This is a genomic window from Jannaschia marina, from assembly GCF_013404595.1.
Classification (GTDB): domain Bacteria; phylum Pseudomonadota; class Alphaproteobacteria; order Rhodobacterales; family Rhodobacteraceae; genus Jannaschia; species Jannaschia marina.
Map to the genome: position 1 here is coordinate 222,319 of NZ_JABVAX010000001.1, position 55,188 is coordinate 277,506.

The following is a 55,188-nucleotide window of genomic DNA, read 5'->3' on the forward strand; positions in this document are numbered from 1 at the left end:
GGTCTTCGGTCGCGCCGCCGCGATCCGCGCGGGCGAGGTGGTCGATCCGAACACTGCGGTGCCCACCCCCAACATGCGCTCCGTCGAAATGGCGCTCGCGCGCTTCGACGGGCTGCGCCACGCGCGCGGTCAGGTCGCCACGGCCGAGCTGCGCCTCGAGATGCAGAAGACCATGCAGGAGGACGCCGCGGTCTTCCGGACCGAGAAGACGCTCGCGCAGGGCAAGGAGAAGATGGAGGGCATCGCCGAGAAGATGGGCGACGTCGCCGTCACCGACAACACGCTGATCTGGAACTCGGACCTCATGGAGACGCTGGAACTGGCGAACCTGATGCCCAACGCCGTGGCCACCGTGGTCGCCGCCGAGGCCCGCAAGGAGAGCCGCGGGGCCCACGCCCACGAGGATTTCCCGGACCGCGACGACGAGAACTGGCGCAAGCACTCCCTGACCTGGTTCAAGGGCGAGGAGCAGAAGGCCGATCTGAGCTATCGCGGCGTGCATCTGAACCCGCTGACGAGCCATAACGACGGCGGCATCGACCTCAAGAAAATCGCGCCCAAGGCGCGCGTCTACTGAGATGGAGCGGCGCGCGTCGCATGCGGCCGGCCGCCTGGGGCGGTTGGGCACGGGGGTCGCGTTGGCTGCTCTGGCGTCCTGTATGCCCACGGGACCGGAGGCGCGGCGCGCGGCCTATCTCGATTGCGCCCGCGACCAGGGGCTCACGGTCACCGACGGCACCATCCGCACCACAAGCGCCGCGGAACTGCGCCGCCTCGACGCCTGCGAGGCGCTACCGCGATGACCGCACACCCCGAGCAGACGGTCGAGACGGCCGAAATGAACGACGACGCGGCGGATCAGACCGAGGCGTATCGCGCCAAGATCGACGCCCACGTCGCCAAGCAGACCCGGCGTTTCAAGCGGTCGGTCGGGGGGATCACCCCGCGCCATTGTCCGATCTGCGACTACCGGGGCCTCTTCCCGGCCTATGGCGACCCCCCGCGCTTCGACGCCCGGTGCCCCTCCTGCAGCAGCCTCGAACGGCACCGCCTCGTCGCGCTCCACGTCCAGCGCGAAGCCCCCTTCGGACCGGACGACCGATTGCTCCATTTCTCTCCCGAAGCGTCGGTCACCCGCGTCGTCCAGCCCGTAGTCGGCCGCTACGAGACCGCCGACATCAGCCCGCGTCGCAGCACCGACCACAAGCTCGACATCACGGCGATCGACCTGCCCGACGGCACGGCGGAGACGGGTTTCGACATCATCCTCTGCAGCCAGATTCTCGAACATGTGGACGATGCCAAGGCGCTGTCCGAGATGTTCCGCATCCTGCGTCCGGGCGGCCGTGCCTACCTGATGACGCCGGTCTGCGAAGGCTGGGCCGAAAGCTACGAGAACCCCGAGGTGACCTCCGGCCCGGACCGGCGGCTGCACTTCGGTCAGGCCGACCACGTCCGCTTCTACGGCCGCGACATCCGCGATCGGATCCGCGCCGCGGGTTTCGCCCTGCGCGAGGTCGTGGCGGCGGAACCCGACGTGCGCCTGCATGGCCTGATCCGGGGGGAGACACTCTTCATCGCGACGAAGCCCGCAGAGGGCGACGGAGGGCAGGGCGAATGAGCCGGCTCGTCCTCTGTCTCCTTCCGCTTCTGGCGGCCTGTGACCCGGTCCCCGTGTCACCCGAGCGGGCCGAGCGCCTCTGTCGGGCGGAGGTGGGGCAGGCCGACGGCGTGTCCGGGTCGATCGGGGCCGGCGTCTCCAACGACGGGCCGCGGGCGCGCGGGGGGATCACGATCACCAACCGGGTCTTTAATCCGCAGACCGAGGAGGAGTTCCTGGCCGAGTGCATCGCGCGCCGGGTGGAGGGGCGGCCGGAGCCGACGACCTTCGGCGTCTCGGTGGAGCGCGACCTGTGAGGGCGGCGCTGCTCCTCCTTGCCGGTGCGCTCGCGGGATGCAACGCGCTCGGCGGCCCGCGCTCGGCGGCGGTGCCCGGCGCGGAGGTGCAGCCGGGCCTCGCCTCCTGCCTCGCCTCCATCGGGCGCGCGGACGTGGCGGTCGACCCCGACGCGCCGATGTCCGCGGCCGAGATCGACGCGCTCGTCGGCTGCACCGCGGAACGGGCGGGCAGCTGATGGATCTGATCGCCCCCCGCCTCCTCTGCGTCGGCACGCACCACAAGACCGGCACGCTCTGGATGCGCGCCGTTTTCCGCGCGCTGGCCGAGCGGCTGGATGTGGCGCATCACACGGTCTTCCCGGTCTCCGGTCTCAAGCATGTGCCGGCCGCCGACCGTGTTTTTCTGTTCCAATGGTCCTCCGCCTTCCCGCAGGCAATTCTCGACCGTCCCGACGCTCGGATCCTGCATGTGATCCGCGACCCGCGCGACGTGCTCGTCTCGGGGATGCGGTATCACCGCAAGGCTCCCGAGGGCGGGGAGGCGTTCCTGCACGAGGCGCGCGCCGATCTGGACGGGCAGACCTATCAGCAGCACCTGAACGCGCTGTCCGACGACACGGCCCGCCTGATGTTCGAGATGGGCGAAAAGCACGCGGAAACCCTCGCCGCGATGACAGACTGGGCACCGGCACCGAACACCATCGAGGCGCGCTACGAGGATCTGATGGCCGACACCGACGGCCGCGCCTTCCGGGAGCATCTGCGCAACCTGGGCCTGCCGGAACCGGAAGTCGCCCTCGGCGGGCAGCTCTTCTGGGAAAACGCGCTCTTCGGCGGGCTGGCCCATGCGTCGGACCGCCCGGAACGGGTGAAGACGCACGTCACGGGCACACGCGGCTGGCGCAGCGACTTGCCCCGTGCGGTTGCCGAGGTCTACGCCGAGCGCCACGGCCCGGCGCTCGTCGCGCTGGGCTACGAGACCCATCCGACCGACTGGCTGGAGGATCTGCGCGATGCGGCGTGAGGTGCTCCTCCTTCCGGCCCTGCTCGTGGCCTGCAATACGCCGCTGGCCGATGCCGTCGCCCGCGATGCCGCCCGCCGTGCCGTCGATCCGGTCGTGGCCGAGCGCTTTCCCGGCGTGCCGCTCAAGCCCGCGACCGATTGCATCATCGACAATGCCAGCGCGCAGGAGATCCTGACGCTGGCCTCCGCCGCCGGCTCCGGCGCGAACGACACCGCAGCGCGCATCGTCCTCGACGTCGCCGCGCGTCCCGATACCATCCAGTGCATCGCGGCCGAGGGCCTGCCGGTGCTGATAGATACCCTCTAGGAGGAGACGACCATGGTTCAATTCACGCTTCCGAAGAACTCCAAGATCACCGTCGGAAAGACCTGGCCCAAACCGGAGGGCGCGAACAACCTGCGCAAGTTCCAGATCTATCGCTGGAACCCGGAAGACGGGAAGACGCCGCGGCTCGACACCTACTGGGTCGATCTCGACACCTGCGGGCCGATGATCCTTGACGCTCTCATCAAGATCAAGAACGAGATCGACCCGACGCTCACCTTTCGCCGCTCCTGCCGCGAAGGCATCTGCGGCTCCTGCGCGATGAACATCGACGGGGTGAACACGCTCGCCTGCACCTGGGGCATCGACGAGGTGGACGGCGACGTGAAGATCTATCCGCTGCCCCATATGCCCGTCATCAAGGATCTGATCCCGGACCTGACGCATTTCTATGCCCAGCACGCGAGCGTCATGCCCTGGCTCGAAACGAAGTCGAACACGCCCGCCAAGGAATGGAAGCAGTCCATCGCCGATCGCGAGAAGCTCGACGGTCTCTACGAGTGCATCATGTGCGCCTCATGTTCCACCGCCTGCCCGTCCTACTGGTGGAACGGGGATCGCTATCTCGGGCCGGCCGCGCTTCTGCACGCCTACCGCTGGATCATCGACAGCCGCGACGAGGCGACCGGCGAGCGGCTCGACGACCTCGAGGATCCGTTCAAGCTCTACCGCTGCCACACGATCATGAACTGCGCCAAGACCTGTCCCAAGGGGCTCAACCCGGCGAAGGCCATCGCCTCGATCAAGAAGATGATGGTCGAGCGGCACGTCTGACGATTCCGTGAACTCGGTGCGGCCCCGCCGGGCGGGGCGTTCCGTTCCGGGCAGCGAAAGGGGCGTGCGGCTGCGCTGGGTCGGGGGGCGCGATCACTCCCCGAGGTTTCCATGCTCGAGACCGACGTTCCGGCGTCGGCGCTGGCATCTCCCCTGCTCTCCGGCACGGTTTTCGCCCGTTGGCAGCAATCCGTGCCCTTCGCGCGTCCGAAGATCGAGGATCTGCTTCCGGGTCTCGCCCGCGTGATCGAGAACGACTACCCGGCGCGAGGCACCGCGACCTGAGCGCAAAAGAAAACCCCCGCGCCAGAGGCGCGGGGGGAGTACTCGTTAACGAACTCGGACCCCTCCCCCGAGCGGTCTCAGACCCGCGCCTCTTGCGGACGCGAAAATTCGGGGGCGGTGTTCTGCCAAAAAACACGGCGAAACACCTTTCGTTCGATGCGAAACAAGCACCAAACCGTTTTGTCTGAATACCACAGGCGGCTCGCCGAACAATCTGTCCTTTTGGTCAAATCACGTAGCGTCGGATTGGAAGAATCGCCTCCAATCCGCCGGAACAAGAGGATTTGTTAACCTTTCGCCGGAGTTTTCGCGCATCGATTCCGCCCGCGGTGGCCCCGAAACCACACTCCGGGCGATGTCGGTTTTTCCGGATTTTCCATCTTGACCCATCGTCGGTTTGGCCCCAAATGCGCCGCCATAGACGCCAACGCACGCGCCTCTGGCACGGCTCCGGCGGCCCATCATGGGCCCTGCGCACGGTTACGTAGCGACGGTAACGTCTCCCTTGGAACTGAGCGGTCTGTGCCGGATATCCTCCGGAATGGCCGGGTCGAATGGAGATGACCCATGAACGCAGTCACCGGCTTCGGCCGTCCCGAAGTCTTCACCCCCGTTTCCCGCGTCGAATCGTACATCGCGGCCCATGATTTCGCGCATCCGACGCTCGTGATCGAAGTCGACGCGGTCGAGCGTCAGTATCGCGCGCTTTCCGCCGGTCTGGGTCGCGCGCATATCCACTACGCGGTGAAGGCCAACCCGCACACCGCCATCATCGAGCGTCTGGTCGCGCTCGGCTCGGGCTTCGACGCCGCGTCGCGCGGCGAGATCGAGCTGGTGCTGGGGCAGGGGGCCTCGGTCGAGCACGTCTCCTTCGGCAACACGATCAAGAAGGCCTCCGACATCCGCTGGGCGCACAACGTCGGCATCACCCTCTTTGCCGCCGACGCCGAGGAGGAGCTCGACAAGCTGGCCGAGAACGCGCCGGGTGCGCGCGTCTATATCCGCGTCATCGTCGACAACCCCGAGGCCGACTGGCCGCTCAGCCGCAAGTTCGGATGTGCCTCCGACAAGGTAATGCAGCTTCTGGGCTTTGCCGCCGCCAAGGGCCTCGTGCCCCACGGCCTGTCGTTCCACGTCGGATCGCAGACGCGCGAGGCGCGCATGTGGACGAACACGCTCGATCAGGTCGCGGCGATCTGGCACCGGGCGCAGGCGGCGGGCTTCGACCTGCAGCTTCTGAACATCGGCGGCGGCTTCCCCGCCTTCTACGGCGAAGCCATCGAGGCCCCGACTGCCTATGCCCGGAGCGTCATGGCGCTGATCGAGGCCCGCTTCCCGAACGTGCCGCAGATCATGGCCGAGCCGGGCCGCGGCATGGTGGCCGAAGCCGGCGCGATCGCCGCCGAGGTCGTGCTCGTCTCTCGCAAATCCGACGATGACCTGCACCGCTGGGTCTACCTCGACATCGGCCGTTTCTCGGGCCTTGCCGAGACCGAGGGCGAGGCGATCCGCTACCAGTTCGTCACGCCGCGCGACGGCGACGACACCGGGCCCTGCGTGCTGGCCGGCCCCTCCTGCGACTCGGCCGACGTGATGTACGAGAAGCGCCCGATCCAGCTGCCGCTCTCGCTCAAGGCCGGCGACAAGATCGTTATCCGCAACTGCGGGGCCTACACGACGACCTATTCCTCGGTCGGCTTCAACGGCTTCCCCCCGCTCGACGCCGTCGTCATCTGAGCACCGGCACCCCGGCCCGACCGGGGCGCTGCACCTTTTCTGCACGGGGTCTCCGCTCCGGCTGCACGGGTCCGCCGCTATCGCGGTCGGGCAACACACAGCCGGAGCTTTCCCATGCTATCCCCAGGTTTTCGCTTTCTCGTGGTGGGCCTTCTCGCCCTCCTGATGTTTATCCCGCAGTTCTTCGCGGGCTCCATCGTGCAGGACCGCGCGCGCTACGCCGATCAGGTTGCCCGCGAGATCGGACAGGAATGGGGGGGCCCGCAGCAACTCTCCGGCCCCTTCCTTATCGTGCCGGTCGAGGCGACGGAGTACCGGACGGTCTATCGCGACGTGCCCGTTCCCGCCGCCGAAGCCGATGATCCGAACGCTGAAAGCGCCGGCGACGCGCCCACGCGCCGCGAACGCTATCGGGAGGCGCATGTCGTCCGCCGCGAGCCGGTCGTCCTCCTGCCCGAGAGTTTCGACGCGCTGATCGAGACGGAGTCCGACATCCGCAAGCGCAGCATCTTCGAGGTGCCAGTCTACTCCGCCGAGGTGGGCCTGACGACCGGGTTCGACCCGGCCCGTGCCGCTACGGCGCTGGCGGAGGGCGAGCGGCTCGTGTGGGACGAGGCGGTGATCCGGCTGCGCCTGTCGGCCAACGCGGCCCTGCGCGGTGACACCACGCTCGCCGGCCCCGACGGCCCACTCGACCTCAGGCCCTACGCGAGCGACCACTGGGGCGGCATCGAGGCCGACGTCGGTGCGCTGTCCGACCCGACCACCTTCACCGCCCGTTTCATGCTGAACGGGTCTCAGCGCATCGACGTCGTGCCCGTCGGCCGGACGAGCGATGTTCGCATGGCGGGCGACTGGCCCGACCCGGCCTTTCGCGGAGCTTTCCTGCCCGACAGCCATGACGTCACCGAGACCGGCTATGCTGCCACCTGGTCCGTCCCCCACCTCGCCCGTGCCCTGCCGCAGGTCAGCCGCGGCAGCGACCTGCCGAACGGGACGCAGGCCTTCGGCACGGGCTTCGTCCAGGTCAACGACTTCTACCAGAAGGCGTGGCGCGCGGGGCGCTATGGCATCCTCTTCATCGCCCTGACCTTCCTGACGGTTCTCCTGCTCGACCGGAAGGACCGGCCCACCCATCCGGTGCAATACCTGCTCATCGGCCTCGCGCAGTCGACCTTCGTGCTTCTCATGGTGGCCTACGCGGAGCAGTTCGGCTTCACCGCCGCCTACGTCGGCTCGGCCGCCGCGACGATCGCGCTCCTGACGCTCTTCGGTGCCACGGGCCTGCGGATGGGGCGGCGCACGCCGGTTCTCGCCGCGTTGCTGACCGTGCTCTACGCGGTGCTCTACATGATCCTTCGGTCGACCGATCTCGCGCTTCTCGCCGGGGCCACACTCGCCTTCGGGGCGCTCGCACTGACCATCGTGCTCACCCGCAACGAGGAGTGGTACGGCGCGTCGGGCCCGGGGCAGGGGCCGTTCCGCCGGACGCGCCCGGATCAGGCGAAGGCAGCCTCGAGCGCGATCTCGACCATGTCCCCGAAGGAGGTCTGACGCTCCGCGGCGGGCAGCTCCTCGCCCGTCTGCAGGTAGTCGCTCACCGTCAGCACCGCCAGGGCCCGGCACCCGTGCCGGGCCGCCAGGTTGTAGAGTTCCGCCGCCTCCATCTCGACGGCGAGGATGCCGTGCCGCGTCATCATCTCGTTCAGGTCGGGCCGCTCGTCGTAAAAGACATCCGACGAATAGATCCCGCCCACGTGCACATCACTGCCCTTCGATTGCGCGGCATCGTACGCCGCGCGCAACAGGCCGAAATCGGCGCAGGGCGCGAAATTCACCTCCCGGAAGACACCGGCGGACGGTGTCGAGATGCTGCTCGCCGTCTGCGCCAGGATAACGTCGCGCATCTTCACATGGGCCTGCATCGCGCCGGTGGAGCCGATGCGGATCAGCGTCTTGGCCCCGTATTGCGTGATGAGTTCGTTGGCATAGATCGACAGGCTCGGCATCCCCATGCCCGACCCGTGGATCGTTACGCGATGGCCCCGCCAGGTGCCGGTGAAACCGAGCATTCCACGAACGTCATTCACCAGTTTCGGATTTTCCAGATACGTCTCCGCCGCCCATTTGGCGCGCAGCGGATCGCCCGGCATCAGGATGGTTTCGGCAATCTCGCCGGGTTCGGCGCAGATATGGGCGGTCATTTTTGATCTCCGGGCAAAGAAAAAGGGGCGCAAGGCCCCTTCTGAGATCAATATCGCGCCAAGTCTAGATCGCCAGATCTTCGGCCGATTTTCCCGAGGCGATCGCATCCTTGAACCACTGCGGCTGCCGCCCGCGGCCCGACCAGGTCAGGCCCGGGTTTTCGGGATGCACGTATTTCGGCGCGTTCGTCGAAGCCTTGCCGCGCTTTCCGCCGGCGAAGTCGGCAAGGGAGTAACCCAGCTCCTTGGCCATGGCTTCCAGTTTCGACTGGGCCTCGGCCTTCTGACGCTCGTCGTAGTTCTTCAGGGCCGCGGCAACCTTCTTCTGAAGATCCTGCAACTCTTCCTTGCTCATCTTGTCGAGATTCATAGCGCGCTCCAATGATACATTGAAGCGCCCCTAATCCGCCAATTCGAAAATTGCAAGGAATTCCTATTCCGCGGCAATTTCCGTCGGATCGGCCAGGGTGACGATATCACCCATGATCCGGTTCAATTCGAAGTCCTTCGGCGTATAGACCGCCGCCACGCCGAAACTGCGCAGACGCTCCGCATCCTCGTCGGGAATGATTCCGCCGACGATCACCGGAACGTCGCCGAGGCCCGCGGCGCGCATCCGCTCCATCAGATCCTCGACGAGCGGCAGATGGCTGCCCGACAGAATAGATAGGCCGACGACATGCGCGCCCTCGTCCAGCGCGGCGGCGACGATCGCCTCGGGGGTCAGGCGAATGCCCTCGTAGCGGATCGCCATGCCGCAATCGCGGGCGCGCACCGCGATCTGCTCGGCCCCGTTCGAATGCCCGTCGAGCCCGGGCTTGCCCATCAGGAAGGTCAGTCGCCGCCCGAGCCGGGTGGAGACCGCATCGACCGCCGCGCGCAGGTCATCGAGACCCTCCGTCTGGTTCGAAGGCGATGCGGAAACCCCTGTGGGACCGCGATATTCTCCGTGAACCGTGCGCATCACTCCGGACCATTCCCCCGTCGTCACGCCGGCTTTCGCCGCCGCGATCGAGGGAGGCATGATGTTCGCTCCCTCGCGCGCGGCGGTCGCCAGCGCGTCGAGCGCCGCCTGCACGGCATCGGCGTCGCGGGCGTCGCGCCACGCGTCGAGGCGCGCGATCTGATCGGCCTCGACCGCCGGGTCGACGACCATGATCCCGCCGTCCTCGCCCACGAGCGGCGAAGGTTCGCCCTCGGTCCAGGCGTTCACGCCGACGACCGTGGTCTCGCCCCGCTCGATCCCGCCGAGGCGCGCCGCGTTCGATTCCACGAGGCGCGATTTCATGTATTCGATCGACGCCACCGCGCCGCCCATTCCGTCGAGAATGGCCAATTCCTCCCGCGCGCCCTCTTTCAGCGCTGCGACCTTCCGTTCGACCACGGGCGACCCGTCGAAGAGGTCACCGTACTCCAGAAGGTCGGTCTCGTAGGCGAGAACCTGCTGCATCCGGAGTGACCATTGCTGATCCCACGGGCGGGGCAGGCCGAGGGCCTCGTTCCAGGCGGGCAATTGCACGGCGCGGGCGCGGGCATTCTTCGAAAGCGTCACGGCCAGCATTTCCAGAAGGATGCGATAGACGTTGTTCTCGGGTTGCTGTTCGGTCAGCCCCAGCGAATTGACCTGCACGCCATAGCGGAAGCGACGGAACTTCGCGTCTTCCACACCATAACGCTCGCGGCAGATCTCGTCCCACAATTCCACGAAGGCCCGCATCTTGCACATCTCGGTGACGAAGCGGATCCCGGCATTCACGAAGAACGAGATCCGGCCGACGAGCCGCGGGAAGTCTTCGGCCGGAACCTTGCCGCGCAATTCATCGAGCACCGCCGTCGCCGTGGCAAGCGCGAAGGCCAGTTCCTGCTCCGGCGTCGCGCCGGCCTCCTGCAGGTGGTAGGAACAGACGTTCATCGGATTCCATTTGGGAATGGCCGAATAGCAGTATTCGGCGACGTCCGAGATCAGTTTCATCGAGGGTTTCGGCGGCAGAACGTAAGTGCCCCGCGACAGGTATTCCTTAACGATGTCGTTCTGCACCGTGCCCTGCAATGCGCTCACGTCCGCGCCCTGCTCTTCGGCCACGGCGACGTAGAGCGCAAGCAGCCAGGGGGCCGTCGCGTTGATCGTCATCGAGGTGTTCATCTGCTCGAGGGGGATGTCGGCAAAGAGCGTGCGCATATCGCCCAGGTGGCTCACCGGCACGCCGACCTTGCCGACCTCGCCCCGCGCCAGCACATGGTCGCTATCGTAGCCCGTCTGCGTCGGCAGGTCGAAGGCGACCGACAGGCCGGTCTGCCCCTTGGCGAGATTCGCGCGATAGAGCGCATTCGACTTTTCGGCGGTCGAGTGCCCCGCGTAGGTGCGGAAGAGCCAGGGGCGGTCTTTCTGCGTCATGGCAAAGTCCTCGGTAATATTGTTTCTGTGAATACGCTGTTTGGGTCAGATTGCACAAGTCATTTTTGCCGCACCGCGGCGCGACGCTGTGCCTGTCTCCGCCATGCGGCGTGTTTTGTACAAAATGCGCAATCGGCGGTTCGGGAATGTCACAAAACGCGCAACTCTGATCTAGATGGGGCTGTTATGGACAAACAGCGCGCTCTGGGTTTCGCGGCGTGACCGCAACCGTCGAACTCCCCCTCTGGGCGCTCGTCCTGCTCGTCGCCTTCGCGGCCGTGACCTTCGCGTCGCACTTCCTCTTTCCCTCCGTCCGCTGGTTCTTCCGCAAACGGGCCGAGCGGCTGGTTGCGCGGCTCAACACGCGTCTGAAGCGGCCGATCCAGCCATTCAAGCTGGCCCGGCGGACCGACACTATCAACCGCCTGACCCATGACCCCGAGGTGGCGCAGGCCGTTCTCGACCATGCCCGCGATCAGGACATTCCCGAGGCCGTCGCCTACGAGACCGCGCGCCGCTACGCTCGCGAGATCGTACCGGGCTTTTCCGCATTGCTCTACTTCGGGATCGCCACGCGGCTGGCGCGCTGGCTCTCCCGCTCGCTCTACCGGGTGCGCGTGACCGGCGAGGCCGAGGCGCTCGACGGGATCGACCCGAAGGCCACCGTCGTCTACGTCCTCAACCACCGCTCGAACATGGACTACGTCCTCGTCACATGGCTCGCCGCGCGACAGACGGCGCTGGCCTATGCCGTGGGGGAGTGGGCGCGAAGGTGGCCCCTCGGCGCGCTGATCCGGGCGATGGGTGGCTACTTCGTGCGCCGTAAGGATTTGAATCCGCTGTATAGAACCGTCCTCGCCCGCTATGTGCGGCTGGCGACCGCGAATGGCGTAACGCAAGCGGTCTTCCCCGAGGGTCGACTGTCGCGGGACGGGGCATTGCAGCCGCCGAAGCTCGGCATCCTGAGCTACATCCTGACCGATCTCGACCCGGCGCAGGACGTGGTCTTCGTGCCCGTCGCGCTCAACTACGAGCGGGTGCTCGAGGACCGGGTGCTCATCGCCGCGACCCTCGATCCCTCGCGCGGCGTCGGGCTGCGGTGGTGGACGGTGCTGCGGTATATCTGGCGGCATGTGCAACTTCGGCTGACGGGGCGCTTCGCCCGCTTCGGCTACGCGGCCGTCAGCTTCGGGCGACCGATTTCGCTGCAGCGGTTCCTTTGGCAGGGGCGCAGCGATGCGGCGGCCGAACTGGGCACGGCCCTGATGGAGCGAATCGAGGCGGCGCTTCCGGTGTTGCCGACGGCGCTCGTCTGCGAGGCGTTGCTGGAGGGTGCGCGGGATGTCGCCACCGTCGCGGCCCATCTCGAAGCGCGTGCCGCCGAGTGGCGCGCGTCCGGCCACCCCGTCCACAAGGCGCGCCGCAGTGCCGAGGACATCGCCCTCGCAGCCCTGCGCACGCTCGAAATCCGCAAGGCGCTGACACTTCGCGGCAACGAGATCACACAGGCGGAGGACTGGGTTCCGGTTATCGAATACTACGCGCGAAGCCTTCCCGCCCCAGTTGCAAAGACATAAAATTTCAAGAACTATCTTTTGGGGGTTGGAAAGTTACTTTTGCCCTGTTACCTCCGTTGCAGCGCAGCACGGACGTTCCGCGCCGCAGCATCAACGCCGGAGGACAACATATGGCACTCGACACCCGCCCCGCGCCGCTGACCTACGACGCAGCCGTGAAAGACCTTTACGAAATGGGCGAGATGCCCCCGATGGGGCATGTGCCGAAGCAGATGTACGCCTGGGCCATCCGCCGCGAGCGCCACGGCGAGCCGGACACGGCGATGCAGCAGGAAATCGTCGACGTGCCGACGCTCGACAGCCACGAGGTGCTGGTGCTCGTGATGGCAGCGGGTGTGAACTACAACGGTGTCTGGGCCTCGCTCGGCACGCCGATCTCCCCCTTCGACGGCCACCAGGCCCCCTACCACATCGCGGGCTCCGACGCCTCGGGCATCGTCTGGGCGGTGGGTGACAAGGTGAAGCGCTGGAAGGTGGGCGACGAGGTCGTCATCCACTGCAACCAGGACGACGGCGATGACGAGCATTGCAACGGCGGCGACCCGATGTATTCGCCCAGCCAGCGGATCTGGGGCTACGAAACGCCCGACGGCTCCTTCGCGCAGTTCACCAACGTGCAGGCCCAGCAGCTGATGCCGCGCCCGAAGCACCTGACCTGGGAAGAGAGCGCCTGCTACACGCTGACGCTCGCCACGGCCTACCGGATGCTCTTCGGGCATGAGCCGCACGACCTGAAGCCCGGTCAGAACGTGCTCGTCTGGGGTGCGTCCGGCGGCCTCGGCTCCTACGCGATCCAGCTCATCAACACGGCGGGTGCCAACGCGATCGGCGTCATCTCGGACGAAAGCAAGCGCGACTTCGTCATGGGCCTCGGTGCGAAGGGCGTCATCAACCGCAACGACTTCAACTGCTGGGGTCAGCTGCCCACGGTGAACACGCCCGAATATGCCGAGTGGTTCAAGGAAGCCCGCAAGTTCGGCAAGGCCATCTGGGACATCACCGGCAAGGGCGTGAACGTCGACATGGTGTTCGAGCACCCGGGCGAGGCGACGTTCCCCGTCTCCACCTTCGTCTGCAAGAAGGGCGGCATGGTCGTCATCTGCGCGGGCACGACGGGCTACAACCTGACGTTCGACGTTCGCTACATGTGGATGCACCAGAAGCGCCTGCAGGGGTCGCACTTCGCGCACCTCAAGCAAGCGGCTGCCGCAAACCACCTGATGGTGGAGCGCCGGCTCGATCCCTGCATGTCGGAGTGCTTCGACTGGGCCGACCTGCCCGATGCGCACATGAAGATGCGTCGCAACGAGCACAAGCCCGGCAACATGTCGGTCCTCGTGCAGGCCCCGAAGACCGGGCTGCGCACGCTCGAGGATGTGCTCGAGGCCGGACGCACCGCCTGACGCGACCCTGATTCGGTTCCCTCGCGGCCCCGCCTCACGGCGGGGCCGTCTTGCGTTGGCGGGCCGGATGCCCGGAATCAACGGCTTGCAAACCCGCCCCTCCCCGGATCCGGGGAGGGTAAAACGGGGAATATCGGGCACGGCGCGCAGCTTTCTAAGGTGGCGTTAAGGGGGCGTTAACCAATCAAAAAGGACAAATCCAATGTCGAAGGACTGGATCATCGATGTGTTGGGGGACCTTCGCGGGTTCGCGCAGGCCAACGCGATGCCGACCCTGGCGGAGACGCTGGACGAGGCGATTGCCGTGGCCGCCGCGGAGATCGGGCAGGCCCCCGTGGGGCAGACGGGGCAGGATGGCACGGAAGCTGGACGACATACTGGAGCGGCTGGGGCAGGCCGCGGATCCGAGCCAGCTGGAAGCGGGGATCTTCGCGCTGCGCGAGGCCTATGACGTCGAGCACCTCGTCTACCATTCGGTCAAGTCGAGCGGGGATCAATGGGCCGCGCTGACCTATCCGGCCGACTGGGTCGAGGTCTACACGGCCGAGCGGTTCCAGACCGTCGACCCCGTCGTCCTCTCCTGTTTTCGCGGCTTCCGGCCGCTCGACTGGAAAAGCCTTGACTGGTCGGGCCGGGCCGCGCGCACCGTCCTCGGCGAGGGCATCGCGCACGGCCTCGGCAATCAGGGCGTCAGCCTTCCGATCCGTGGTCCATCGGGGCAGTTCGCGCTCTTCACCGTCAACCACGCCGCGCGCGATGACAGCTGGGCGCGGTTCACTGCGTCCTGTCTGAACGACCTTGTCCTCGCCGCGCATTACGTTAACGAACGCGCGCTGGCGCTCGACGCGGGCGAGACCCCGCGCCACGGTGCGCTCTCGCCACGCGAGGCGGATGCGCTCACGCTTCTTGCCGCCGGGCGATCGCGCGCGCAGGCTGCGGATGCGCTCAAGATCAGCGAGCATACCCTGCGCGTCTACATCGAGGGCGCGCGCCACAAGCTCGGCGCGCTCAATACGACCCATGCCGTCGCCAATGCCCTCGCCAACGGCCTGATCGGCCTGTAGCGCCGCGCGCGCCGCCGTTGCGCCGAAAAGCTTCGGCCGTGCGGTGATCTTCCGTTAACCGTTCCCGCTCAGCCCCGGTCCCGTACACCACGGGAAGGGCAGACATGATCCGGTATCTCTACGGCACGGACCTTGCAGACCACGGCGATCTGGCAGCGCAGATGTTTCGCGACCGCGCGGCGCAATTCCGCGACCGGATGGGATGGGACGTCCATGTCGACGCGCTCGGGTGGGAGACGGATCAATACGACGGCTGCGACCCGCTCTACGTCATCGCCGAGGATGCGGCGGGGCGGCACGCGGGCTCGATGCGCTTCCTGCCGACCACGGGGCCGCACATGCTGGCCGAAGTCTTCCCGCATCTGATGCCACAGCCCGTCATGGCTGCCGACACCTGGGAGTGTACGCGCTTCTGCCTCTCTCCCGGGGCCGACGCCGCGGTCGCGCGCCGGCTTCTGCTCGCCGCATCGGAACTGGGGCTCGGGCTCGGGCTGCGGGCCTGCCTCGGGGTGTTCGACCGGCCGATGGTGCGCGTCTACCGCCGCCTCGGCTGGAGCCCGGAGGTGCTGGGCAGCGCCGACGGGATCAGCGCCGGGCGCTGGACCTTCGACGTCGCGCGGCACGACGCGCTCTGTGCCGCCGCCTGCGTCAGCGCCCGTCAGTCGCGGCACTGGTGGGACGTGACCTTCGGCGATCTGCTGCCCGCGCCCCTTCCTGTCCGCGCCTGAAGGTCTAGAAGGGGGTATGGACACCCCCGCGCCCGCCCCGCAACTCTCCCCCGATCAGGCCGAGGCCTGGGACCGGATCTCCGATGTCCTCTCCGACAGCGGCATCGCGCTCGACGATGGCTGGGCCGCGGAGCGGGAGGATGACGACAGCCGCGTGCTCGCCGTCACGGGCAAGGCGGGGTCGGGCAAGACGCTTCTGCTGGCGGAGCTGGTGAAGGCGCTGCGCGAGGCGGGGCTCGACATCGTCTCGGGCGACTACGAGCGCAAGAAGAAGGACCGCCGGTCGCTCGCGGTCCTTGCGCCGACGAACAAGGCGGCGAGCGTGCTGCGCACACGCGGCGTGCCGGCGACGACAATCCACCGCATTCTCTATACCCCCGTCTACGACCCCGAATATGAGCGGATCGCCGAATGGCTCGCCGGCGATGCCGACCGCCCGGAGACGGACGCGCTCCCCGACGAGATGCTCGACCGGGCGAAGCGGGTCTACGACGAGACGGGTTCGGTTCCGGGCGCACTGGCTGCCGCGGGGCTGCGGGGTTCAGATTTCATCACCGGCTGGAAGCGGCGGGAGAGCCCGCTCGACGTGGGGTTCGTCGACGAATCCTCCATGCTCGACGACAAGCAGTTCGAGGATCTGAAGGAGATCTTCCCGACCCTCGTGCTCTTCGGTGACCCGGCGCAGCTGGCCCCGGTGAACCAATCGGGCCGCATGGTCTTCGACCGCTTCTCGGGCGACGACCACCTGCACCTCGACCGCATCCATCGACAGGAGGCCGACAGCCCCATCCTCGACCTCGCCCATGCGCTTGGGGACGACAAGGTGGGCTTCTACGAGTTCGAGCAGATGGTCGAGGCCGCCGCCGCGCGGGATGACCGCGTCGTCGTCGCGGCCCGCGTCGACAGCGACCTGATGGCGCGCTCGCCCGTCCTCGTCTGGCGCAACGCGACGCGCATCCGGCTCATCCGCGCCTTCCGGCAGGCGCATGGGGCCGACGATACGATGATGCTGCCCGGCGAGCCGCTGATCTGCGACGGGCTGGAACTGCCGCTCAAGCACCGCAAGCGCCGCATCGACCTGGAGGCGCGCGGGCTCATCAAGGGCGCGCAGGTCGTCTACCTCGGGCCGGGGCGCAAGCCGGGGTTCTCGAAGCTGCATGTCGTCGGCGCGCCCGAGCCGGAAATCTCGGTGTCCTCCATCGTCAAGATCGAGCATCCGGACGAGGAGGAGCCATTCCTGCCCTTCGCCGCGCGCATGGGGGCCGCGTTTCTCCACGGGGCAGCCGTGACGACCCACAAGGCGCAGGGGTCGCAATGGGAGAACGTGCAGGTCTTCGCCCCCGACCTCTATGCCGCCAGCCGCGCGGGCCGGGTGGAGGCGGGGCAGCAGCTCTGGAAACGGCTGGCCTACGTGGCGATCACGCGGGCGGTGAACCGGGTGATCTGGGTGAAACGCTATGCGCTCGCCATGCCGAAGGCCCCGCTCGACACGTCGGATTTGCGGGCCGAGCCCGCCCCCCTGACCCTCGAAGCGCAGGAGAACGACGGATGAAGACGATCCTCATCACGGGGGCGTCCTCGGGTATCGGGGCGGCCACGGCGCGGCTCTTTCTGGAGGCGGGCTGGACGGTCGGCCTGATGGCGCGGCGGACCGACGCGCTGGAGAGCGTCGCCGCGGGTCACGCCAATGCCCATATCCTGCCGGGCGACGTGAGCCGCCCCGCCGATGCCGAGGCCGTCACCCGCCAATTCACCGAGGCCGCCGGACGACTCGACGTGCTCTTCAACAACGCGGGCATCTTCGTCCCCGCCGCCGACATCGATCGTACCGAGGTGGCCGACTGGGATCGGGCCGTGGCGGTGAACCTCACGGGCATGTTCCTGATGGCCCGTGCCGCCTTCGCCGTGATGCGCACGCAGGGCGGCGGGCGGATCGTCAACAACGGCTCGATCAGCGCCCATGTCCCGCGCCCCGGAGCCGTGACCTATACCGTCACCAAACATGCGATCACGGGGCTGACGCGGCAGTTGGCGCTCGACGGGCGCCCGCTCGGGATCGACTGTGGCCAGATCGACATCGGCAATGCGCAGACACCGCTCCTCGAAGAGCTCGACGCGCGACAGCGGGCCGAGGGGGCCGCGCCCGTCCCGATGATGGCGGTGGAAGACGCGGCGCGATCGGTGCTGCACATGGCGACGCTGCCGCTGGGGACGAACGTGCTGACGATGACGGTGATGGCGAGCGCGATGCCCTACGTCGGTCGCGGCTGAGGTCAGGTCTTGAAGACGCGGAAGACGGCCGACGCCCCCCAGCCTGCGGCGATCGCGATGAAGAGCGACAGGAGGCCGTAGATCAGCGGCTGCTCGTGCGCCAGGGTGTAGATCCACCGCTCGAGCCCCACCTTCTGGACGTAGATGGAGGTGCCGTAGCTGTCCACGACCTCCCCGTCGCGGGTCAGGAAGATGCGGGTGTTGTAGTTGCCCTCGGTCAGGTCGGCGGGCAGGGCGATCTCGGTCGAGAAGAGCGTCGCATCGCGCACCTGGACCGATTCCTCCGATGTGCCGTAGGTGCCGGTCGCCGTGTTCACGCGAATGAGCGCGTCCAGGAAATCGGGGTCATCGTCCGACATCTGCGCCATGCCCGGCGCAACGAGGGCGCGGGGCGTGGTGATGGCCCATTCCTCGTCCTCTTCGGGCCGGAGCGCCTGGACGAGCGGGACGGAGGAGGAGACGGCATAGAAGCTCGGCACGCCGAGCGCCTCGACCGAATCCGAGTTGACCCAGATGCCGAGCTTGCGCTCCTTCCGCCGGATCGTGACGTCCTCGCGCGGCCCGGCGACGGTGACGATGATGGCGAGTTGCTGACCGATGGGCTGCGGCTCGTCGCGCTTGATCGCCCCGAAGATCAGGATCTCGGAGCCGTCGAAGTTCGTGGAGATGGAGATGCGGTCCTGGCTCAGATCGGCCACGATCTCCTCGGCCCGCGCGGGCAGGGCGAGGAGCAGGAGCGCGAGGGCGAGGCGGATCATCCGTGGCCCCCCGTGCCGATCGAGTAGAGCTCCGCCGGTTCGAGCAGAAGATCGAGCGCGAGCTTGCCGCAGACGGCGAGCACCATGAGCGCCAGCAGGATGCGCAGCTGCTCGGCCTTCATGCGCACGCCGATGCGCGTGCCGATCTGCGCGCCCACGACCCCGCCCACGAGGAGGAGGACGGCGAGCACCATGTCGACGGTGTAGTTCGTCGTCGCGTGCAGCATCGTGGCGAAGGCGGTGACGAAGATGATCTGGAAGAGCGAGGTGCCGACGACGACCTTGGTCGGCATCCCGAGGAGGTAGATCATCGCGGGCACCATGATGAACCCGCCGCCCACGCCCATGATCGCGGCGAGGATGCCGACGAAGAACCCCACGAGGAAGGGCGGGATGACCGAGATATAGAGGCCCGACGTCCGGAACTTCATCTTGAGCGGCAGCGCGTGGATCCAGCCACGCTGCCGCCGCACGGTGCGGGGCGCGGGGCCGGCGCTGCGGGATTTGCGGATCGCGTTCAGGCTCTCGATGAACATCAGGCCGCCGATGATGCCGAGGAAGAGCACGTAGCAGAGCCGCACCAGCAGATCGACTTGCCCAAGCTCCCGCAGGAGCGCGAAGACCTGCACGCCGAGGGCCGCTCCTAAGAGACCCCCGACAAGCAGGACGAAGCCCATTCGGAGATCGACAGTCTTTCGCTTGAAATGGGCCAGCACGCCCGAAAAGGAGGAGGCGACGATCTGGTTCGCCTCGGTCGCGACGGCAACCGCCGGCGGAATGCCGATCATGAAGAGTAGCGGCGTCATCAGGAAGCCGCCGCCGACGCCGAACATGCCCGACAGGATGCCGACGAGACCGCCCAGACCCAGAAGAAGGAACGCGTTAACCGAAACCTCGGCAATGGGAAGGTAGATCTGCAAGGCGGCACCTCGGGGTGGATGCCCTTCCTTGTCGGGAATGAGACCCGGAGTGTCAAACCCCGCACACCCGGGAAATCGCTCACATTCGATTTCAGCGGGTTTCTGGCCTTAGATCGAAGCGCCGGCTGGACCTAAGGTCAGGCCAGGAAGCGGGTCAGCACCTTTTCGAGCTTCGCGGCCCCGAGCGGGGCCATGGCCTTGGTGTGATCGTGGCTGATCGCCTCGTCCGAGAGGCCCGCGGCCATGTTGGTGATCGTCGAGATGGCGGCGGCCTTCAGCCCGAGGAAGCGCGCGAGGATCACCTCGGGCACGGTCGACATGCCGACGGCATCGGCCCCGAGCGTCCGGATCGCGCGGATCTCGGCCGGCGTCTCGAAGGAAGGGCCGGAGTACCAGGCATAGACGCCCTCGTGCATCCCGACGTCCTCCGCCTCGGCCGCATCGCGCAGGGATTGTCTCAGGCCCGGATCGTGGGCGTCGCCCATGGGGACGAACCGCCGGTCCGTCGGCTCGCCGATGAGGGGGTTTAGGCCCGAGAAGTTGATATGATCCGAGAGCAGCATGAGCGAGCCCGTCGGCATGTCGGGCCGCAGGCTGCCGGCGGCGTTGGTGGCGATCAGTCCTTCTGCCCCGAGGTCGGCCAGCACTTCGAGCGGCAGGCGCATCGCGTCGGCCTTGCCGCTCTCGTAGTAGTGCGAGCGGCCGCCGAAGACGGCAACACGGGTGCCGCCGAGCTGACCCACGACGAGCTTCGGGTTGTGCCCCGAGACGCCCGCATGGGGAAAGCCGGGCAGATCGGCATAGTCGATGGCAACGCCCTCGACGCGGTCCGCCAGATGCCCGAGCCCCGAGCCGAGGATCAGGCCCAGCCTCGGAGCCTCCGCACCCGCCTGGTCGCGGATACGGGCGGCGAGGTCAGCGCTCTTTGACATAGGGCTCGCCTCCGGCGCGGGGCGGGATGGCCTTGCCGACGAACCCGGCCAGGATCACCACCGTCAGGATATAGGGCAGCGCCTGCATGAATTGCGTCGGGATCGGGATGCCGAAGAGGTCGAGCGACTGGAACCGGTTGCCGAGCGCCTCCAGGAGGCCGAAGAGCAGTGTCGCCCCGAGCGCGTACCACGGCCGCCACTTGGCGAAAATGAGCGCGGCGAGGGCGATGAAGCCCCGGCCCGCCGACATCTCCTTCACGAAGCCGGCCGAGAGCGCCGTGGCGAGATAGGCCCCCGCGATCCCGCAGAGGACGCCGCAGATCATCACCGCCGCATAGCGCAGGCCGACGACGCTGACGCCCGCGGTGTCGACGGCGGCCGGGTTCTCGCCCACGGCGCGCAGGCGCAGGCCGAAGCGGGTCCGGAACAGCACCCACCACGACAGGGGCACGAGGAGAAGCGCCACGTAGACGAGTATCGAATGCCCCGAGAGGAGGTTGGCGTAGATCGGGCCGACGATCGGCACATCCCGCGCGGCATTGGCGAAGGGCAGCGTGATCTCCTGGAAGCGGGCACCGCCGCTCAGTTGCGGCGTGCGGCCGCCGAGCGCGAACCAGGCCTCCCCGATCACGACCGTCAGGCCGGAGGCGAGAAAGTTGATCGCGACCCCCGAGATCAGCTGATTGCCCCGGAAGGTGATCGAGGCGACCCCGTGGATGAGCGCAAGCAGCAGCGAGGCGAGGATGCCCGCCATTAGGCCGAGCCAGACGTCGCCCGTGAAGCTGGCCACGGCCGCCGACATGAAGGCCGAGGCCAGCATCTTGCCCTCGAGCCCGATGTCGAAGATGCCCGCGCGCTCGCTGAAGAGCCCGGCGAGGCAGGCGAGCAGCAGCGGCGTCGCGAGGCGCAGGGAACTGTCGAGGATCTGGAGGATGCCGAGGAAGTCCATGTCAGCTCCTGTCGGTGGCGAGGCGGAAGGCGAAGAGGGCGAAGAAGACCCCGAGGGCACCTTCGATCCAGCGGCGGGAGCGCGTGTAGATCGCCCGCACATGGGCCGTCGAAAGCAGGAGCGCCCAGGCCGCATGGGTGCAGAAGGAGAGTGCGAAACAGCTACCCACGAAGAGCGCTGCGACCCAGAGCGGGGCCCCGGCGGTGGGCGAAAGCGCGGCAATCGCGAGCCAGAAGACGATGGACTTCGGGTTCGTGACCTGCATCGCGTAGCCCATCAGCAGAAGTCGCACCGCACCGCGTGGCGCGGTCTCCGCCGTCGCGAGGGCGGGCGGGTGGATCGCCTTACGCAGCGCGCCGAAGGCAAGCCAGGCGAGATAGGCGGCCCCGGCCAGCTTGAGCGTGGTCATCGCCCAGGCAGCCTGCGACAACAGGAGGCCCACACCCGCCATCGTCAGCAGGTTGTTGGTCGTCGCCCCGGCCGCGATCCCGAGGCATGCGATCAGCGCCGCGCGCCGGCCCTGTCCGAAGGAAAGGCCCATGAGCATGGCGACCGCCGGCCCCGGCGAGGCCCCGCCGACCAGCAGGAGGCCATAGGCGGCCACGAAGGCTGGAAGATAGGGCAGGAGGTCACTCATGGCTCCACCTTCTTCTCTTCCTCGTGCCCGCCGCCGGTCAGGGGCGTCGTCGGCACGGGCGGCACCGGCTGGCGCGTGCGGGCCACGAAGACCGCTTCGAGCGGCCCGCGTACCATGTTGTCGAGCGCGCCGGTGAAGAGGATGACCAGCGCCTGGATCACGAGGATCATCTCGCGCGTCATGCCGTTCATCTCGAACGTCAGCTCCGCGCCGCCCTGGTAGAGCGCGCCGAAGAGGAGCGCGGCGATGAAGACGCCGACGGGGTGGGAGCGCCCCATGAGGGCCACGGCGATGCCCACGAAGCCCGCCCCCTGCACCGGGTCGAGGACGAGGCGCTCGGCCTCGCCCATGACGGCGTTGACGGCCATCAGCCCGCAAAGCCCGCCCGAGATAAGCATGGCGATCATGGTGATGCGCACGGGCGAGATGCCGGCATAGATCGCGCCCGGCTCCGACTTGCCGAAGGAGCGGATCTCGTAGCCGAGTTTCGTGCGCCAGATCAGGAAGTAGACGCAGACGCAGGCGGCGATGGCGACGAAGAAGCTGATGTTGAGGGGGGTCGAGCGGCTGAAGCCGAGGAAGGACATCACGTCGTAGGCGTTTGGCAGCCGCGCCCCCTCGACGAAGCGCGCCGTCTCGGGCGAAGCACTACCGGGCACCTTCAGGACGTTGGCCAGAAGGTAGACCATGAGCGCCGAGGCGATGAAGTTGAACATGATCGTCGTGATGACGATGTGACTGCCGCGCTTGGCCTGCAGATAGGCGGGGATCGCCGCCCAGGCCGCCCCGAAGAGCATCCCTCCGATCACCGCCGCGGGCAGGGCGAGCGACCAGTGCGGCCAGTTCAGAGACAGCGCCGCGAGCGCCACGCCGAGGCCCCCGAGCGCCGCCTGCCCCTCGCCGCCGATGTTGAAGAGCCGGGCGTGGAAGGCCACGGCGACGCCGAGCCCCGTGAAGATGAAGTTCGTCGCGTAGAAGAGCGTATAGCCCCAGCCATAGGACGACCCGACCGACCCGTTCACGAGGATCGTGAGCGCCTCGATCGGGTTCTTGCCGATGAGCAGCACCACGAGCCCCGACACGAGAAGGGCGAGGAACAGATTGATGAAGGGAATGAGGACAATGTCGACCCAGCGTGGCAGCGTATCGTTCATGCCGCGTCCTCCCCGGTCATGCCTGCCATCAGGAGGCCAAGTTCGTTCGCGTTCGTCTCCGCCGGCAGGCGTTCGCCCATGATGCGGCCGTCGAACATGACGGCGATGCGGTCCGAGAGCGCCATGATCTCGTCTAGCTCGACCGAGACGAGCAGGATCGCCTTGCCCTGGTCGCGGAGCGCGATGACTTGCTGGTGGATGAACTCGATCGCGCCGATGTCGACGCCGCGCGTCGGCTGACCGATCAGGAGGAGGTCTGGGTTACGCTCGATCTCGCGGGCGAGGACGATCTTCTGCTGGTTGCCGCCCGAGAAGTTCTTCGCGGCCAGCATCGGATCGGGCGGGCGCACGTCGAAGCGTTCCATCTTGCCCTCACAATCGGCGCGCATGGCCCCGTGATCCATCAGAAGGCCCGGCGCGAAGCGGGCATCGTCCTGATAGCCGAAGGCCACGTTCTCCCAAGCGGCGAAATCCATGATGAGGCCCTCGCGCTGCCGGTCCTCGGGCACGTGGGCGATGCCGCGGGCCCGGCGCGTGCGGGCGTCCGACGCGGTGCCCGTCAGGTCGATCTCCTGCCCGTTGATGCGGATCGTGCCGGTGCCGCGCGCATAGCCGCCAAGCACCTCCAGGAGCTCCGACTGGCCGTTGCCCGCGACGCCCGCGATGCCCAGCACCTCGCCCGCGCGGATCTGCAGGTCGATGCCGCGCAGCCGCTCGACTCCCTGGCCGTCGACGACGCGCAGGTTCTCCACTTCGAGGATCACATCGCCCGGCGCGGCGGGGGTCTTGTCGACACGCAGGAGAACTTTGCGGCCGACCATCAGTTCGGCCAGCTGCTCGGGCGAGGTGTCGGCGGTCCGGACCGTCGCCGTCATCTCGCCGCGGCGCATCACGCTCACCGTGTCGGTGATCTCCATGATCTCGCGCAGCTTGTGGGTGATGAGGATGATCGTCTTCCCCTCGTCGCGCAGGCCCTGGAGGATGCGGAAGAGGTGGTCGGCCTCGGCCGGGGTCAGCACCCCGGTCGGCTCGTCGAGGATCAGGATGTCGGCCTCGCGGTAGAGCGCCTTCAGGATTTCCACGCGCTGCTGCTGGCCGACGCCCAGGTCCTCGATGATCGCGTCCGGGTCGACGTCCATCTCGTAGTCGTCGGCGAGCTTCTTCAGAAGCGTCCGCGCCTTTGCGAGCGAGGGCTTCAGGAGCGCGCCGTCCTCGGCCCCGAGGATGATGTTTTCGAGCACCGAGAAATTCTCGACCAGCTTGAAGTGCTGGAAGACCATGCCGATGCCCGCGTCGATGGCGGCCTGGCTGTCGGTGATCTCGGTCTTTTGCCCGCCGATGAAGACCTCGCCCGCATCGGCTTTGTAGAAGCCGTACAGGATTGACATGAGCGTCGACTTGCCCGCCCCGTTCTCGCCGATTATGCCGTGGATCGAGCCGCGCTTCACCTGGATCGAGATGTCCTTGTTGGCCTGCACGGGGCCGAACGCCTTGGAGATGCCGCGCAATTCGATGGCAAGGTCGGACGCACTCATGTCACTCGGTCTCCACGAAGCCCGCCACGCGGGTCAGCCCATCGTCGTCCGCCGTGCCCACGAAGAGGATCTGCGCGAATGGCGTGCCGTCGCGGTCGATCCGGGCGCGGGCAAGAGCGGTGCCGTGGGTCACCTGCGGGGCTCCCAGCGGCAGAAGGATCGCGTCGGGCAGGTTGGCCCGGAACACGTCGAGGTATTCCGCCATCCCGTCGCGCCCGGCAAAGGGGGCGGGGGCGTGCGGATCCTCATAGGTGAACGAGGCCGCGAGGGCCTCGTCCAGTATCGTCTCGCGGGCCCCGGCATCGGCCTCGTTCCAGGCCGTGAGGAGCTTCAGGAGCAAATCTCCCGCGCCGGGGGCCGTCGCCGTCATCAGTACGCGGGGCAGCTGCTGTCGGAGGTGAAGTCGTGGACCTCGATCTCGCCGGCGATGATCTGGGCCTTGGCTTCTTCCACGGCAGCGACCATCTCCTCGGAGACGAGCTCGGCGTTGTTCTCGTCCATCGCGAAGCCTACGCCCTCGTTGTCGAGGCCCATGACCGTGATGCCGGTCTCCAGCTCACCGGCCGCGGCGGCGGAGAAGGCGTCGTAGACGGCATTGTCCACGCGCTTGACCATGGAGGTCAGAACCTCGCCCGGGTGCAGGTAGTTCTGGTTGCTGTCGACGCCGATCGACAGGATGTCCGCGTCGGCGGCGGCCTGCAGAACACCGATCCCGGTGCCGCCGGCGGCCGCGAAGACCACGTCGGACCCCTGGGAGATCTGCGAGCGGGTCAGCTCCGCACCCTTCACCGGGTCGTTCCAGGCCGAGGGCGTCGTGCCCGTCATGTTGACGATGACCTCGGCGTCCGGGTTCACGGCCTTCGCGCCCTGGGCGTAGCCGCAGGCGAACTTCGAGATGAGCGGCACGTCCATGCCGCCGATGAAGGAGACAGTGCCCGTCTCGGAGGCCATCGCGGCCATCATCCCGACGAGGTAGGAGCCCTCGTGCTCGGAGAAGACGACCGACTTCACGTTCGGCTGTTCGACGACCATGTCGACGATGACGAAATCGGTGTCGGGATAGTCGGGCGCGACAACGTCGAGGGTGGAGCCGTTGGCGAAGCCAAGGACGACGACGGGGTTCGCGCCGCGCTCGGCCATGCGGCGCATGGTCTGCTCGCGCTGCGCCTCGTTGGCGAGCTCGGTCTCGGCGTATTCGCCGCCCGTCTCCTCGACCCAGCGCTGGGCCCCGTTGTAGGCGCTCTCGTTGAAGGATTTGTCGAACTTGCCGCCCAAGTCGATGATGAGGCCCGGCGTGGCGTCCTGCGCGGCCGCCATCCCCGCGGTCAGCGCGAGGGTCGCGACAGCGCCCATGAGGGTCTTGTTGAGGGTCATGTTTTTCTCCCGTCGAAGGGCGCGTTTGACCGGCACCCGGTCCCCGCGCCGCGATTGATGCAGGCGATAAGGCCGCAGGGGGCGCGGAAGGTCAACCTGAGTCGGTGGGATTGACCCGAGGTCGGAGATGCTTGCGCAGGATCAGGGCATCGACGCCCTCGTAGTAGCCGCGTCGCAGACCGGCCTCCCGCCACCCCGCCCCGGCATAGAGCGCCCTGGCGGCCGCATTGTCGGCCGAGACCTCGAGGAAGGCGGTCGCGGCATCGCGCTTGCGGGCACCGCTCTCGAAGGCGGCCAGAAGGGTCCGGGCTGTGCCGCGACGACGGGCGGCGGGGGCGACCACGAGCGTGAGAAGCTCCGCCTCGCCGGCCGCCACGCGCCCGAGGAGGAAGCCGTCGCGCGCCGTCTCCAGGATCGCGGCGGGATCGGCGGCCATGGTCCGCAGTGACGCGGCGGACCAGCGCGCGGCCCCGTCGAAGGCCGTCGCATGAAGCGCCGCCATCTCGTCGGGGGTCAAGGCAGGATCCGGGGTGGCGGATCCGACGCGGTGGCGGCATCGGCCGGGCGCAGGTAGATGGGCGCGGGCCGCGGCCCATCGGTGCCGAGGCGTTCCACGGCGATCCGCGCAATCGCCGAGGCGGGGGCGAAGGCGGCCGGCACGTGCCGCGCGCCGAGTTGCGCCGCGAGCGCCTGCGAGTCGTGGCCGACGAGCGTATCGCCCGGCCGGAGCTGGTCTCCGAGCGCCGTACGTTCGATCATCTCCGCCGCGCCCTCGGGTCCGGCCGTGCCGTAGCGCTGCAGGTAGAGGCGGTCGCGCGGCGCGGTCAGCAGCGCCAGCACGGGGCGCGGCGCATCGAGCGCGAGCGCATCGAAGAGCGACACGCCGATCGCCGGCACGCCAAGTCCGAGCGCGAGCCCCCGCGCGGCGGCGACGGAGATGCGGGTGCCGGTGAAGTTGCCCGGCCCCGTGCCGACGCCGATCGCGTGGAGGTCGGCCGGGGCCAGCCCTGCCTCATCCAGCGTTTCGAGGATCGTCGGCATCAGCCGCTCGGCCTGCCCCTTGGCGAGATCGAGGTGGTGGGCGGCGACCACGTCGCCGTCCCGAAAGACGGCTGTCCCAAGCCAGGGGCCGGATGTGTCGAAGCCGAGGATGCGGGGGGCGTCGGTCATCTGCCGGTACCCCGGCGCGCGACAGAAAAGCGGCCGCGCAAGGCGCGGCCGACATCTCGAAGCCTAGGGTGCCGGACGTCAGACACCGACGGGCCGCACCTCGAGCACCTCGGGGATGTAATGGCGCAGCAGGTTCTCGATACCCATCTTCAGCGTCATCGTGGACGAGGGGCAGCCGGCACAGGCCCCCTTCATCTGCAGGTAGACGACGCCGCGTTCGAAACCGTGGAAGGTGATGTCGCCGCCATCCTGCGCGACGGCGGGGCGCACGCGCGTGTCCAGAAGCTCGGTGATCTGGCCGACGATCGCGCTGTCCTCCTCGGCGTGGTTCGCGCTGTGCGCCGCCTCGGTCGCGCCTTCCATGACCGGCTCGCCGGACTGGTAGTGTTCCATGATCGCGCCCAGGATCGCGGGCTTGATGTGATCCCAGTCGGTGCCCTCGTCCTTCGTCACGGTGACGAAGTCGTTGCCGAAGAAGACGCCCGTCGTGCCGCCCACGGCGAAGATGCGCTTGGCGAGTGGCGAGGTTTCCCCGGCATCGGCGGTCGGGAAATCGGCGGTCCCGGTCTCGAGCACGGTCTGGCCCGGCAGGAACTTCAGCGTGGCGGGGTTCGGCGTGGTTTCGGTCTGGATGAACATGGGTCGCACCTCCGGTGTCAGACCCTCTATGTGAGGGGTCGGGGCGGAGGTGTCAATAACTTGGAACCGTTCTAAATCACCGGTGACACCGGATGAGGACCGTTGCGCGCGTCAGGACGGGCGGTACCCCGTCGGACAGCGTGAGCTTCCGGCCGAGCGGGGGGCGGGGGCTGACCCCGGCATCGCGCAGGAACCGCAGAAGGGCGTTGTGGCGCGTCGCCACGTTCATGTTCTGCGGAATGCTGCCCGAGCGGGACTGGATGAATTCGTCACTCACCCGCGCGACGACGACACCGACGACCCGACCCTTCGCGTCAAGCAGCGGCCCGCCGCTGTTGCCGGGCTGGACCGGAGCGGACAGCATGAGCCTCTCGTCTTCTCCGTAGAGGCCGCGAAGCGCGCTGACGTTGCCGCGCGTCACCGTCATCCCTTGGTCCAGCAGTGCGCGGTAGGGAAAGCCGATGGCCGTGACCCCGGCACCCAACCGGACCGGAATGTCGCCCGCGATTTCGATCCAGTCGGGGGATCGAGCACCGCTGCCCAGGACGGCGAGGTCCAGCCCGGTGTCGCTGGCGATCGGCGTGAGCGGCGTGCCGTCCTCGAGCGTCAGGCGGGAGCAACCCGCGACGACATGCGCAGCCGTGACGACGTCACCTGGACCGATGTAGAAGCCGGTGCCAGAGGATACGATGCGTGGCTCCGACGTGGTGGTGACGCGCGGCGCTTCCGGCTCGGGCGGGTCACGGGCGATCAGGGACGCGAAGAAGCCGTAGGACGGCAGGACGAGATCCCTCTGCGATCCGTTCGAGAGGGACGCGACCACGACGCGCGCCCGCGCGGCCTGCCGCGGTTCCCACTGCACGACGACCGTCTCGAAGACGTGGCCCCGGCCCGTCGTGCGCAGGTAGACGTCCTGTCCTGAATCGATGCGCCCCCGGGAGATGAAGGCCTCGGCGGTCTCCGTGCGGTAGAACGGCTCAGGTCCGACGTGTTCGTCGCGCAGCCAGTCGTGCATCGCACCGGACCCCGGCCCGCCGCGGAAGACGTATCGGATCACGAGGCTCCGGTCGGGCTCGTGCCATTCTAGGAAATCCTCGCCCTCGTCGAAGACAAGCCGTTTCGACGGCAGGATGATCGCTGTCGCCTCGTCGGGCGTGAAGGCGCGCCAGCCGGCGGTCTCGAAGTCGGCGATGAAGGGCCCGAGGGTTTCGAGCGCGTCCCCCGCCGTCGCGTTTCCGCCTCTCGCGGGTGCGAGGGCCCGGGCGCTGTAGTCGCCCCAGACGCCGTCGATCCTGCCGACGTAGGTTCCGTCGAAGGCCATGGCCGCCTGCAGGAAGCGCACGTCCTCACGTGTCAGCAGGGCGGGATCGAAGGACTGCGAGACGTCGGCGCGCGCCGGAAGGCCAATAACCAGGAAAGCGAAAGCGACCAGAACACGAAACATGGACCCAGCCTACGCGTCGAAACCGCAGAGGCGAGCAAAACCTGCTGAAAAGGTTACCAACCCGCCCTTGCACGGATCAGGCGATGCCTTCGAGCTGCTCCTTCGAGAGGTCGCCCGGCACGATCGTGACCGGGACCGGCAGCGTTCCCGCGGAGCGCGTCAGCTGCGTCACGAGCGGGCCCGGCCCCTTGCCTTCGGAACTGGCACCGAGGACGAGCACGCCGATCTCCGCGTCCTCGCTGATCTGGGCCAGGATCTCGCTCACCGGCTCCCCCTCGCGGATGACGAGATGCGGCTCCAGCCCGTGCTTGTCGCGCATCCATTTCGCGAAGACCTCGAAATGCGCGACGATACGCTCCCGTGCCTCCTCCCGCATGATGTCGCCGACGCCGATCCAGTGGTTGAACTCCTCCGGCGGGATCACCGAAAGCACCTCGACGCCGCCGCCCGTGTGTTCCGCCCGAAGGGAGGCGAAGCGCATGGCGTTCAGGCACTCGCGGCTGTCGTCCAGGATGACAAGGAACTTGCGCATGGGATCCCCGGGGGTGATTTCGCTCGCCGCAGCTTTGCCCGGCGCGGGCGGGGCTGTCCACCGCATTGCGACGGCTCAGAGGGCGCGTATGAGCCTCCGGAGCGCCATCGCGCCGAGCCGGCTGCCGAGAATGGCGGCCAGTTGGACGACGGCGAGCCAGGCGAGCGCGAGCGTCCCGACCGTCGCACGGCTCAGGCGCACGGTGGCGCGGAAGACACGGCCCTTGCCCAGCACCTCGAACGTGCGCGTCGTGCGCGGGCCGGCGGCCTCGGCCACCTGCGCGAGACGGCGGGCATCGGCGGGGCTGTCGACGTGACGCGCGAGGCTGAGCGCTTCCGCCGTGGAGGTCGCCGCCCGTACGCGCCCCATATCGGCCGCGACCGACGACATCCGCGCGAGCGCCGCCGCATCCGTCAGATCCTCGAGTCGGGCGGAGCCCGAGATCACGTCGCCGACCCGTGACCAGCGGATCGGAATGCGGATGAAGCGCGTCAGTTCCGGCGTCACCGTGCCCAGGCGTCGGCCCATCCGCAGGAGCGTCGCACCCGCCTTCACCGTGACCGAGGTGCCGCCGGAGAAGATCACCGCGCCCGTCGCCCCGAGGCTGACGAGCGCCAGCCCCGCATCGAGTTCGTCGACCTCCTCGCCCAGCGTGACGGCGACGGTGGCCCGGCGCAGGGCGTTGAGATCGCCGAGGACCGACATCTCGAAGGGAACGGCGCAGAAGGTGACGTGCTGGAGGCTGGGGCAGGTGCCGGTGTCGGCCATGCAGAGCGCGCAATCGACCGCCAGCGACAGCGCGCCGGTTTCCTCCTCGATCATCTCGCGCGCCGCGGTGCCGTCGACATCGCGGTCGAGGTCGTCGGCAAGCGCGAGCAGCATCTCCGCCCGCTCCGCATGGCGCGCCGCGACGGCGGTCTCAAGTGCGGCGGCGATCCACTCGGCATCCGCCTCCTGGCGCACGGCCCGTTCGAGGGTTACGGCCAGTTCGGATGTCGTCCGCGCGACATAGGGTGCGCTGAGCGGGTTCGTCGTCAGCGCCCAGGCCAGGGCGGCGAGCGTCACCACGAGCGGCAGCACCGCCAGCAGCGGTTTTATCAGGCGGAGAGCGCCCAATCCCAGTACATCTCGCGCACCCGGCGCGTCACGGGCCCGACCTGATACTGCCGGTGATCGAAGGCCGTGACCGGCGTGACCTTGGTAAGGTTGCCGGACAGAAACACCTCGTCGGCGGCGCGGAAGTCGTCGAAGGTCAGCACGGTTTCGTGGACCGCCACGCCGTCCCGGCGCAGGTTGTCGATGTGACGCGCGCGGGTGATCCCGGCGAGGAAGGTGCCGTTCGCGACCGGGGTGAAGACTTCCCCGTCCCGGACCATGAAGACGTTGGACGTGGCGCTTTCGGCCACGTTGCCCATCGCATCCGCCGAGAGCGCGTTGCCGAAGCCCTTGGCCCGCGCCTCGGCCAGCATCCGGGCGTTGTTCGGGTAGAGACAACCGGCCTTCGCGTCGCAGACCGAGCTTTCGAGGACCGGCCGGCGAAACCGCGTCTCGGTCAGGGTGGTCGTCTTGTCCGCGGAATACATCGGCACCTCCTCGAGGCAGATCGCGAAGCCCGTTTCCGCCTCGGACGGCACGAGGCCCAGCTCGCTGCCGTGGATGCCCCAGTACATCGGCCGGATGTAGATCGCCGCGTCGGGGGCGAAGCCCTCAAGCCCGTCGTGAACCAGATCGACGATCTCCTGCGCGGTCTTCGTCGGTCGCAGCATCAGCGCCTCGGCCGAGCGGTTCACGCGGGCGCAGTGCCTGTCGAGATCGGGCGTCACCCCTTCGAAGCGCCGCGCGCCGTCGAAGACGGAGCTGCCCTGCCACATGCCGTGGTCGGCCGCCCGCATCACGGGCACATCGCCGTTGTGCCAGGTGCCGCCGTAGTAGGTCCGGATCGTCTTGCCGAAAGCCACGGGCTCCCTCCCTCGTTCTCTGCCGCGACGATAGGAGCGACGCGAGGGGACGTCCACCTGCGCTTGTGCGGAGGTGGAAATCTGCAAGACTCCCTCCATGAGCGACACCTATCTTCCACCGGACGAGCGGAGCACCGGGCGCGCACTGCGGCTCCTCGCGGCGGCGGATCATGCCGCGCTCGGAACGCTGGCGGGCGGTGACCCGCTCGTCACCCGTGTCGAGTGCCTCTGGCTCGCAGGCCGCGGCCTCGGGCTCTTGCTGTCGGACCTCGCGGACCATGCGCGGGCGCTCGAGGCCGATGCGCGTGCCTCCGTCCTCGTCGGGTCGGTGACATCTGGCCCGCCCATGGCGGCTGCCCGGCTGACGCTCACCGGGGAGGCGTGGCCGATCGACAAGCGCGCGGAGCGAGACACTTGGCTCGCCGCGCATCCCCGGGCGGCGGTCTATTTCGACTTCGCGGATTTCCGGATGCGCCTGCTCGCGCCGGCCTCCGCGCTGCTCAACGCGGGCTTCGGTCGGGCCTATCGCCTCGGCCCCGCCGATCTTGGGTGCGGGACGTGACGACGGCCATCGTTCTCGGCGCGGCCGTCCGACCCGACGGCACGCCCTCACCAACCCTCGCCCTGCGCGTGGACCATGCCGTCACGCTCTGGCGGACGGGTCGCGCTGAACGCATCTGCCTGACCGGCGGAATCGGACGGCACGGTCCGTCCGAGGCCCGCGTGGCGCGGGACCGGGCTCATGCGGCGGGCATCCCGGAAGCGGCGCTCCTCCTCGAGGAGGCCTCCACCACGACGCTGGAGAACATCGCCTTCGCCGCGCCCCTCTGCGCCGCTCCCCTGATCCTCGTCACGAACCGCTGGCATCTGCCCCGCGCCCTTATGATCGCACGTCTTCTGGGGCTCGGGGCGACGGGCTCCGGCCCGCGTGCGACGGCTCCGGTTCAGACGACAACGGCGGCGATCCTCCGGGAGGTCGCCGCCGCGCCGGTCTCTGCTGTGCGCGCCGTCAGGTGGGCGCGTCGCACCGCACGGTAACGAACCCGCGCCCCTTCACCGATTCGGGCCAATGCAGGCGGATCGACTGGTTGTCGCTGCCGATCCGGGCGCTCGAATAGGGAGCCACGTAGACCGCCGTGTTGTTGCTGCGCCGGATCGCCCCGTCGGCCAGGAACGCCGTCACCACCTTCGCCTCGCCACGGAACGGCAGGTAGTCCGAGAGATCCGCATCCCAGGTCGATTGCGCCGAGCCCTCGTTGATCGGGACGGTGATCGGATTCTGGAATTGCTTCTGGACCGCGTGGAAGGTGTTCGAATGGATGTTGACGTCGGTGAAGCGGCCGTAGTCCAGTTCCCCGTGGGTCGTGTCCACCAGGTCGACGCGTTCGAGCGACTGGCCCCGGATCGTCTTGAAGGTGTTGCCCGTCACCGTCATCCCGTTGATGTAGTGACCCGACCCGAACGGCTTGATGTGCAGCGGGCGATAGCTCGACGGCACGTTCGACGAGAAGATGATGTTGCCCACGATCTGGAGCGCCCCGAACGACAGCTCCGAGGCAAAATCCGGGTCGCTGTCATGCTCGTTCGTCCACTCGAGATAGGCGTTGTCGACGTAGTTGCCGACGAAGACCGTCTTCGCCTGCGCCTCGGCGAAGACGATGCCCGCCGTGCGATTGCCGAGCGCGTCGTTGTCGCCCTGGAAGAAATGGTTGCCGGTAATGATGTGGCCCGACCCGCCGAGGACGGCGAAATGCCGGAACTTCACACCGCGGTTGTTGCGGATCTTGGTGTCGTTCGCATTCACGTTGAACCCGACCGTGACCCGCTGGTTGACGTCGAGTTGCTGCTCCGACGACAGGAACTGGCACCGGTCGATCAGGAGGCCCTGGCACCCGACGCCGTGGCTGGTGATCCCGCGGTCCTTCGGCGCGTTGATGAAGCAGTCCTTCACGTGGAAGATGATCCCCGCCGGCGGCAGCAGGATGCCCGAGCATCGGCCCGCCATCAGGATCTCGACATCTTCCAGCGTGAACCGCTGCAGCGCGTCGAACCCGCTGAAGTCGAGCGCGTAGCGGAAGCGCTTGAACGTGTAGGTCTGCCGCGACGGTGCCCCCCAGAGCGCCGCCGAGAGCGTGATGCGGTTCTGCGAGTTGCTCTTCGACTTGACGTAGACCTCGCGCCCGACACCCGTTGGCCCCTCGACCAGCGATCCGACCTCGATGTTGGCGATGTTCGAAACGTTGGTCAGCTCGCGCGGATTGTCGGGGTCGAAGTCCGCACGTCCCGTCACCTCGCCCGTCTCGAAGGCCGGGCCGTCCTGGATGTCGAGCTGCCCGTTCTTGATCGAGCGCTGGTTGGCATAGGTCGTCTTGTCGAAGACCGCCGCCTGCACGTCGACCGGTTCGGTCAGTTCGATCCGACGACCCTGCAGGTCGAGCGTGTCATGGTCGGTGAAGTTGAAGAGCGCCTGGATCGCGCGACGCAGGCCCTCTTCTTCGTCGCCGCCGAAGGCATCGATGTAGGAGTTGATCTCGAAGTTGCGCACGAGGCTCAGCCGTTTCGAGGCCGGCATCACGCAGCGGCCCTCGAACCGGACATCGCTGTTGAAGGTTACGTGCTCGTCCAGCTTGTAGACTCCGGCCGACACAAGGACGGTCCGCCCGTCCGCCGCCCGGTCCGCATCCTCGAATGCCTCACTGTCGTCGGTCTCTCCGTCACCGACCGCGCCGTAGTCTCGCACGTCGACCACATCTACGCGGTTGCCGAGGAAGGCCCCGGTCACGTCCTCGACCTGAATGTCGTCGATGCGAACGACGCCGCCCGTCGGCCCAAGCAGGTCGAGGCCCACATGCGCTTCCTGGACGCGGTCGGTGAAGGTCAGATCCGTGCGGTTCGAAGTCGAGAAGATCACGCTCACCGTCTCGACACGACCGTAGGCCGACAGTTGCAGTTCCTCGCCCGCCGTCCCGAGGCCGGAGACGACGCTGCCGTTGCGGATCGGTGTCGCCGCGGCCCGGACGCGCGGCAGGTTCCCCGAGATCGCCTTCAGGCGGACGGTCACCCGCAGATAGCACCCCGGTTCGACCGGCGTGTCGCCCATCCAGCGCAGCTTCTGGAACCCGTCCGTCTTGAGCAGTTCGAGGCAGCCGCCGAAATCCTGATCCGCGGTCACGATGGCGGCATTCGATGCGTTCGCATAGGTGTCCGACCCGGAGGTCCCGTCCTCGCTCGACCAGATGTTGAGACCGTCCACAAAGGGCGGCGGCGTCAGTTGCAATCCTTCGGTGATCGTCTTGTTCATATCCGTTTCCTTCGGCCCGCGGCCCGTTGCAGATCCTGCTGGTGCAAACGAAAAGGACCGCCCCGGGCCTTCGGCCAGGACGGTCCTCGTCTGTGAGTGAGCGGGGTTTCCCCGCCGGGGGCGACTCGTCACCCCGATGAGCGATACCCTCCCAGCGAGCGGTTAACGGTCGGTTAAGCCGGCTGCGGATCGGCCGGTCGGGCCATCTCGGCCGGTGCAATCGGGTCTGCCGCTAGACGCCCACTTCCGGAGCCTCGAGGATCTGGACGCCCGCGATCTTCCAGCCGTCGGCCGTCTCCACCATGCTGTAGCGCAGCTTGTGTAGCCGGTCGAAGCCGTCGGTGATGAGCACTTCCTGCTGCCAGAGCCCGCGGCCTTCGGTCGTGCCGAGATATTCCACGGTTCCCGGCTGCCAGACCATCGGATAGCCACGGCGGACCATCACACCGAAGTTTTCGGCATTGCCGAACAGCCCCCGGATGTTCGGAGCCGCGAAGGTGAAGGCGGTGTCGAAGTCGTCGGCGCGGAAGGCGTCCATCTGACCGTCGATGACACTCCGGATCGCACCGGCATCCGCTCGGGCCATCCCCGTTGCCGCAAGCAGGAGCGCAAGGGCCGTTGTCCATGTCTTCACGCGTCACCTCCCGTACCGAACATAACCGAAGCCTAGGCCGGATCGGACGGGGGACAATGCGGCGCGGACGTCAGCCGAGGTCGCCGGCAAGCGCGCGGTCGATCAGATTCGCCGTCTCCGCCACGCCGTAGAGCGCGATGAAACCGCCGAAGCGCGGCCCCTGATCGGCCCCCAGAAGCACCTGATAGAGCGCCTTGAACCAGTCGCGCATCGGGTCGAACCGCTCGCGCCCGATGTCGTAGACCAGCCCCTGCAATGCCTCGTCCGTCATCTCGCCGTCCCAGGCCCGCAGCCCGTCGCGCAGCGCCTCCAACGCCTCGCGCTCGGCCTCTGTCGGTGCACGGTAGACCTTCGCGGGCTTCACGAAGTCGTTGTAGTACCGCACCGCCCCCTCGGCCGCGCGGTCGAGCTGCGGGTTGGTCTCGGGCGAGGCTTCGGGCGCATAACGGTTGATGAACCCCCAGAGGACGGCCTTGTCCTCGGCCCCCGCCACGCTCGCCAGGTTCAGGAGCATCGAGAAGGGTACCACCATGTCCGACGCCGGCGGCTGCCCGCGATGGATGTGGAACACCGGGTTGTTCGCACGCTTGTCGGCGTCCTGCCCGTCGAAGGCGCGCAGCTGCTGATGGTACTCGTCCACCGCCTTGGGGATGACGTCGAAATGCATCCGCTTCGCCGTCTTGGGCTTCTGGTACATGAAATACGACAGGCTCTCGGTCGCGGCATAGGTCAGCCACTCGTCGATCGAGAGGCCATTGCCCGAGGACTTCGAGATCTTGTGTCCTTCCGCATCGAGGAAAAGCTCGTAGGTGAAGTTCTCCGGGGCCTTTCCGCCAAGCGCGCGGCAGATCCCGCCGTAGATCGGCGTGTTCGCCGCGTGGTCTTTGCCGTACATCTCGAAATCGACGCCGAGCGCCGCCCACCGCGCGCCGAAGTCCGGCTTCCACTGCAGTTTCACGTTCCCGCCCGTCACCGGCAGTGTCCATTCGCGCCCGTCCTCGTCGTCGAAGGTCACGGTGCCCTCGGCGGCATTCACGTGCTTCATCGGCACATAGAGGACGCGCCCCGTCTCGGGGTGGATCGGCAGGAAGATCGAATAGGTCTGCCGCCGCTCCTCGCGCAGCGACTTCAGCATGATCTTCATCACGTCGTCGTACCGTTCCGCTGCGCGGCGCAGCGTCGCGTCGAACCGGCCCGAGCCATAGAACTCCGTCGCCGAGATGAACTCGTATTCGAACCCGAAGGTGTCGAGGAATCGCCGAAGCATCGCGTTGTTGTGCGCGCCGAAGCTGTCGTGCGTGCCGAACGGGTCGGGCACGGAGGTCAGGGGCTTCTGCAGGTGTTCGCGCAGCGCATCGGCGTCCGGCACGTTTTCCGGCACCTTCCGCATCCCGTCGAGGTCGTCCGAGAAACACACGAGCCGCGTGGGGATGTCCGAGATCACCTCGAAGGCACGGCGCACCATCGTTGTCCGTGCCACCTCTCCGAAGGTCCCGATATGCGGCAGGCCCGACGGGCCGTAGCCCGTCTCGAAGAGCACTTCGTCCTTCCCGGCCGTCTCCACACGTTTCAGAAGCTTGCGCGCCTCCTCGAAGGGCCAGGCCTTTGAAGTCATTGCTGCGTCACGCAAGGTCGTCATTCGGGAATCCTCGGGGTTGAAGCCGACCTCACCTATTGCGGCAGTGCAGCGCCGTCAATAAATCCCTCTGCGAAGGAGCTCCTGATGACCGATACCAGCTTTTCCCCGCAGGATGCGCTCGTCGCGCTGATGATTACCGTCTCGGCGTCGGACGCCACGATCCGCACGTCGGAGCTTCTGACGATCCAGTCGATCGTGAACCACCTCCCGATCTTCGCCGGCTTCGACGAGGATCGGCTGGAGGGCATCGCGCAGACCGTCTTCGACCTTCTGGAAGAGGAGGATGGCCTCGACGCGATCATCGGTCTCATCAAGGAAGCCGTGCCGGCGACACATCACGAAACCGCCTATGCGCTGGCCTGCGATGTGGCCGCCGCCGACGGCAAGGTGTTCCAGACCGAGTTGGAGCTCCTGCGCGAGATCCGTTACGAATTCGAGATCGACCCTCTCCACGCCGCCGCGATCGAGCGCGGTGCGCGGGCCCGTCACCTGACACTCTGACGGACACGCCTGGCCCGCTACCGGCCGCGGGTCGCGACGATGCGGCCAGAGCCGTCCCCGCTGTCCGGTGCGGGCATGGAGAAGGGCGGGAACAGCGTGGCCGGCGTCGGCATGCCGCCGGCGGCGACGGGGCTGCCCAAGATGGTGGTGGCGAGGGCGAGGGCGAGGAGCTTCGTCATGGGGTTTCCTTCCGTTCGGGGCCGGCATCCTGCGGGCCGTTCCCAGAGAAAGGCAGTCGGTGCGCCTCTGGAATGCCGTGTTCTCGAGAGTCGCTCTGCGTTTTCGCAGATGTCACGCGCGCAGGCTTCGCGTAGACTGCGGTCCATGTACGAGTGGTCCGACATCCGCACGTTCCTCTCGGTTCTCCGGAACGGCTCGGCGTCCGCCGCCGCACGGGAACTCGGGACGAACCAGACGACGATCAGCCGCCGCCTCGCGCGGCTCGAACACGCCCTGCGTCTCAAGCTCTTCGAACCGGGGCCGCGCGGGGCGATCCCCACGGAGAGCGCGCAGAGCCTCCTGCCCGAAGCGGAGGCGATGGAGGTCGCGGCGAGGGCCTTCGAGAGCCGTGCGACCAGCCTCGCGCGCGGACACTCGGGCACGATCCGTATCTCCGCCAACCCGCTCTCGGCCCGCTACGGCGTTACCCGTCTGATGCGGCAGTTCCAGGCCCTCCACCCCGAAGTCGCCTTCGAACTCGATACCGAGGAACGCCTCGTCTCGCTCGAGCAGGGCGAGGCCGATCTCGCCCTGCGCGCGGCGACGGACCTTACCGGCGACAGCCTAATTGCGCGCAAGCTCCTCGAACATCCCTGGGGATTCTATGCGAGCGCGGAGTACATTGCCCGGAACGGCCAGCCCCGGTCGCTCGATGATCTGGCGCAGCACGACGTCATCCACTTCGCGACCGGTCAGGTGCTCGCGGTGGGCTTCGTGCGGGACGTGCAGAACCGGATGCCGCCCCAGGCCACGCGCGTCCGGACAGGCTCACTGTCGGCCATGGTCGGACTCGTCGTGGCGGGTGACGGCGTGGGGATGCTGCCGCGAGCGTCGGGCGATACGGAGGACGGACTCGTCTTCTGCTTCAATCTTCCCGAGATGCGGCAACCCCTCTGGCTCGTCGCCTCGCGAGAGAGCCACGCCCTGCCGCATGTAAGGGCTTTCATGCGATTCCTCGGGGACAACATCCGCGACGCGGTCGGCGACGTGCCCGCGGGCTGGATCGCCTGACCGACGGCCTCAGTCGCCGTCGGCCACGCCCCGTGCCCGGGCCCGCTCGCGCCGCGCGCGGTAGCTCGGCAAGAGCACGAGCAGCACGGCGATCACCAGCAGGCCAAGCGTCATCGGCCGCTCCCAGATGAACGACACGCCGTCGTAAAGCTGCATCGAACGCGAGAAGTTGTTTTCGAGCATGCCGCCCAGGATGAAGCCGATCAGGAGCGGGGCCAGCGGAAAGTTCGCAAAGCGCAAGGCCGTCGCGCAGACCCCGAAGCCCACGAGGATCAGAAGCTCCGTCGCGTTGTTCTGCCCGATGTAGGCCCCCATCAGCGTGAAGAAGAGGATGAAGGGGATCAGGAAGTTCCGCGGAATCGCCAGCACTTTCGCGATGTAGGGAATGAGCGGAAGGTTCAGGATCAGGAGGACGAGATTGCCGATGAACATCGACATGATGACCGCCCAGAACACCTGCGGCTCGTCCACCATCAGGCGCGGTCCCGGCGTGACGTTGAGCGCGATGAGCGCGCCGAGCAGGATCGCCGTCGTCCCCGATCCCGGGATCCCGAGCGTCAGGAGCGGAACGAAAGAACCGGTGCAGGCCGCGTTGTTCGCGGTTTCCGGCGCGGCGAGGCCCTTGACCGAACCCTTGCCGAACTCCGCCTGTTCGTCCTTGCGGGCGATGTTGCGCTCGACCGCATAGCCGAGGAAGCTCGCGATCGTGGCTCCGGCCCCGGGCAGCACGCCGATGAAGAAGCCCTGCAGCGACTGACGCCCGATCACCGGCGCGATGGATTTCGCCTCGGCCCCGGTGATGCGCAGATCCTTGATCTCACCGTCCTCGTCCTCCTTGTTGCCGACCTTCGGCGGGTTGAGGACGAGGAAGATCGCCTCGGGCAGGGCGAACATCGCCATGGCGAGGGTGATGAAGCCGAAGCCCGACTGCAGGTCCATGATGCCCATGGTGAAGCGCGGCAGGTTGAAGAGCGCGCCTTCGCCCACCGTCGCCATGATGAGCCCGAGGATCGTCATCAGAAGCGCCTTCGCCACCTGCCCGGTACCCGCGAAGGCCGCGATGGCAGAAAGGCCGACGACCATGAGCGCGAAATACTCCGCCGAGTGGAAGAGGAGCGCGACCGACGAGAGCGCCGGCGCGAAGATCACCAGAAGGATCGCCCCGATCGTCCCGCCCGAGAAGCTGGCGATGGCGGCGATAGTGAGCGCCTTGCCGGCCTTGCCCTGCTTCGCCATCGGATAGCCGTCGAAACTCGTGGCGACCGTGCCCGCGACCCCCGGAGCATTCAGCAGGATCGAGGATGTCGAACCGCCGAAGATCGCGCCGTAGTAGACGCCTGCCAGCAGGATGAGTGCGGCCGAGGCGTCGCCGAGCGAGATCGCCACCGGGATCATGATCGCGATGATCGACATCGGGCCGAGGCCCGGCAGCATGCCGATGAACGTCCCGATCAGGCAACCGCCGATCACCATCAGGAGGTTCTGGAGCGAGAAGGCCGTCTCGAGGCCGATGAGCAATCCTTCGATCATGCCATTACCCTCCGAAGACGCCGGGCCAGGGACGCAGGAAGATGCCGAGCACCTCCTGCACGAGATACCAGACAACGAAGGTCGCGGCACCCGCGATGGGCAGCATCAGGTGCCACTTGCGCTCACCGAGGATGAAGGATCCGAGGACGAGAAAGGCAATGGTCGCACCGATGAAGCCGACGGGCCGCAGGCAGAGGGCGTAGACGACCATCAGGCCCAGCAGCAGGACAGCCTGTCCGAGGTTGTAGTCGCCGAGCCGGCGATAATCGATGTCGCCCGTCTTCGTCTCGCCCTTTTCGAGCCCCAGCAGGATGATGAGGCAGGCAATGATCCCGAGCACGGACAGCACCTTGGGGAAGGTGCTCGGCCAGATCGGGTTGCGTCGCATGAAGGGGGCGAGCGTCGCATCCATGGTGATCCAGGCGGCGTAGCCATAGGCCAGGCAGATGCCCAGCAGGATGAGTGCGATCCAGCGATCGAGTGCCATCGTGTCCTCCCGTCGTCCCCTTGTGTCCGTGGCGGCGGTGGTTCCGCCGCCACGGGTCTTGCCGCGATCCTAGAGGAAGCCGAGCTTCTTCATCAAATCGCCGATGACCTGCTCCTGCTCCTCGAGGAAGGCTTCGAAGTCGTCGCCGGGGTTGTGGATGTTCACCCACCCGTTGCGCGCGCGGACTTCCTCCCACTCGGGCGTCTCGTACATCTTGGCGATGGCGTCCTGATAGGCGGTCAGCTGCTCTTCCGGCAGGCCGGGCGCGCCGAAGAAGCCGCGCCAGTTCACGAAGGTCGTGTCGATGCCCTGCTCCTGCATGGTCATCGCGTCCGGTGCCGCCTCGACCCGCTCGTCGGAGGTGACGCCGATGATCTTGACCTCGCCCGCCTCGGCCAGGTCCACGGCCTCGGAGAAGCCGGTCGAAAGCGCGGCGATCTCACCCGAGAGGAGTGCGGCCATTGCCTTGCCGCCGGCGTCATAGGGGATGTACTTCACTTCGAGCGCATCGCGCCCCGCGGCCTCCATCACGAGGGCCGCGACAAGGTGGTCCATGCCGCCGGGCACCGAACCGCCGCCGATCGCCGTGCCCGCCGGGTCGGCGTCATATGCGGCCAGAAGCTCTTCCATGTTGTTGATCGGGCTGTCCTTGCCCACAACGATCGCGGCGTAGTCGCCGATCGTGCCCGAGACCAGCGTGAGGTCGCGGAAGCTGTGCGGGAACACGCCCGTCAGCGATCGGATCACGATGGGCGTCGAGTTGACCATGAGCGTGCCGTAGTTGCTCTCGGCGTTCTCGATCAGGTAGCCGATGGCCTTGCCGCCGCCGCCGCCCGACATGTTCTCGTAAGACGCGGTTCCCACGAGCCCCGACTCGGTCAGCGCCTCGCCCGTGCCGCGGGCCGTGCCGTCCCAGCCGCCGCCGGCGCCGCCGGGGATCAGGAAGTGGATGCTGTCGACGACTTGGTGGCCGTCCGAGAAGGCCGGGGTGCCCAGGCCAAGCATTGCGATGGCGGTCGCGATCAATGCGCGCCGCCCGAGTTTCAGGGTCGTCATGTTTTCCTCCCGTTTGACAACTGACCGCGTCGCGGCTCAGCTAATCGGCAGAAGAACACCCGAAGCTGACACAAACCTGTCACGCGCCAGAAAGATGCGGCCGCCCCGATGCGTTTCCTGCTCATTGAAGACAACGCCGAACTCGCCGGCGCGATCTCGGCACGGATGAACCTCGACGGTCATGTGGTCGATCATGCCGGGACGCTGGCCGAGGCGTCGGCCTTCGCCGAAGCCGGGGAATACGATCTGATCCTCCTCGATGTCATGCTGCCCGACGGGGACGGGCGCGACTTCCTGCGCCGCCACCGTGCCGGGCAGGGCGACACGCCCGTCATCGTCCTGACGGCCCGTTCGCAGGTCTCGGATCGGGTGGGGATGCTCGACCTCGGGGCGGACGACTACGTGACCAAGCCCTTCGATCACGCCGAGCTCGAGGCGCGGTGCCGCGCCGTCCTGCGCCGCCGGGCGGGGACAAGCCGGACCGTCCTGCGCTTCGGCGACGTGACCTTCGACGCCGTCGCGGGCCAGTTGACCGTCGCAGGCAGGGCGGTCGCGCTCCGGAACCGGGAGCTGCGCCTGCTCGAACTTCTGGCTAATGCGCCGGGCCGGATCTTCTCCAAGCAGAAACTCGTCGATCGCCTCTTTTCCTATGACGAGGACGTCTCGGAGAATGCGGTCGAGGTCTATATCGGTCGCCTCCGCAAGCATCTCGACGGCTCGGACCTGCGCATCACGACCCACCGCGGGATCGGCTATCGGCTCGACCATGACGGATAGCCTGCGCACGACCATCTCCCTGCGTCGCCGCCTGACGATTGCGTTGATCGGCGGCGCGGCCTTCCTCGCGGTGCTGCTCTACCTCGTGGTTCGGGCCTACGCTGTCCAGATCGCGCAGCAAGGGCAGGACGACATCCTGCGCGCGTCGCTCACCTCGGTCCTCGATGCCGCTGTCCTGCGCGACGGGGCCCTCGAGGTCGACTTTCCCTATGCGTCGCTCTCCATGCTCACGACGCCGGCGGATGACCGTGTGTTCTACGCGATCTACCGCAACGACCGCTTCGTTTCAGGCTACGACGGGCTGCGCGGCGACGGTGACGCTGGGTTCTCCACGCGCGACTTCGCCGGGGCCACGGTGCGCGTCGCCACGGGCTCGCGCACGCTCGTCGGCGCGGACGTGCGCCTGCGCATCACCGCCTCCGTCGCCCAGACGCAGGATGCACTGTCGGTGACCCTTGCCGGCATCAGCCGGACGGTCGCGCTCTTCGGGACGGGGTTCTTCCTGCTGGCCGTCCTGCTCTCCGTCTGGGCGACGGCCACGACGATCCGGCCGCTCCAGACGCTCACCAGCGCCGTGGCCCGCCGGGGGCCGAAGGACCTGAGCCCGGTACGCCGTGCCGTCCCGCTCGAGATGGCACCGCTCGTCGGGTCGCTGAACCGTTTCATGGCCCGGCTCGAACAATCGCTCACCCGCTCTGAGGATTTCATCGCCGAGGCCGCGCACCGGGTTCGCACACCGCTCGCCACCGTCCGCTCGCACGCGGAGGCGACGCTGCAACGCGTCGACCGGCAGGAGAACCGGCTTGCCCTGCGCGCGATGATCCGGGCCATCGACGAAAGCTCCCGCGCGGCGGGGCAGCTTCTGGATCACGCGATGATAACCTTCCGCGCCGACCATCTGGAGCGCGAGCAGCTCGATATCGGTGCGCTCCTGCGCGAGCAGGTCGACCGCCTCGCCCCCGTGGCCGAGATGAAGGACATCGAATTGCGCGTCGATGCGCCCGCCGCGGCCCCGCTCTCGGGCGACCCGATCCTTCTGCAGAACGCCCTCCGCAACGTGATCGACAACGCCCTGAAGTATTCGCCGACCGAGGGCGTCGTCGACCTCCATGTCGCTGCGTCCCCGCTTGCCCTCACCGTGCGGGACCGGGGTCCCGGGTTTCCCGAGGATCAGATCGCCGAACTGCCGCAGCGTTTCGCCCGCGGGCGCAATGCCGAGGGGATCATCGGGTCTGGCCTCGGCCTCACGATCGCGCAGGACGTGGTGGAGGCACATGGCGGGCGGCTCCATCTGCGCAACCATCCCGAGGGGGGCGCATGCGTTACCTTGTCGTTCTCGTCCTGATCTTTTGTGCTGCGGCCGCTGCCGCGCAGCCTTGGGAGGACCGGCGGCGCTTCGGTCCCGAGGCTGGAGACGGCCCCGTCCTGCGGATCCTGTCGAGCACGGACACCGCCTTCTTCGAGCCGATCCTGGCGCGCTTCCTGAGTGAACGGCCGGGGGTCGCCATCGACTACTTCGTCACCGGGACGGCCGACGTCGACCGCCGGTTCCGTGCCGATCCCGGGGCCTACGACCTCGTCATTTCCAGCGCGATGGACCTTCAGCTGAAGCTCGCCAACGACGGCTTCGCCCTACCCCTTGCCGAGATCGCCCATCCCGCCTGGGCGCAATGGCGACAGAGCCTCTTCGCCTTCACCACCGAACCGGCGGCCATCGTCGTCAACCGGACCGCCTTCGCCAAGGGCGCGGTGCCCAAGACGCGGCAGGCCCTGATCGAAGTGCTTCGCGCCGAGCCCGAGCGCTTCCGTGACCGCATCGGCACCTACGACGTGCGGGAGTCGGGGCTTGGGTATCTCTTCGCCACGCAGGACGCCCGGGTGACCGAGACATACTGGCGCCTGACCGAAGTGATGGGCGCGCTCGGCACGCGGCTCTACTGCTGTTCGGGCGAGATGATCGACGACCTGTCGGACGGCACGATCCTCGTCGCCTACAACGTCCTCGGCAGTTATGCGGCGGCGCGGGCCGATACGACGGACGACCTGCAGATCGTGCTCCCGTCGGACTTCCCGACCACGATGATGCGCACGGCCTTCGTCTCCGAGAGGACGGAGCATGGCAACCTCGCGGCGGCCTTCGTGCGACACCTGCTCGAACGAGAACCCGAAGACGCGAGCGACGAGAGCTATCCGCTTCCCGCGCTCGCACCCGTGGCGGACGGGCAGTCGGCCATCGTCCTCGGCCCGGCGCTCATCACCTATCTCGACGCGCTCAAGCGGCGCACCTTCCTGCGCGAGTGGGAGGATGCGATCATCCAGCGCCCCTGACGGGAACGCGGATCAGCGCACCATGCCCACCACATCGTAGACCTCTTCGAGGATCGGCACCGAGATCGCCCGCGCCCGCTCCGCGCCGCGCGCCAGCATCCGGTCGATCTCGGCCGGGTCGCGCATCAGGCGGCTCATCTCCTGCGAGATGGGAGAGAGTTTCTCGACGGCAAGATCCGCGAGCTCCTGCTTGAAGTAGCCCAGCATCTTGCCCTCCTTCTCGGCGAGCACGGTACCCACGTCGCGCCCGTCGAGCGCAGCATAGATGTTGACGAGGTTGCGCACGTCGGGCCGCGCGTCGAGCGCCTCGGCATGTCCGGGCAGCGGGTCGGGATCGGTCTTGGCCTTCTTGAACTTGCGGGCGATCGTATCGGCGTCGTCGGTCAGGTTGATGCGGCTCGCATCGACCGGGTCGGACTTCGACATCTTCTTCGTGCCGTCCTTGAGGGACATGACCCGCGTCGCCGCGCCCTCGATGACCGGCTCGGTGATCGGAAAGAGCTCCACGCCGAAGTCGTGGTTGAACTTCGTCGCGATGTCGCGCGTCAGCTCCAGATGCTGCTTCTGGTCGTCGCCCACGGGCACATGCGTCGACTTGTAGATCAGGATGTCGGCCGCCATGAGCGCGGGATAGGCGAAGAGGCCCAGCGAAGCGGCCTCGGCATTCTTGCCGGCCTTGTCCTTCCACTGCGTCATCCGGCCCATCCAGCCCATGCGCGCCACGCAATTGAAGACCCAGGCCAGCTGCGCGTGCTCGGGCACCTGGCTCTGATTGATGAGGATGCTGCGCTCCGGGTCGATGCCGGCGGCGAGGAAGCCCGCGCACAGCTCCCGCGTATTGTGGCGCAGGGTCTCGGGTTTTTGCGGCACGGTGATCGCGTGGAGGTCGACCATGCAGAAGATCGTCTCGTGCGTGCCGCGATCCTGCCAATCGACGAACCGCGTCATGGCGCCAAGGTAGTTCCCCAGGGTCAGGCCGCCCGAGGGCTGGATGCCCGAGAAGACGCGGGGCGTGAAGGTCGGGGTCTCGGACATGGGGCGCGGCCTCCGCTGGGGCTGGTCTCGGATCGTGCCATCGCCGAAAGCGTTCGCGGTCAGCCTGTCAAAGGCGCTGACCGGAAAACGCGCAAAACCTCAGAGCGTTGCGCCGGCGTTGTCACACAAACCTGTTCAGGTTTTGCGCGAAACGCTTTAGCCAGCAGGGCAGACCCCGTCAACGAGGCCCGCCATGATGGACCCGCGTCAGCAAAGCCCCTTCCACGTCCTGCCGCCTGTCGTCGTCGCCCTGGCGGTCGTGATCGCCGGAATAGAGCTTCTGTTTCAGGCGGGTGCGGCCGGGTTGATCGGGGGGCGCGAGGCCGTCGGCTGGCGGCTTGGGGCGCTCGAACGCTGGTCGGTCGCCGAGCCGGTCTGGGAGTGGATGCTTGCGAACGGTCGCGTCCCACCGGAGCAGCTTGCGCGCATTCTGGCCTATCCCTTCCTCCACGGGAGCTTCACCCATGCGGCCTTCGTCGTCGTCTTCGTGCTTGCGCTCGGCAATGCCATCGCGCCGGTCTACCCCGGCCCGCGCCTTCTGCTGATCTTCTTCGGATCGGCCGTCGGCGGGGCGCTGGCCTTCCTTGTCGTCTTCGACGCGCCGCGCCCGCTCTTCGGGGGTTTCCCGCCGGCCTACGGGCTGATCGGGGCCTTCACCTACCTCACCCAGCGGGGTCTCACCCGGGCGGACCCCGAGAAGGCGTTCCTGCTGATCGGCTTTCTGCTCGCGATCCAGCCTGTCTTCGGCCTCCTCACGCTGCAGGGGTTCGGATGGCTTCCCGACTGGGGCGCGGACCTCGGCGGCGCGGCGACGGGCTACGGGCTTGCGGTGCTTCTCTTTCCCGGAACGCTCGCGCGGTTGCGGGACCGGCTGCGTCAGCGCTGACGGCGAAGCGCGCCACGCAACTCGGCCATCCGCATCGCGCCGACCATCTGGGCGAAGCCGAAGTACGAGAGAATGCCCGTGCTCACCAGGATGAGGAGGGCCATCGCCCGCCAGGAACTATTGAACATTGGCCCAAGTGCAAGGTTCAGGACGAAGAGCACCCCGCCCATCAACGCGGCCGCCAGCGGGATGCGCCAGGCCCGCGTCCGCGCCCGGGTGTCGAGCCGCGCGGCCACACCCATCTCCCGCGCCCCGCGCAACAGAAGCAGCACCATGCCCCAGGCCGCGATCGTCGTGCCGAAGGCGACGGCGGGCCAGCCGATGAGCGGCGAGAGCCCGATCGCGACGGTTGCGTTGATGAGAAGCGAGGCGACGGCGAAACGGAGCGGCCGCCGCGTGTCCTCGCGCGCGAAATAGAGCGGCTGCAGCACCTTCTGGAGCACGAAGGCGGGAAGCCCGAGCGCGTAGATCATCAGCGCTACGGCGGTGGCGGAGGTGTCGTCGGTCGTGAAGGCTCCGCGCTCGAAGAGGACCGACACGAGCGGGGTGGGTACGACGAGGAGCGCGATGGCCGAGGGCACGGTCAGGAGCCACGAGAATTCGAAGGCGCGCGAGTAGGCCACCTGCTGGCCCTCGTCCTCGCCGTTGCGCACCCTGCGCGCGAGGTCAGGCAGGAGTACGACGCCGATGGCGATGCCCACCACGCCGAGCGGCAGTTGATAGAGCCGGTCGGCATAGGACAGCCAGGCGATCGCGCCGGGCTCGCCCAGGCTCGCGATCTGACGGCCGACGAGGAGGTTCACCTGCACCACACCCCCGGCCAGCGCGGCGGGCGCGGCGATGACGGCAAGCCGGCGCAGGTCGGGCGTGATCCGGGGCAGGCGGCGCGGCCAGAGCCGGTGCCCCGCCCGTGCGGCCGCCCACCAGACGAGCGCAAGCTGCGCGATCCCGCCGATCGGCACGGCCCAGGCCAGCACGCGCCCGTAGATCAGCTCCGTCGAGGGCACGGCCCAGGGAAAAAGCCCGGGGAAGAACCAGACGAGTCCCATTGCCGAGATGAAGACGATGTTGAGAAGCGCCGGCGCGGCGGCGGCGGCGAGGAACCGGTTGTTGGAATTGAGCACACCCGAGACGAGCGCGGCGAGCGAGATCAGCAGGATATAAGGAAAGGCGATGCGGCCATAGGCGACCGCGAGCGAGAAGCGTGCATCCTCGGCGAAGCCAGAGGCCATCGCAAAGACGAGCGCAGGCATGAAGACGACACCTGCGACCGTGAAGAGCGTCAGGATCAGCACCATCGCCGCCACGGCATCCCGCGCGAAGGCATCTGCCTCTTCGCCCTCGGTTTCGAGCTTCTTGGCGTAGAGCGGCACGAACGCCATGTTGAACGCGCCCTCCGCGAAGAAGCGGCGGAACATGTTGGGCAGGCTGAAGGCTACGAAGAAGGCTTCGGCGGCGAGCCCGGTGCCGAGGAACCGCGCGATCAGGATGTCGCGCACGAAGCCCAGAACGCGGCTCAGAAGCGTCCAGCCCCCGACGGTGACGAAGCCTTTGACGAGGCGAGGGGCCATGGATGCGGTCTCCTGCGGATGGTCGCGCCCGGTATAACGTCGCCGCGCGGGCTGTATAGGGCGGGCGTGTGCAGGAAAGACGTGGCCCGCAGATCGGACCGTCGGTCGAAGCGATGCCGACGTGAGAACGGCTCCACCATGGCACAGCGCTCGGTGCGTGGCCTTAGAGCCGCCCAGCCGACACCATTTTACGCCCCCGCGCGCTCCGCCGCCCGGCTGACCGCGCCGCGCAGTTTCTCGGCCAGGGCGTCCTGCTTGGCCTTCGACCAGATCTTCAGGCCGAAGAGATCCTTCACGTAGAAGCTGTCGACGACCTGCGCGCCATAGGTCGCGATGACGGCCTGGCTGATGTAGATGTTCGACTGCGCCAGAACCTGCGTCAGATCGTAGAGCAGGCCCGGGCGGTCGCGGGTGTCGACCTCGATGATCGTGTAGATGTCCGACCCCTCGTTGTCGAAGCTGATGTTGGTCGGCACCTGGAACTTGCGCTCGCGCTTCTTGATCTCGCGGCCTTCGAGCGCGCGGCGGGTTGCGACCTCGCCGCGGAGGATCTTCTCGATCATGCCCCGCAGGCGCGGCAGGCGCGACGGCTCGTAGGGGTGGCCCTCCGCGTCCTGCAGCCAGAAGGCCGACGTCGCGAAGCCGTCCTTCGACGTATAGGTGCGCGCGTCCACGATATTCGCCCCGGCGAGCGAAAGCGCGCCGGCCAGCCGGGAAAAGATGCCCGGATGGTCATGGCAGGCCATGAGCGCGCGGGTGGCGTCGCGGTCCTCGTCAGCCTCGAGATCGACGCGCACGTCTCCGTCGGGCAGATCGTGCAGCATCTCGGCAAAGCGGATCTGCGCCGCCGTCGGGATGCCCTGCCAATAGGGGCCGTAGTGACGCCCGATCTCGGCACGCAGCGCCCCTTCCGACCACTCGGGCAGGGCTTCCCGGAAGAGCTGCTTGGCGCGCTTGTCGCGGGTCTCGCGGTTGACGTCCTCCAGCCCGTTTTCGAGCGCGGCGGCGGTGGCGCGGTGCAGCGCCCGGATCATCTGCGCCTTCCAGTTGTTCCAGACGTTCGGACCCACCCCGCGGATGTCGCAGACGGTCACGACGGTCAGCAGATCCAGCCGCTCGCGTGTCTTCACCGCCTTGGCGAAGTCGCGGATCGTGCGCGGGTCGGCGATGTCGCGCTTCTGCGCCATGTCCGACATCAGAAGGTGATGGCGAACGAGCCATTCGACCGCCTCGGCCTCCTTCGCCTTCAGCCCGAGCCGGGGCGCGACCGTCCGCGCGATCCGCGCACCCAGGACGGAATGATCCTCGGGCCGGCCCTTGCCGATGTCGTGCAGCAGGAGCGCGACGTAGAGGATGCGCCGGTTCACCCCCTTCTTCAGGATCTCCGAGCAGAGCGGCAGCGACTCCTGCAGCTCCTCCCGCTCGATCTGGGCGAGGTGCGAGATGACCTGAATGGTGTGTTCGTCGACCGTGTAGGAATGATACATATTGAACTGCATCATCGCGACGATCGGCGCGAACTCGGGGATGAAGGCCGACAGGATCTCTAGCTCGTTCATCCGCCGCAGCGCACGTTCCGGGTTGCCGTGCTTGAGGAGAAGGCCGAGGAACAGCCGCGCCGCCTCGGGCGTCTCGCGGAATTCACGGTCGATCAGATGCCGGTTCGCCGCGATCAGCCGCATCGCATGAGGATGCAGCAGAAGGCCCGTGCGCAACGCCTCCTCGAAGATGCCCAGCATGTTGAGCGGCGTCCCGAGGAACGCCGCCTCGTCCTTCACGTCGAGTCGGCCCTGCCGCTCGACGTAGGGGGCCTTCACCCGGCGGCGGCGCTTGAAGAAGCCGATCAGCTTCGGCTCCTGCTTGATGTTGTCCGCCTCGAGCGCGACGAGCAGGATCCGCGTCAATTCACCGACGCGGGTGGCGTGGCGGAAGTAGTCCTGCATGAAGTGCTCGACCGCGCGCCGGCCCGCGTGATCACGGTAGCCCATGGCCGCCGCCACCTCGACCTGCATGTCGAACGACAGCACGTCGGCTGCCCGGTTCGCGATCAGGTGCAGGTGGCAGCGTACGCACCAGAGGAAGCGTTCCGCCGCCTCGAAGGCATCGAATTCGTCGGCTGTGAAGACGCCCAGGCCGACAAGGGCGGCGGCATCTTCGACGTGGTAGCGGTACTTGGTGATCCAGTAGAGCGCCTGCAGATCGCGCAGGCCGCCCTTGGCCTCCTTGACGTTGGGCTCCAGGATATAGCGTTGCCCACCCTGCTTGCGGTGGCGCTCCGAGCGTTCCCCGAGCTTCGCCTCGATGAAATCCGCCGCCGTCGTCCCGAAGAGATCGGACCAGAGCCGGGACTCCAGCGTTTCGGCCAGCGCGTCATCCCCGCAGATCAGCCGCCGTTCGAGCAGGGACGTGCGGATCGTGTAGTCCTCGCCGCCGAGGCGGATGCAGTCCTTCACCGTGCGGGTGGAATGGCCGACCTTCAGTTTCAGATCCCACAGGATGTAGAGCATCGACTCCACGACGCTCTCGACCCAGGGCGTCACCTTGTAGGGGGTCAGGAACAGCAGATCGACGTCGGAGTGGGGGGCCATCTCGCCCCGGCCGTAGCCACCGACACCCAGGATCGCGAAGCGCTCGCCCTCGGTCGGGACCGGGCAGGGGTGCAGCACGCGCGTCGCCACGAGCCAGGCCGCCTGGACGATCCGGTCGGTCAGATGCGCGTAGGAGTGCGTGACACGGCGCGCCCGCGTGGGATCGGCCTCGAACCCGCGTCGGATGGCGGCGCGCCCGTCGGCCTGCGCGGCCGAAAGGGCGCGGACCGTCGCCCGCCGGATCTCCATCGGATCGGGGCCGCAGGCCCGAAGGTCGCCCCACAGCCCGTCGAGGACCGCCGCCGCATCGAAAACGGCGGCGGGGTCGACGATCAGGGGCGCGCCGCGGGCGGCGGGCAGATCCTCGTGGGTGAAGGCCGGGGCCGGGGGCTTACGAGCCGGCGCCGCCGAAGCTCTTGGGGGCAGGGCTGACCACCTGTATCTGACGGTTGACGATCTGTGCGACGGCCAGCGCCCGGTCGATGGTGCCGTCGCCGCGCAGGCGGAATACCCCGCCCGTGCCGGCGAATCCAGCGTTCGATGTCAGCGAGCCGCGCCCGACCGTCGCCCCCCGGCGCGAGATCGCGCCGATCGCCGCCATCCCGTCGTAGGCCAGGTTCGCGATCGGGTGCGGCTGGCCGCTGTAGGCGGCGCTGTAGCGGGTGCGGAACTGCGAAAGCGGGGCCGGATCCGGCAGTGCGAAATAGCCGCCCTGCAGCCCGGGCAGTTGCAGCGCCTCGGCCGGGATGTCCCAGCGGCTGAGCCCGAGGAAGCGGAACTCCTCGCCCCCGATCCCGGCTTCCGACAGGAGTTGCGAGATCACCGGCAGGTCGCCCGAGGTGTTGCCCGTCAGGAAGACGGCGTTCGAATTGGTCTCCCGCGCGCGGGCGGCGATGCCGGGAACGGCCGACTGGATGCCCTGCTGGCTCAGCTCGTAGGGAACCGATCCGGTGATCTGCGCGCGCGTTCCCTGGGCCGCGGCCACGACGGCCGAATTCGCGATCTGACCGTTCGCGTTGTTCGCATGGGTGACGAGGACGCGGTTGCGGCCCTGGGCCGCCGCATAGGACAGCACCCGGCGCGCGGTGTTCTCGAAGGTGTTGCCGATGACCCAGACGTTGCCGCCGGCGATTGAGGTGTTGTTGGAGAAGCTCAGGACCGGCACGCCCGACCGCGCCGCGGCCACGCCCGCCGCCGCCGCGTTGTCGGCATAGAGTGGCCCGAGGATGACCTGCGCGCCCTCGCCGACGGCGCGGCCGGCGGCGGCCCCGGCCCCGGCCGGCGTGCCCTGCGTCGGGTAGACGGTGATCGAGACGACCCCCTCGCCGAGGTCCGACGCGGCGAGCCGCGCCGCGTTCTCGAGACTGCGCGCGACGCCCGCGTCCGTCGATCGGCTCGACTCGTAGGGCAGCAGCAGCGCGACCTTCGTGGGGCCGTCGCCCGACACGCCGTCGCCGCCGGACCCGCCACCGAGGCTCGGCACTGCGACGTTACAGGCCGCGAGCGCCGCGCCGGCCACGGTGGCGACGGCAACGGTGCGCAGGCGATGCGCGGCCTTGCGCGCTCCCCGCGCGAATGAGACGAACAGGTCGGTCATGCGGTTACATGTCATCAGGCGATCTCCCCCGGGTCGGCCGAACACGGCCTCGTGATGCCCAAACGGATAAAGCGGCGCTCCCGGGGAGTAAACGCCGGAACCCGAGGAGATGCGAAATGGCGGAGATCGGCAGGATCGAGGCGGGGCTGCACCTGGTCGCGGTGCCCATCGGCGCGGCCCGCGACATCACCCTGCGCGCCCTCGATCTGCTCGCGGGGGCCGACGTGCTCGCCGCCGAGGACACGCGCGCGCTAAGACGGCTGATGGAGATCCACGGGGTCGCGCTCGGCGACCGGCCGCTCGTGGCCTACCACGACCACAACGGGGCGAAGACACGACCGCGGCTTCTGGCCGCGCTGCGGGAGGGCCGGTCGGTGGCCTATGCGTCGGAGGCCGGCACGCCTCTCGTCGCGGACCCGGGCTTCCAGCTCGGTGTCGAGGCCCATGCGCTCGGCGTGCCCGTGCGCGCGGCCCCGGGGGCCAGTGCCGTGCTCGCCGCGCTCTGCGTGGGGGGGCTGCCGACGGACCGCTTCTTCTTCAACGGCTTTCTGCCTCCGAAGCGGGCGGCGCGGCGCGCGGCGCTCGCGGCGCTGGAACGGGTGCCGGGCACGCTCGTCTTCTACGAGTCGCCCAAGCGCCTCGCCGCGATGCTCGCGGATGCCGCGGCCGTTCTCGGAAATCGGGAGGCCGCTGTCTGCCGCGAGCTGACGAAGCGCTTCGAGGAGGTGCGGCGCGGTCTGCTCGCGGACCTGTCCGACAGCTATGGCGATCAGGCCCCGAAGGGCGAGATCGTCGTGCTGATCGACCGGCCGGCCGAACGCGCCGTCGACGACAGACAGATCGAGGCGGCGCTGCGGGACGCCCTGGCGGGCAGTTCGGTAAAATCCGCGGCAAAAGACGTTTCCGAAAACCTGGGGGTTGCGCGTAACGTTGCCTATCAGATGGCCCTGCGGATCCGGGCGGACGACGACGGGAGCGACGATTGAGCGGAACGACATCCTATCATGCGGGCCTCTCGGCCGAAGCGAGCGTCGCGCGCCTCTACAAGCGAACCGGTCATCAGGTGGTCGCGCAGCGCTGGCGCGGTCGCGGCGGCGAGATCGACGTGATCGCCCAGACGGGTGCGGAAACCGTCTTCATCGAGGTCAAGCAGAGCGAGAGCCATGCCGCGGCGGCGACCCGTGTGAGCGATCGGCAGATCGCGCGTCTTTTCGATTGCGCGCGCGAATACATGGCCGGGCTGCCCGACGGGCAGTTGAGCCTGGTCCGTTTCGATATCGCGCTCGTGGACGGCACGGGCCGGATCGAAATCATCGAGAACGCGCTGGCGGCCTGAGGACCCTGCCCGGGTCCGACCCCTGTGCTCACCCTGCGCGGGCGCACATTGTCTCCGGGACGGGGCTCGGGCATCTAGGGCGGACAGATTGCCCAGGATACCGCCATGCCCCAGACCAGACCGCTGACCGTCGGCTTTCAGATGGACCCGATGGAGGGCGTCGACATCCGGGCCGACAGCACCTTCCGCATCGCGCTCGAAGCGCAGAGGCGCGGCCACTCTCTGATCTACTGGACGCCCGACAAACTCGCCTACGTCGAGGGGCGCGTCACGGCCCGGGGCCGCTCGATGGAACTACGCCATGAGCCCGGCAACCACGTCACCCTCGGCGCGTATCAGGACTACGATCTCGCCGACCTCGATGTCGTCTGGCTGCGCCAGGATCCGCCCTTCGACATGGGCTACATCACCACCACGCATCTTCTCGACCGGGTGCATCCCGACACGCTCGTCGTCAACGACCCGAGCTGGGTGCGCGCGTGGCCCGAGAAGCTCATGGTGCTGGATTTCGCCGATCTGACGCCGCCGACCGCCATTGCCCGAGACCTGGAGACGCTCAAGGCCTTCAAGGCCCGCCATGGCGACGTGATCCTGAAGCCGCTCTACGGCAATGGCGGGGCCGGTGTCTTCCGCCTGACTCGGGACGATCGCAATCTCAATTCGCTGCACGAGCTCTTCAGCGCGATCAACCGCGAGCCGCTCATCATGCAGAAGTTCCTGCCGGCGGTCTCCAAGGGCGACAAGCGTGTGATCCTCGTAGATGGGGAGCCGGTCGGCGCGATCAACCGCGTGCCGGCCGAGGGCGAGACGCGGTCGAACATGCACGTCGGTGGCCGGCCCGAGAAGGTTGCGCTGACGGACCGCGACCGCGAGATCTGCGCGACGATCGGTCCGCGTCTGCGAGACGCAGGGCAGATCTTCGTCGGCATCGACGTGATCGGCGATTGGCTGACCGAGATCAACCTGACGTCACCCACCGGCCTGCAGGAGCTGGAGGCCTTCGA

Annotated in this window: 58 protein-coding genes (2 of these 58 cut by a window edge); 28 read left to right on the forward strand and 30 right to left on the reverse strand. The window is 67.8% G+C overall.

Going from position 1 to position 55,188, the window contains the following annotated elements; all coding sequences use genetic code 11:
• From sdhA to creD, 11 genes are all read left to right on the forward strand, one after another.
• Window positions 1-577 carry the 3' end of a succinate dehydrogenase flavoprotein subunit gene (gene sdhA, locus HSX43_RS01140; RefSeq protein WP_179378244.1) on the forward strand. 1,235 nt of this gene lie to the left of the window's left edge, so 577 of the gene's 1,812 nt are visible here — the last part of the coding sequence; its start codon lies off the left edge, out of view; its stop codon occupies window positions 575-577.
• A gap of 82 nt (window positions 578-659) precedes the next feature.
• Window positions 660-803 (forward strand): hypothetical protein, encoded by a 144-nt coding sequence (locus HSX43_RS01145; RefSeq protein WP_179378245.1) that lies wholly within the window; start codon window positions 660-662, stop codon window positions 801-803.
• A complete protein-coding gene (locus HSX43_RS01150; protein WP_179378246.1) occupies window positions 800-1,621 on the forward strand; it encodes a class I SAM-dependent methyltransferase in 822 nt (273 codons plus the stop codon). The genes HSX43_RS01145 and HSX43_RS01150 overlap by 4 nt, the downstream gene beginning before the upstream one ends.
• Entirely contained in the window at window positions 1,618-1,917 is a 300-nt protein-coding gene (locus tag HSX43_RS01155) for a hypothetical protein (protein WP_179378247.1), read from the forward strand. Before HSX43_RS01150 ends, HSX43_RS01155 begins: the two co-directional genes overlap by 4 nt.
• The gene (locus HSX43_RS01160) at window positions 1,914-2,135 is read left to right on the forward strand and encodes a hypothetical protein (RefSeq protein ID WP_179378248.1); all 222 of its coding nucleotides are present in this window, start codon (window positions 1,914-1,916) and stop codon (window positions 2,133-2,135) included. Before HSX43_RS01155 ends, HSX43_RS01160 begins: the two co-directional genes overlap by 4 nt.
• Entirely contained in the window at window positions 2,135-2,923 is a 789-nt protein-coding gene (locus tag HSX43_RS01165) for a sulfotransferase domain-containing protein (protein ID WP_179378249.1), read from the forward strand. Before HSX43_RS01160 ends, HSX43_RS01165 begins: the two co-directional genes overlap by 1 nt.
• Window positions 2,913-3,230 (forward strand): hypothetical protein, encoded by a 318-nt coding sequence (locus HSX43_RS01170; RefSeq protein WP_179378250.1) that lies wholly within the window; start codon window positions 2,913-2,915, stop codon window positions 3,228-3,230. Before HSX43_RS01165 ends, HSX43_RS01170 begins: the two co-directional genes overlap by 11 nt.
• A gap of 12 nt (window positions 3,231-3,242) precedes the next feature.
• Window positions 3,243-4,022: a succinate dehydrogenase iron-sulfur subunit gene (locus HSX43_RS01175; RefSeq protein WP_179378251.1), complete on the forward strand. Its 780-nt coding sequence runs from the start codon at window positions 3,243-3,245 to the stop codon at window positions 4,020-4,022.
• Between the two features lie 111 nt (window positions 4,023-4,133).
• Window positions 4,134-4,307, forward strand: coding sequence for a hypothetical protein (locus HSX43_RS01180; RefSeq protein WP_179378252.1), 174 nt, complete (start codon window positions 4,134-4,136; stop codon window positions 4,305-4,307).
• A gap of 567 nt (window positions 4,308-4,874) precedes the next feature.
• Complete coding sequence (locus HSX43_RS01185; RefSeq protein WP_179378253.1) at window positions 4,875-6,044, forward strand: type III PLP-dependent enzyme; 1,170 nt, start codon at window positions 4,875-4,877, stop codon at window positions 6,042-6,044.
• A gap of 114 nt (window positions 6,045-6,158) precedes the next feature.
• On the forward strand, window positions 6,159-7,598 hold the full coding sequence (creD, locus tag HSX43_RS01190) for a cell envelope integrity protein CreD (protein ID WP_179378254.1): 1,440 nt from the start codon (window positions 6,159-6,161) through the stop codon (window positions 7,596-7,598).
• Here creD and deoD read toward each other — a convergent pair.
• From deoD to HSX43_RS01205, 3 genes are all read right to left on the reverse strand, one after another.
• A complete protein-coding gene (deoD, locus tag HSX43_RS01195) occupies window positions 7,544-8,248 on the reverse strand; it encodes a purine-nucleoside phosphorylase (protein ID WP_179378255.1) in 705 nt (234 codons plus the stop codon). The genes creD and deoD overlap by 55 nt on opposite strands.
• 64 nt (window positions 8,249-8,312) lie before the next feature.
• Window positions 8,313-8,618, reverse strand: coding sequence for an H-NS histone family protein (locus HSX43_RS01200; RefSeq protein ID WP_179378256.1), 306 nt, complete (start codon window positions 8,616-8,618; stop codon window positions 8,313-8,315).
• 63 nt (window positions 8,619-8,681) lie between these two features.
• Window positions 8,682-10,643, reverse strand: coding sequence for a protein meaA (locus HSX43_RS01205; protein WP_179378257.1), 1,962 nt, complete (start codon window positions 10,641-10,643; stop codon window positions 8,682-8,684).
• A 218-nt stretch (window positions 10,644-10,861) separates the two neighbouring features.
• On the opposite strand from HSX43_RS01205, the gene HSX43_RS01210 reads away from it, so the two are divergent.
• The 6 genes from HSX43_RS01210 (at window position 10,862) to HSX43_RS01235 (ending at window position 17,686) form a co-directional block, all read left to right on the forward strand.
• Window positions 10,862-12,220 (forward strand): 1-acyl-sn-glycerol-3-phosphate acyltransferase, encoded by a 1,359-nt coding sequence (locus tag HSX43_RS01210; protein ID WP_179378258.1) that lies wholly within the window; start codon window positions 10,862-10,864, stop codon window positions 12,218-12,220.
• Window positions 12,221-12,330: 110 nt separating this feature from the next.
• Window positions 12,331-13,623 carry a crotonyl-CoA carboxylase/reductase gene (gene ccrA / locus HSX43_RS01215; RefSeq protein ID WP_179378259.1) on the forward strand — a complete coding sequence of 431 codons (1,293 nt, stop codon included), beginning with the start codon at window positions 12,331-12,333 and terminating at the stop codon, window positions 13,621-13,623.
• 353 nt (window positions 13,624-13,976) lie between these two features.
• The gene (locus HSX43_RS01220; RefSeq protein WP_179378260.1) at window positions 13,977-14,687 is read left to right on the forward strand and encodes a helix-turn-helix transcriptional regulator; all 711 of its coding nucleotides are present in this window, start codon (window positions 13,977-13,979) and stop codon (window positions 14,685-14,687) included.
• Window positions 14,688-14,791: 104 nt separating this feature from the next.
• Window positions 14,792-15,415: an acyl-homoserine-lactone synthase gene (locus tag HSX43_RS01225; RefSeq protein ID WP_179378261.1), complete on the forward strand. Its 624-nt coding sequence runs from the start codon at window positions 14,792-14,794 to the stop codon at window positions 15,413-15,415.
• 16 nt (window positions 15,416-15,431) lie between these two features.
• Window positions 15,432-16,967 (forward strand): ATP-dependent DNA helicase, encoded by a 1,536-nt coding sequence (locus tag HSX43_RS01230; protein ID WP_179378262.1) that lies wholly within the window; start codon window positions 15,432-15,434, stop codon window positions 16,965-16,967.
• Window positions 16,964-17,686: an SDR family oxidoreductase gene (locus tag HSX43_RS01235; RefSeq protein WP_179378263.1), complete on the forward strand. Its 723-nt coding sequence runs from the start codon at window positions 16,964-16,966 to the stop codon at window positions 17,684-17,686. The genes HSX43_RS01230 and HSX43_RS01235 overlap by 4 nt, the downstream gene beginning before the upstream one ends.
• A gap of 2 nt (window positions 17,687-17,688) precedes the next feature.
• Here HSX43_RS01235 and HSX43_RS01240 read toward each other — a convergent pair whose 3' ends face one another.
• From HSX43_RS01240 to HSX43_RS01315, 16 genes are all read right to left on the reverse strand, one after another.
• Window positions 17,689-18,444 (reverse strand): TIGR02186 family protein, encoded by a 756-nt coding sequence (locus tag HSX43_RS01240; RefSeq protein ID WP_179378264.1) that lies wholly within the window; start codon window positions 18,442-18,444, stop codon window positions 17,689-17,691.
• Window positions 18,441-19,364, reverse strand: a complete 924-nt coding sequence (locus HSX43_RS01245) for a sulfite exporter TauE/SafE family protein (RefSeq protein WP_179378265.1) — start codon at window positions 19,362-19,364, stop codon at window positions 18,441-18,443. Before HSX43_RS01245 ends, HSX43_RS01240 begins: the two co-directional genes overlap by 4 nt.
• A 137-nt stretch (window positions 19,365-19,501) precedes the next feature.
• Complete coding sequence (locus HSX43_RS01250; protein WP_179378266.1) at window positions 19,502-20,296, reverse strand: purine-nucleoside phosphorylase; 795 nt, start codon at window positions 20,294-20,296, stop codon at window positions 19,502-19,504.
• The gene (locus HSX43_RS01255) at window positions 20,280-21,245 is read right to left on the reverse strand and encodes an ABC transporter permease (RefSeq protein ID WP_179378267.1); all 966 of its coding nucleotides are present in this window, start codon (window positions 21,243-21,245) and stop codon (window positions 20,280-20,282) included. Before HSX43_RS01255 ends, HSX43_RS01250 begins: the two co-directional genes overlap by 17 nt.
• A gap of 1 nt (window position 21,246) precedes the next feature.
• Window positions 21,247-21,882 (reverse strand): LysE family translocator, encoded by a 636-nt coding sequence (locus HSX43_RS01260; RefSeq protein ID WP_179378268.1) that lies wholly within the window; start codon window positions 21,880-21,882, stop codon window positions 21,247-21,249.
• On the reverse strand, window positions 21,879-23,036 hold the full coding sequence (locus HSX43_RS01265; RefSeq protein WP_179378269.1) for an ABC transporter permease: 1,158 nt from the start codon (window positions 23,034-23,036) through the stop codon (window positions 21,879-21,881). The genes HSX43_RS01260 and HSX43_RS01265 overlap by 4 nt, the downstream gene beginning before the upstream one ends.
• Entirely contained in the window at window positions 23,033-24,571 is a 1,539-nt protein-coding gene (locus tag HSX43_RS01270) for an ABC transporter ATP-binding protein (RefSeq protein ID WP_179378270.1), read from the reverse strand. The genes HSX43_RS01265 and HSX43_RS01270 overlap by 4 nt, the downstream gene beginning before the upstream one ends.
• Before the next feature lies 1 nt (window position 24,572).
• On the reverse strand, window positions 24,573-24,941 hold the full coding sequence (locus tag HSX43_RS01275; protein ID WP_179378271.1) for a hypothetical protein: 369 nt from the start codon (window positions 24,939-24,941) through the stop codon (window positions 24,573-24,575).
• Window positions 24,941-25,945, reverse strand: a complete 1,005-nt coding sequence (locus HSX43_RS01280; protein ID WP_179378272.1) for a BMP family lipoprotein — start codon at window positions 25,943-25,945, stop codon at window positions 24,941-24,943. The genes HSX43_RS01275 and HSX43_RS01280 overlap by 1 nt, the downstream gene beginning before the upstream one ends.
• 91 nt (window positions 25,946-26,036) lie before the next feature.
• On the reverse strand, window positions 26,037-26,462 hold the full coding sequence (locus HSX43_RS01285; protein WP_235962440.1) for a GNAT family N-acetyltransferase: 426 nt from the start codon (window positions 26,460-26,462) through the stop codon (window positions 26,037-26,039).
• A complete protein-coding gene (tsaB, locus tag HSX43_RS01290; RefSeq protein ID WP_179378273.1) occupies window positions 26,459-27,115 on the reverse strand; it encodes a tRNA (adenosine(37)-N6)-threonylcarbamoyltransferase complex dimerization subunit type 1 TsaB in 657 nt (218 codons plus the stop codon). The genes HSX43_RS01285 and tsaB overlap by 4 nt, the downstream gene beginning before the upstream one ends.
• A gap of 78 nt (window positions 27,116-27,193) precedes the next feature.
• Window positions 27,194-27,754 carry a NifU family protein gene (locus HSX43_RS01295; RefSeq protein ID WP_179378274.1) on the reverse strand — a complete coding sequence of 187 codons (561 nt, stop codon included), beginning with the start codon at window positions 27,752-27,754 and terminating at the stop codon, window positions 27,194-27,196.
• A gap of 76 nt (window positions 27,755-27,830) precedes the next feature.
• The gene (locus HSX43_RS01300; RefSeq protein ID WP_179378275.1) at window positions 27,831-29,198 is read right to left on the reverse strand and encodes a S1 family peptidase; all 1,368 of its coding nucleotides are present in this window, start codon (window positions 29,196-29,198) and stop codon (window positions 27,831-27,833) included.
• 76 nt (window positions 29,199-29,274) lie between these two features.
• The gene (locus tag HSX43_RS01305) at window positions 29,275-29,730 is read right to left on the reverse strand and encodes a universal stress protein (protein WP_179378276.1); all 456 of its coding nucleotides are present in this window, start codon (window positions 29,728-29,730) and stop codon (window positions 29,275-29,277) included.
• 75 nt (window positions 29,731-29,805) lie between these two features.
• The gene (locus HSX43_RS01310) at window positions 29,806-30,846 is read right to left on the reverse strand and encodes a hypothetical protein (RefSeq protein ID WP_179378277.1); all 1,041 of its coding nucleotides are present in this window, start codon (window positions 30,844-30,846) and stop codon (window positions 29,806-29,808) included.
• Window positions 30,828-31,688 carry a branched-chain amino acid aminotransferase gene (locus HSX43_RS01315; RefSeq protein WP_179378278.1) on the reverse strand — a complete coding sequence of 287 codons (861 nt, stop codon included), beginning with the start codon at window positions 31,686-31,688 and terminating at the stop codon, window positions 30,828-30,830. Before HSX43_RS01315 ends, HSX43_RS01310 begins: the two co-directional genes overlap by 19 nt.
• A 97-nt stretch (window positions 31,689-31,785) precedes the next feature.
• Between HSX43_RS01315 and HSX43_RS01320 the strand changes: the two genes are divergently transcribed.
• The gene (locus tag HSX43_RS01320; RefSeq protein ID WP_179378279.1) at window positions 31,786-32,250 is read left to right on the forward strand and encodes a pyridoxamine 5-phosphate oxidase; all 465 of its coding nucleotides are present in this window, start codon (window positions 31,786-31,788) and stop codon (window positions 32,248-32,250) included.
• Window positions 32,247-32,726, forward strand: a complete 480-nt coding sequence (locus HSX43_RS01325) for a YdcF family protein (RefSeq protein WP_179378280.1) — start codon at window positions 32,247-32,249, stop codon at window positions 32,724-32,726. Before HSX43_RS01320 ends, HSX43_RS01325 begins: the two co-directional genes overlap by 4 nt.
• Here HSX43_RS01325 and HSX43_RS01330 read toward each other — a convergent pair.
• The 3 genes from HSX43_RS01330 to HSX43_RS01340 all read right to left on the reverse strand — a co-directional run bounded on the left by HSX43_RS01330 (window position 32,698) and on the right by HSX43_RS01340 (window position 37,262).
• On the reverse strand, window positions 32,698-34,989 hold the full coding sequence (locus HSX43_RS01330; RefSeq protein WP_179378281.1) for a glycosyl hydrolase family 28-related protein: 2,292 nt from the start codon (window positions 34,987-34,989) through the stop codon (window positions 32,698-32,700). The genes HSX43_RS01325 and HSX43_RS01330 overlap by 29 nt on opposite strands.
• Before the next feature lie 232 nt (window positions 34,990-35,221).
• A complete protein-coding gene (locus HSX43_RS01335; protein WP_328794922.1) occupies window positions 35,222-35,623 on the reverse strand; it encodes a DUF4864 domain-containing protein in 402 nt (133 codons plus the stop codon).
• Between the two features lie 70 nt (window positions 35,624-35,693).
• Window positions 35,694-37,262, reverse strand: coding sequence for a lysine--tRNA ligase (locus HSX43_RS01340; protein ID WP_179378282.1), 1,569 nt, complete (start codon window positions 37,260-37,262; stop codon window positions 35,694-35,696).
• Window positions 37,263-37,346: 84 nt separating this feature from the next.
• Between HSX43_RS01340 and HSX43_RS01345 the strand changes: the two genes are divergently transcribed.
• Window positions 37,347-37,763: a tellurite resistance TerB family protein gene (locus HSX43_RS01345; RefSeq protein WP_179378283.1), complete on the forward strand. Its 417-nt coding sequence runs from the start codon at window positions 37,347-37,349 to the stop codon at window positions 37,761-37,763.
• Between the two features lie 17 nt (window positions 37,764-37,780).
• Here HSX43_RS01345 and HSX43_RS01350 read toward each other — a convergent pair whose 3' ends face one another.
• Window positions 37,781-37,942, reverse strand: a complete 162-nt coding sequence (locus HSX43_RS01350; protein ID WP_179378284.1) for a hypothetical protein — start codon at window positions 37,940-37,942, stop codon at window positions 37,781-37,783.
• Window positions 37,943-38,087: 145 nt separating this feature from the next.
• Between HSX43_RS01350 and HSX43_RS01355 the strand changes: the two genes are divergently transcribed.
• Window positions 38,088-38,993 (forward strand): LysR family transcriptional regulator, encoded by a 906-nt coding sequence (locus HSX43_RS01355; protein ID WP_179378285.1) that lies wholly within the window; start codon window positions 38,088-38,090, stop codon window positions 38,991-38,993.
• A gap of 9 nt (window positions 38,994-39,002) precedes the next feature.
• On the opposite strand, the gene HSX43_RS01360 is transcribed toward HSX43_RS01355, so the two are convergent.
• The 3 genes from HSX43_RS01360 to HSX43_RS01370 form a co-directional block, all read right to left on the reverse strand.
• Window positions 39,003-40,523 (reverse strand): tripartite tricarboxylate transporter permease, encoded by a 1,521-nt coding sequence (locus tag HSX43_RS01360; protein WP_179378286.1) that lies wholly within the window; start codon window positions 40,521-40,523, stop codon window positions 39,003-39,005.
• A gap of 4 nt (window positions 40,524-40,527) precedes the next feature.
• A complete protein-coding gene (locus HSX43_RS01365) occupies window positions 40,528-41,010 on the reverse strand; it encodes a tripartite tricarboxylate transporter TctB family protein (protein ID WP_179378287.1) in 483 nt (160 codons plus the stop codon).
• A 69-nt stretch (window positions 41,011-41,079) separates the two neighbouring features.
• On the reverse strand, window positions 41,080-42,066 hold the full coding sequence (locus HSX43_RS01370; protein ID WP_179378288.1) for a Bug family tripartite tricarboxylate transporter substrate binding protein: 987 nt from the start codon (window positions 42,064-42,066) through the stop codon (window positions 41,080-41,082).
• Window positions 42,067-42,174: 108 nt separating this feature from the next.
• Here HSX43_RS01370 and HSX43_RS01375 point away from each other — a divergent pair, with 108 nt between their 5' ends.
• The 3 genes from HSX43_RS01375 to HSX43_RS01385 are packed head-to-tail and all read left to right on the forward strand — an operon-like array spanning window position 42,175 to window position 45,171.
• A complete protein-coding gene (locus HSX43_RS01375) occupies window positions 42,175-42,843 on the forward strand; it encodes a response regulator transcription factor (protein ID WP_179378289.1) in 669 nt (222 codons plus the stop codon).
• Complete coding sequence (locus tag HSX43_RS01380; RefSeq protein WP_179378290.1) at window positions 42,833-44,188, forward strand: sensor histidine kinase; 1,356 nt, start codon at window positions 42,833-42,835, stop codon at window positions 44,186-44,188. Before HSX43_RS01375 ends, HSX43_RS01380 begins: the two co-directional genes overlap by 11 nt.
• Window positions 44,161-45,171: an ABC transporter substrate-binding protein gene (locus tag HSX43_RS01385; RefSeq protein WP_179378291.1), complete on the forward strand. Its 1,011-nt coding sequence runs from the start codon at window positions 44,161-44,163 to the stop codon at window positions 45,169-45,171. The genes HSX43_RS01380 and HSX43_RS01385 overlap by 28 nt, the downstream gene beginning before the upstream one ends.
• 12 nt (window positions 45,172-45,183) lie before the next feature.
• Here HSX43_RS01385 and trpS read toward each other — a convergent pair whose 3' ends face one another.
• A complete protein-coding gene (trpS, locus tag HSX43_RS01390) occupies window positions 45,184-46,206 on the reverse strand; it encodes a tryptophan--tRNA ligase (protein ID WP_179378292.1) in 1,023 nt (340 codons plus the stop codon).
• 193 nt (window positions 46,207-46,399) lie between these two features.
• Between trpS and HSX43_RS01395 the strand changes: the two genes are divergently transcribed.
• Window positions 46,400-47,092: a rhomboid family intramembrane serine protease gene (locus HSX43_RS01395; protein WP_328794925.1), complete on the forward strand. Its 693-nt coding sequence runs from the start codon at window positions 46,400-46,402 to the stop codon at window positions 47,090-47,092.
• Here the strand turns inward: HSX43_RS01395 and murJ are convergent.
• From murJ to HSX43_RS01410, 3 genes are all read right to left on the reverse strand, one after another.
• Entirely contained in the window at window positions 47,083-48,663 is a 1,581-nt protein-coding gene (gene murJ, locus HSX43_RS01400; protein ID WP_179378293.1) for a murein biosynthesis integral membrane protein MurJ, read from the reverse strand. The two genes, HSX43_RS01395 and murJ, sit on opposite strands and share 10 nt — an antisense overlap.
• A gap of 188 nt (window positions 48,664-48,851) precedes the next feature.
• Window positions 48,852-51,677: a [protein-PII] uridylyltransferase gene (locus HSX43_RS01405; protein ID WP_179378736.1), complete on the reverse strand. Its 2,826-nt coding sequence runs from the start codon at window positions 51,675-51,677 to the stop codon at window positions 48,852-48,854.
• Complete coding sequence (locus tag HSX43_RS01410) at window positions 51,643-52,848, reverse strand: penicillin-binding protein activator (protein ID WP_179378294.1); 1,206 nt, start codon at window positions 52,846-52,848, stop codon at window positions 51,643-51,645. Before HSX43_RS01410 ends, HSX43_RS01405 begins: the two co-directional genes overlap by 35 nt.
• Before the next feature lie 116 nt (window positions 52,849-52,964).
• Between HSX43_RS01410 and rsmI the strand changes: the two genes are divergently transcribed.
• From rsmI to gshB, 3 genes are all read left to right on the forward strand, one after another.
• Complete coding sequence (gene rsmI, locus HSX43_RS01415) at window positions 52,965-53,834, forward strand: 16S rRNA (cytidine(1402)-2'-O)-methyltransferase (protein ID WP_179378295.1); 870 nt, start codon at window positions 52,965-52,967, stop codon at window positions 53,832-53,834.
• On the forward strand, window positions 53,831-54,184 hold the full coding sequence (locus HSX43_RS01420; RefSeq protein WP_179378296.1) for a YraN family protein: 354 nt from the start codon (window positions 53,831-53,833) through the stop codon (window positions 54,182-54,184). The genes rsmI and HSX43_RS01420 overlap by 4 nt, the downstream gene beginning before the upstream one ends.
• Window positions 54,185-54,289: 105 nt before the next feature.
• Window positions 54,290-55,188, forward strand: the 5' portion of a protein-coding gene (gene gshB / locus HSX43_RS01425; RefSeq protein WP_179378297.1) for a glutathione synthase. It continues 55 nt past the right edge of the window; 899 of the gene's 954 nt are visible here — the first part of the coding sequence; its start codon is at window positions 54,290-54,292; the stop codon falls past the right edge of the window.

Bases quoted from the DNA above. Each gene is read 5' to 3' on its own strand.
- HSX43_RS01175 (WP_179378251.1), top strand. From the start codon at position 3,243: ATGGTTCAATTCACGCTTCCGAAGAACTCCAAGATCACCGTCGGAAAG.
- HSX43_RS01330 (WP_179378281.1), bottom strand. From the start codon at position 34,989: ATGAACAAGACGATCACCGAAGGATTGCAACTGACGCCGCCGCCCTTT.
- HSX43_RS01270 (WP_179378270.1), bottom strand. From the start codon at position 24,571: ATGAGTGCGTCCGACCTTGCCATCGAATTGCGCGGCATCTCCAAGGCG.
- HSX43_RS01340 (WP_179378282.1), bottom strand. From the start codon at position 37,262: ATGACGACCTTGCGTGACGCAGCAATGACTTCAAAGGCCTGGCCCTTC.
- HSX43_RS01155 (WP_179378247.1), top strand. From the start codon at position 1,618: ATGAGCCGGCTCGTCCTCTGTCTCCTTCCGCTTCTGGCGGCCTGTGAC.
- HSX43_RS01200 (WP_179378256.1), bottom strand. From the start codon at position 8,618: ATGAATCTCGACAAGATGAGCAAGGAAGAGTTGCAGGATCTTCAGAAG.
- HSX43_RS01375 (WP_179378289.1), top strand. From the start codon at position 42,175: ATGCGTTTCCTGCTCATTGAAGACAACGCCGAACTCGCCGGCGCGATC.
- HSX43_RS01225 (WP_179378261.1), top strand. From the start codon at position 14,792: ATGATCCGGTATCTCTACGGCACGGACCTTGCAGACCACGGCGATCTG.
- HSX43_RS01370 (WP_179378288.1), bottom strand. From the start codon at position 42,066: ATGACGACCCTGAAACTCGGGCGGCGCGCATTGATCGCGACCGCCATC.
- HSX43_RS01355 (WP_179378285.1), top strand. From the start codon at position 38,088: ATGTACGAGTGGTCCGACATCCGCACGTTCCTCTCGGTTCTCCGGAAC.
- deoD (WP_179378255.1), bottom strand. From the start codon at position 8,248: ATGACCGCCCATATCTGCGCCGAACCCGGCGAGATTGCCGAAACCATC.
- HSX43_RS01180 (WP_179378252.1), top strand. From the start codon at position 4,134: ATGCTCGAGACCGACGTTCCGGCGTCGGCGCTGGCATCTCCCCTGCTC.
- HSX43_RS01265 (WP_179378269.1), bottom strand. From the start codon at position 23,036: ATGAACGATACGCTGCCACGCTGGGTCGACATTGTCCTCATTCCCTTC.
- HSX43_RS01220 (WP_179378260.1), top strand. From the start codon at position 13,977: ATGGCACGGAAGCTGGACGACATACTGGAGCGGCTGGGGCAGGCCGCG.
- tsaB (WP_179378273.1), bottom strand. From the start codon at position 27,115: ATGACCGACGCCCCCCGCATCCTCGGCTTCGACACATCCGGCCCCTGG.
- HSX43_RS01275 (WP_179378271.1), bottom strand. From the start codon at position 24,941: ATGACGGCGACGGCCCCCGGCGCGGGAGATTTGCTCCTGAAGCTCCTC.
- rsmI (WP_179378295.1), top strand. From the start codon at position 52,965: ATGGCGGAGATCGGCAGGATCGAGGCGGGGCTGCACCTGGTCGCGGTG.
- HSX43_RS01150 (WP_179378246.1), top strand. From the start codon at position 800: ATGACCGCACACCCCGAGCAGACGGTCGAGACGGCCGAAATGAACGAC.
- HSX43_RS01165 (WP_179378249.1), top strand. From the start codon at position 2,135: ATGGATCTGATCGCCCCCCGCCTCCTCTGCGTCGGCACGCACCACAAG.
- HSX43_RS01235 (WP_179378263.1), top strand. From the start codon at position 16,964: ATGAAGACGATCCTCATCACGGGGGCGTCCTCGGGTATCGGGGCGGCC.
- HSX43_RS01345 (WP_179378283.1), top strand. From the start codon at position 37,347: ATGACCGATACCAGCTTTTCCCCGCAGGATGCGCTCGTCGCGCTGATG.
- HSX43_RS01240 (WP_179378264.1), bottom strand. From the start codon at position 18,444: ATGATCCGCCTCGCCCTCGCGCTCCTGCTCCTCGCCCTGCCCGCGCGG.
- HSX43_RS01170 (WP_179378250.1), top strand. From the start codon at position 2,913: ATGCGGCGTGAGGTGCTCCTCCTTCCGGCCCTGCTCGTGGCCTGCAAT.
- HSX43_RS01230 (WP_179378262.1), top strand. From the start codon at position 15,432: ATGGACACCCCCGCGCCCGCCCCGCAACTCTCCCCCGATCAGGCCGAG.
- HSX43_RS01205 (WP_179378257.1), bottom strand. From the start codon at position 10,643: ATGACGCAGAAAGACCGCCCCTGGCTCTTCCGCACCTACGCGGGGCAC.
- HSX43_RS01305 (WP_179378276.1), bottom strand. From the start codon at position 29,730: ATGCGCAAGTTCCTTGTCATCCTGGACGACAGCCGCGAGTGCCTGAAC.
- HSX43_RS01385 (WP_179378291.1), top strand. From the start codon at position 44,161: ATGCGTTACCTTGTCGTTCTCGTCCTGATCTTTTGTGCTGCGGCCGCT.
- HSX43_RS01380 (WP_179378290.1), top strand. From the start codon at position 42,833: ATGACGGATAGCCTGCGCACGACCATCTCCCTGCGTCGCCGCCTGACG.
- HSX43_RS01360 (WP_179378286.1), bottom strand. From the start codon at position 40,523: ATGATCGAAGGATTGCTCATCGGCCTCGAGACGGCCTTCTCGCTCCAG.
- HSX43_RS01320 (WP_179378279.1), top strand. From the start codon at position 31,786: ATGAGCGACACCTATCTTCCACCGGACGAGCGGAGCACCGGGCGCGCA.
- HSX43_RS01255 (WP_179378267.1), bottom strand. From the start codon at position 21,245: ATGGACTTCCTCGGCATCCTCCAGATCCTCGACAGTTCCCTGCGCCTC.
- creD (WP_179378254.1), top strand. From the start codon at position 6,159: ATGCTATCCCCAGGTTTTCGCTTTCTCGTGGTGGGCCTTCTCGCCCTC.
- HSX43_RS01250 (WP_179378266.1), bottom strand. From the start codon at position 20,296: ATGTCAAAGAGCGCTGACCTCGCCGCCCGTATCCGCGACCAGGCGGGT.
- ccrA (WP_179378259.1), top strand. From the start codon at position 12,331: ATGGCACTCGACACCCGCCCCGCGCCGCTGACCTACGACGCAGCCGTG.
- murJ (WP_179378293.1), bottom strand. From the start codon at position 48,663: ATGGCCCCTCGCCTCGTCAAAGGCTTCGTCACCGTCGGGGGCTGGACG.
- HSX43_RS01295 (WP_179378274.1), bottom strand. From the start codon at position 27,754: ATGTTCATCCAGACCGAAACCACGCCGAACCCCGCCACGCTGAAGTTC.
- HSX43_RS01300 (WP_179378275.1), bottom strand. From the start codon at position 29,198: ATGTTTCGTGTTCTGGTCGCTTTCGCTTTCCTGGTTATTGGCCTTCCG.
- HSX43_RS01365 (WP_179378287.1), bottom strand. From the start codon at position 41,010: ATGGCACTCGATCGCTGGATCGCACTCATCCTGCTGGGCATCTGCCTG.
- HSX43_RS01185 (WP_179378253.1), top strand. From the start codon at position 4,875: ATGAACGCAGTCACCGGCTTCGGCCGTCCCGAAGTCTTCACCCCCGTT.
- trpS (WP_179378292.1), bottom strand. From the start codon at position 46,206: ATGTCCGAGACCCCGACCTTCACGCCCCGCGTCTTCTCGGGCATCCAG.
- HSX43_RS01145 (WP_179378245.1), top strand. From the start codon at position 660: ATGCCCACGGGACCGGAGGCGCGGCGCGCGGCCTATCTCGATTGCGCC.
- HSX43_RS01350 (WP_179378284.1), bottom strand. From the start codon at position 37,942: ATGACGAAGCTCCTCGCCCTCGCCCTCGCCACCACCATCTTGGGCAGC.
- HSX43_RS01260 (WP_179378268.1), bottom strand. From the start codon at position 21,882: ATGAGTGACCTCCTGCCCTATCTTCCAGCCTTCGTGGCCGCCTATGGC.
- HSX43_RS01395 (WP_328794925.1), top strand. From the start codon at position 46,400: ATGATGGACCCGCGTCAGCAAAGCCCCTTCCACGTCCTGCCGCCTGTC.
- HSX43_RS01410 (WP_179378294.1), bottom strand. From the start codon at position 52,848: ATGACCGACCTGTTCGTCTCATTCGCGCGGGGAGCGCGCAAGGCCGCG.
- HSX43_RS01280 (WP_179378272.1), bottom strand. From the start codon at position 25,945: ATGACCCTCAACAAGACCCTCATGGGCGCTGTCGCGACCCTCGCGCTG.